A 57671-nucleotide genomic window follows, 5' to 3' on the forward strand; every position below is an offset into this window, starting at 1 on the left:
AAGGTCAGGAAGGTCAGCCGTTCGGTCTTGATACCGGAAAGCTTCGCTGCCTTCTCATTGCCGCCCATCGCGTAGATGCGCCGGCCAACCGTCATGCGCTTGGTGACGAAGACGAACAGCGCAATCAGGATCGACATGACGATCAGGACATTCGGCAGCCCTTTATAGGAGGACAGCAGATAGGTGAGGAACAGCACGATACCGGCGATGATCAGGTTCTTGGCGACAAAGAGTGCAAAGGGCTCGCCCTCATAACCATGCTTCTCCCGCTTGGCCCGGCCGCGCACACTGAAATAGATCATCAGCGCCACGAGGATGATGCCGACGAGCATCGAGGTGATATTGAAGCCGGGATAGGCGAAAAAGTCGGGAATGAAGCCGGAACTCAGCAACTGGAATTGCGGCGGGAATGGACCGACGGACTGGCCGCCCAGCAGCCACAGCGCCAGCCCGCGGAACACGAGCATGCCGGCCAGGGTGACGATGAACGAAGGTATCTTGTGATAGGCAACCCAGTAGCCTTGGGCCGCGCCAATGGCGCCGCCCATGACGAGGCAAAGAATCGTCGCCGGGATGTAGTGGATTTGCCATCGCACCATCATGACGGCGGCAAGCCCACCGATGAATCCGGACACCGAGCCAACCGAAAGGTCAATGTGCCCAGCCACAATCACCAGCAGCATGCCGAGAGCCATGATGATGATGTAGCTGTTCTGCAATACCAGATTGGTCAGGTTGACCGGCCTGAACAACACACCATTGGTGGTGAACTGGAAGAAGAGCATGATCAGAATGAGTGCCAGCACCAGACCGTATTCGCGGTAGTTGCCTTTCAGCGCGGATCCGTCCGTCTTGAAGTCTTTTTTCCCTTGGGTTGCTGCGGTTTCAATAGTCATGATGCTTTCCCTTCAGCACGGATAATGGCGCGCATGATTTTTTCCTGGCTGGCTTCGCTGGCCGGCATTTCGCCGACAAGCCTGCCCTGGTTCATCACATAGATCCGGTCGCAGACGCCGAGCAGCTCTGGCATTTCCGACGAGATCATCAGCACGCTTTTGCCTTCGCTTACCAGTTGGTTGATGATCGTATAGATTTCGTATTTTGCGCCGACGTCGATGCCGCGTGTCGGCTCGTCAAGAATCAGCAGATCCGGATTGGCAAACAGCCATTTCGACAGGACAACCTTCTGCTGGTTGCCACCGGAAAGGTTTCCGGTCTTCTGATAGATGCTCGATGAACGGATATTGGTCTTGCGGCGATATTCGTTCGCCACCCTCAGTTCCGCCATGTCATCAAGCACGCCATTGTGCGAAACGCCGCCAAGATTGACGATCGTGGCATTGTGCTTGATATGGTCGATCAGATTGAGGCCGAAGGTCTTGCGATCTTCCGTGACATAGGCGATGCCGTTGTCGATCGCCTTGCCGATGGTCGAGACGTCAGCTTTCTGACCCTTGATGAACACCTCGCCGCTGATCTTGCGTCCGTAGGCCTTGCCAAAGACGCTCATCGCAAATTCAGTACGCCCGGCGCCCATGAGCCCGGCGATGCCGACGACCTCGCCCTTGCGGACATTGAGGTTGATGCCATTGATGACGGTGCGATCGCTGTGGATATGGTGATGGACCACCCAATCCTTCACCTCGAACACGACCTCGCCAATATTGGGTTCACGCTGCGGAAAGCGGTCGGCCAGCTGACGCCCGACCATGGACGTAACAATCCTGTCTTCCGAAATCTCGCCCTTGTCGAGGGTTTCGATCGTAGCGCCATCGCGCAGCACCGTAATGCGGTCCGCAACCTTCCCGACTTCGTTCAGCTTGTGCGAAATCAGGATCGAAGAAATGCCATGGGCCTTGAACTCGAGGAGCAGGGCCAGCAATGCGCCGCTGTCCTTTTCGTTGAGGCTTGCCGTCGGCTCATCGAGGATGAGAAGCTCGACTTCCTTCGATAGCGCCTTGGCAATCTCCACCAGTTGCTGCTTGCCCACACCGAGATTGGTGATCAACGTCAGCGGATCTTCTTTCAAGCCGACTTTGGCGAGGAGTTCACGAGTGCGGTTTTCCGCAACGTGCCAGTCAATGACACCGAATTTCGCGGGTTCATTGCCGAGGAAGATATTCTCGGCAATGGACAGGAGCGGAACCAGCGCCAGCTCCTGATGGATAATGATGATGCCCTGCTTTTCACTATCGCCAATGTCGCGAAAGTGCTGCTCCTGACCGTTGTAGAAGATTTCGCCCTCATAGCTGCCATGCGGATAAACACCGCTCAGCACTTTCATCAGGGTCGACTTTCCGGCGCCGTTCTCACCCACCAGAGCGTGAATTTCGCCTTTACGCACATCGAGGTTGACATTGTTCAGCGCCTTCACACCAGGAAACGTCTTGGTGATGTTGCGCATTTCGAGGATGGTTTCCATCGAGATCCTCATCGACGCGTCTGCAGCAATATTGCCTGCTGGGGCGTCGTTTCCTTCTGCAATTTATATTTGGCTCTGCGCCCTTGCGCCACCGAAAACATTTTCCGGCAAGCCCCTATCGACATGGCAACGAACCCTGCGCGGTAAACGCAGGGTTCGGCATTGATCAAAGTCCTACTTGATCTGGTCTTCCGTATAGTAGCCGCCGCCAATCAGGATTTCTTTCCAGTTGGTCTTGTCGACTTCGACGGGCTTCAGCAGGTAGGACGGAACCACCTTGACACCATTGTTATAGGTCTTGGTGTCGTTGATCTCCGGCTCTTCACCCTTGAGAACCTTGTCGATGAGGTTGGCCGTTACCTTGGCCAGTTCACGCGTGTCCTTGTAGATCGTCGAGTACTGCTCACCGGCAATGATCGACTTGACCGAAGGCACTTCGGCATCCTGTCCGGATACGAACGGGAATGGCTGGTCGGCCGTGCCGTAGCCGACACCGCGCAGCGACGAAAGGATGCCGATCGACAGACCGTCATAGGGCGAAAGGACGGCATGGACCTTCTTGTCGGTATAATACGCCGACAGGAGGTTATCCATACGCGCCTGGGCAACAGCACCATCCCAACGCAGCGTACCGACCTTGTCCATGCCGGTCTGACCGGACTGGACAACAAGCTTGCCGCTGTCGATCAGGGGCTGCAGGACGGACATGGCGCCATCGTAGAAGAAGAAGGCGTTGTTATCGTCAGGTGAACCGCCGAACAGTTCGATGTTGAACGGGCCTTTTGCCTCCGGAAGACCAAGAGCCTTCACGAGCGAACCTGCTTGCAGGACACCCACCTGGAAGTTGTCGAAGGTGGTGTAGTAGTCGACATTGGCAGAGTCGCGGATAAGGCGATCATAGGAGATGACCTTGATGCCGGCATCGTGCGCCTGCTGCAGAACGTTCGACAGGGTCGTGCCGTCAATGGCGGCGATCACCAGAACCTTGACACCTTTGGTGACCATGTTCTCGATCTGCGCGAGCTGATTTGGAATGTCGTCTTCCGCATACTGCAGATCGGTGCTGTAGCCGCGTTCCTTCAGTGCCTTGACCATGTTATCGCCATCGGCAATCCAGCGCGCCGACGACTTGGTCGGCATGGAAATGCCGACGGAGCCCTTGTCCTGAGCGAAGGTCTGCGTACCCATCACACCAAGTGCGATCAATCCCGCGGCAAATAGTTTGAGCATTTTCACGTCTGTTCCTCCCAGTTTTCAATCATGTCCGATGCTATATCGTCGGCTGCGACCGATATTCCTGCACCGAACCAGTTCCTCCCAGAGCGGGGTCGCTTCAACGTCTATCCGAAAAGTATGACTTTTGGAATAGGGCTTTCGCTACGTTGTGGAAATCACCCACGCCCGCTGGTTCCGCCCTTGGCCACTTCCGCCAAAGACCGTTTACATCAATATAATACTATTATACTATTTTTGAAAAGAGTGGTTCTCGCGCTTGCGGGGGCGATAATTCATATACCCAAAAATCCGGGAGGAAAGCCTTGAATCTGGTTCAGTTGACGAATGCCAATGGAAAGCGGCAGGTCGCCGTACGTGTTGGTGACGAATTCCGGCAGGTGAAGCGTACACGATCCGTACTTGAGCTGGCGCACGCGGCGATCGAAGCGAAGACCGGCATCGCGAACATCGTGGAAAGCCGTGGAGTTGGCAAGAAACTGGATATCGCCACTGCCTATGCGGAAGGCCGCCTGCTTCCACCGGTCGACACGCACGACCCGGCGCACATTCATCTGACCGGTACGGGTCTGACACATCTCGGATCGGCGGCGACGCGCGATGCCATGCACCGCAAGATCGGCGACGCCCAGGAAGAAACCCTGACCGATTCGATGAAGATGTTCCGCATGGGTCTGGAGAGCGGAAAGCCGAAGAAGGGCCAGACCGGCGTCCAGCCCGAATGGTTCTACAAGGGCAATGGGTCCATGTTGACCGGCCCCGGGCAGCCGTTGCTATCGCCAGCTTTTGCCGATGATGCCGGCGAAGAACCGGAGATCGCGGGTATCTATGTGATCGGCCCGGATGGTTCGCCCTTCCGCATCGGCTTCACACTCGCCAACGAATTTTCCGACCACGTGATGGAACGTGTCAATTATCTCTACCTCGCTCATTCAAAGCTGCGGCCCTGCTCGGTTGGTCCCGAATTGATCGTCGGCGATCTTCCCGCCGATATCCGGGGGGCTTCCCGTATCGTGCGCAAGAACAAGACCATCTGGGAAAAGCCCTTCCTTTCGGGCGAAGACAACATGTCCCACACGATCGCCAATCTCGAACATCATCACTTCAAATATGCAGTGTTCCGCCAACCCGGCGATGTTCATGTCCATATGTTTGGCACCGCAACGCTCTCTTTTGCCGATGGTGTGAAAGCAGAGAATGGCGACGTGTTCGAGATTGAAGCGCCTGCCTTTGGCTTACCGCTGCGTAACCCGCTCAAGGTCGAAAAGCCGTTGAAGGTTAAAGTGACCGCCCTTTGATTTCGCGTGCCGGCCGGATCTAGGCTTCTCTGGCCTGGCCGGCCGTCAGCACCCGTTCGGCGCCCTCGCGAATAACGACACGCATGGCTTCCTTGGCCGCTTCTGCGTCGCCGGCCTTGATCGCGTCGGCGATTGCCGCGTGCCTTGCAACCGAGCGGACGTGGCTTTCGGAGTTTGGTATCGGCGAACTGATTGTGAAGGTGGTGACCAGCGCCACTTCGATCAGGGCACTGATCGAACGCATGAACGGATTCCCGGAAGCATCGGCAATTCCGATGTGGAACTGCAGATCGCTATAGACGAATTCCTGGGCGGACTCACGCGCGCTCCCCATGCGCGCAACCCAATGATACAGCTTCTCGAGTTGCGCGTCGGTTCGCCGGAGCGCCGCGAGGCCAGCTGCTTCAGGCTCCAGCGCAAGGCGCATTTCGACGATGCTGGACAAAAAATGCGCGCTTGCTCCCGCTTCGAAGTGCCAGACGAGAATATCAGGATCGAAGAGGTTCCAATGCGAGCGCTCCAGCACGCGCGTGCCGATCTTGGCCTTTGGTTGGATCAAGCCCTTGGCCGCGAGCGTCTTCAACGCCTCGCGCAGCACCGTTCTCGATACGCCGAATCGCTCGAGCAATTCCGCGTCGCCAGGCAGAATGCTGTTTTCGGGATAGGCACCACTGATGATCTTAAGCCCGAGATCGCGCATGACATGGCCATGGTGTGTCCGCGATTGGCCCGCCGTGCGAAAATCGTAATGGGTGAGCTCGTTGCCTGCCAACTCTTTGCCTGCTATCTGCTTGTATGTCTGGGGAGCCCGGCCAACAATCGCCGTCGCTTGAAGCGATACGGCTCTGCCTCCCTGCCTGCCTCCCAACCTCTGCACACTATTTATAATATAATAATATCAATAACAATGTGCAAAGCTCGATTGCCTGCATGAATAACCCGCCCGCTTGCCAATTTAGCCCGACGCAGTGTTAAGTCAGGCATGGCATTCACACTCCGGCAGTTGCAATATTTCGTCGCCGTCGCAGAGCAAGGCTCGATTACGCGTGCCGCGCAAAACCTGTCGATTTCACAGTCGTCGATCACCGAGGCAGTGAAGGAACTTGAAAGCGATCTCGGGGTTGAACTCTTCGAGCGTCATCCGCGCGGGCTTGACATCACCTATAACGGCCATCAGTTCCTGCGGCATGCCACGAAGATCCTGGCTGGTGTTTCAGATGCCCGCCGGTCTTTTTCCGCAGAAACGCCCAAACCGGCGGGCAAGCTCAACCTGGGTGTCACTTCGCTGGTGGCCGGTTACGTATTGTCCGACCTTCTGGCCCGATTTCGCCGTGCCAGCCCGGGCGTCGAGGTAAGCGCTATTGAGGACAACGGCTCTTACCTCGAGCACCTTTTGGTTGGCGGTGAGCTGGATGTGGCGGTGATGGTGATCTCGAACTTGCGTGACCGCATGGCGCTGCAGGCGGAAATCATCGAGACATCACCATACAGACTCTGGCTGCCGCTTGGTCATCCGCTGGTCAGCGCTGACATTATCTCTGTCAACGATATCGCAAGTGAACCCTTGATCATGCTGACGGTCGATGAAATCGAGGAAGATACCGGCAAGCTACTGACCGCGCTTGGTGCGCGTCCGCATGTTGCCTTCCGCACGCGCTCGGTCGAAGCCGTGCGCAGCCTGGTCGCCACGGGTGCTGGCATCGCGCTCCTGCCGGATCTTGTTTATCGCCCTTGGTCGCTTGAAGGTGACCGCATCGAGAGCCGCGATGTTTCCGGTGCTCTGCCTGTCGTGCAAGTCGGCATGGTCTGGCGGAAAGGTTCCAGTCTTCCACAGTCGGCACGTGATTTTGTTGGTATCGCCGAAGCTCTCCGCAGCGGCCGCGGCCGTTAGAATAATGCGATATCGGAAATTCCGATATCAGCCTTCTCATAAATGAATTTGCGAATGCGGAGAAATAAAGGCACTCTGACCTCCGGGAACACAGGCCGCAAAATGCGACCAAAACGGGAGAATTGAGATGAAGCAGATTCTGAAATCCTGCACGGCACTGACGCTGTCCCTCGCCTTCACGACACAAGTCCTCGCTCAGGAAGCTTTGAAGGAACTCGGCAAAGGCGAAGGCGAACTCTCCATTGTCGCGTGGCCCGGCTACATCGAACGCGGCGACACCGACAAGGCTTACGACTGGGTTACGGGTTTCGAGAAAGAGACGGGCTGCAAGATCAGCGTCAAGACTGCTGCCACATCGGATGAGATGGTGGCGCTGATGAATGAAGGCGACTTCGATCTTGTCACCGCATCCGGCGATGCTTCGCTCCGTCTCGTCGCCGGCAAACGCGTGCAACCGATCAACACCGATCTCATACCAAGCTGGAAGACTCTCGACGAACGCATGCAGAAAGCGCCTTGGCATACGGTCAAGGATGTGCACTACGGCGTGCCCTATGTCTGGGGTCCGAACGTGCTGATGTACAATACGGATGCCTTCAAGGATAAGGCGCCAACCAGCTGGAACGTCGTGTTCGAGGAGATGACCCTGCCGGACGGCAAGTCGAACAAGGGGCGAATACAGGCTTACGACGGCCCGATTCACATTGCCGACGCCGCCAACTACCTGATGTTCCACAAGCCGGAGCTTGGCATCAAGAACCCATACGAGCTCAACGAAGACCAATACAAGGCGGCGCTTGATCTCCTGCGTGTGCAGCGGACCCTCGCCGGACGCTACTGGCACGATGCGATGATCCAGATCGACGATTTCAAGAATGAAGGTGTGGTGGCTTCCGGTTCCTGGCCGTTCCAGGTCAATTTGCTGAAAGCGGAGAAGAAGCCCATCGCATCGGTTGTCCCCGAGGAAGGCGCCACGGGATGGGCTGATACGACCATGCTGCATGCCGACAGCCCGCATCCGAACTGCGCCTATATGTGGATGGAGCATTCCCTTTCGACGAAGGTCCAGGGCGATGTTTCTGCCTGGTTCGGCGCTAATCCTTCGGTCGGAGCAGCCTGCAAGGGCAATGAACTCCTGACCGATGAAGGCTGCGCAACCAATGGCTACAATGATTTCGACAAGATCAAGTTCTGGAGAACCCCAGTGTCGAAGTGCGAAAGTCAAAGCGAGTGTGTTCCCTATCACCGCTGGGTCTCGGACTATATCGGTGTGATCGGCGGACGGTGAGTTTTCGCGGGTACTCTCCATGCCCTCCCCCTTGTGGGGTGGGGGCTGCGAAGCAGCAGGGAGGGACAATTTGAAAATACGCTCGGCTTTGCAACATTAGTATACTTTTAACAACCCCCTCCCCGGACCTGCGGTCCGTCCCTCCCCCTCAGAGGGAGGGTTGGAGGCGGATCACCCTGGAGCAAACCATGACCGCCGTCCTCTTCGAGAATGTATCGCGCCACTTCGGTGCCGTGCGTGCCGTGGATGCAGTCGACCTTGCCATAGCCGAGGGCGAATTCTTCGCCATGCTCGGTCCATCGGGTTCTGGCAAGACTACTTGCCTTCGATTGATGGCAGGGTTCGAACAGCCAACCGGCGGGCACATCGAGATATTCGGTGAAACAGCGGAAGGCGTGCCGCCTTACCGCCGTAGCGTCAACACGGTATTTCAGGATTATGCGCTGTTCCCGCACTTGAATATCCTCGACAATGTCGCCTATGGCCTGATGGTCAAGGGCGTCGGGAGGGGAAGAACGGCGCAAGGCAGCGGAAGACGCTCTCGCCATGGTGAAGCTGCCCGGCTACGGAACCCGCCGCCCGGGCCAGCTTTCGGGTGGCCAGCGCCAGCGTGTTGCGCTCGCCCGCGCATTGGTCAACAAACCGAAAGTTCTGCTTCTGGACGAGCCGCTCGGCGCCCTCGATCTGAAACTGCGCGAGCAGATGCAGGAAGAGCTCAAATCCCTGCAGAAAACCCTCGGCATTACGTTTGTCTTCGTCACACATGATCAAGGTGAAGCACTGTCGATGGCCGACCGCATAGCCGTGTTCAACGACGGCAAGATTCAACAGCTGGGTACACCGGAAGAGGTCTACAAGCAGCCGCGAACCCGTTTTGTCGCCGATTTCGTCGGCTCCTCCAATGTCCTGCCACCAGAATTTGTCAAACAACTGGGCGCTGCAAACCAATATGCCAGCCTTCGGCCCGAGGCGATTACGCTGGGTCGTGGCGGCGATGGCAAGCTGGCCCTCGATGGAACGGTGCTGTCGCGCAGTTTCCTCGGTGCCGCCAATCGCGTGCTTGTCAGTGTCAACGGCACGAAGATTAACGTCATGAGTCCGGCAACGGCCTCGATCCCCGCTGAAGGCAATCCAGTCACATTGAGCTTCGATCGTGCCGACTTGCATTTGATGGATCAGGCGTCATGAGCGCGATCGTCGAACAACGATCGATTCTCCCGGATCGCGGCAGCCTAACCAGCCGCGTCTCGGATTTCCTCTGGAAGCACCCCCATGTGCTTCTTACTATTTTACTTGCGCCGCCGCTTCTCTGGCTGGGTGTCATCTATCTCGGTTCGTTGTTCGCGCTGCTGCTGCAGAGCTTTTTCTCAATCGACGACTATTCCGGGCTGATCAACTATGAATTCACGCTCGCGACGTACAGACAGCTTCTGAACGAAGCCAATTTCGACATCATCGTGCGGACAGTGTCGATGGCTGCTATCGTGACGCTGGTCTCGGCTGTCATTGCCTTTCCGATCGCCTATTATGCCGCCCGCTACGCCCGGGGAAAATGGAAGGTGTTCTTCTATCTCGGTGTCATGCTGCCGCTCTGGTCGAGCTACCTCGTCAAGATCTACGCCTGGAAGCTCATCCTTGCCAAGGAAGGTATCCTGACCTGGCTCTTAACCAAGCTCAATCTGCTCTGGCTGCTCGACGCCTGGCTATCGCTCCCCGTCATCGGCGGCAATTCCCTTTCGGTGAGCTACACCGGCACGTTCATCGTCTTCGTCTATGTGTGGATGCCGTTCATGATCCTGCCGATCCAGGCAGCGCTTGAGCGCGTCCCGACCAACCTCATCGAAGCGTCCTCCGATCTTGGCGCCACCCCGCAACAGACCTTCCGGCACGTGCTGTTTCCGCTGGCCCTGCCTGGCATTGTGGCCGGATCCATCTTCACTTTCTCGCTGACCCTCGGCGACTATATCATCCCGCAGATCATCGGTTCCTCACGGCTGTTCATCGGCCAGGCGGTCTATGCCCAGCAAGGGACGGCCGGGAACATCCCGCTGGCTGCGGCCTTCACGGTCGTACCCATCGTGATCATGGGCCTCTATCTGTGGGGGGCAAGACGAATGGGGGCTTTCGATGCGCTCTGATCGCTCCAACACTGCACCCCTGGGTCTGAAGATGGCTGCGGCTGGCGGGCTGCTCTTCCTCCACCTGCCACTGCTGCTTATCTTCCTCTATGCCTTCACCACCGAGGAAAAGAGCTATCAGTTTCCGCCGCCCGGACTGACGTTGAAATGGTTTGCGGTGACATGGGACAGACCCGATGTGTGGCAAGCCCTGTCATTATCGGTGCGCGTGGCTTCGATTTCGACAGTCATCGCGCTTGCCCTTGGAACACTCTGCGCTGCAGCCGTCAGCCAGACCCGCTTCTTTGGCCGCGAGACCATTTCGCTGCTGGTCATCCTGCCCATCGCCCTCCCCGGCATTATCACCGGCATTGCCCTGCGTTCGGCGTTCAGCCTGGCGGATATTCCCTTCTCGTTCTGGACCATCGTTCTTGGCCACGCGACCTTCTGCATTGTCGTTGTCTACAACAATGCCGTGGCGCGCTTCCGCCGCGTCTCCGGTTCGCTGATGGAAGCGTCGATGGATCTTGGCGCGAACGGATTCCAGACCTTCCGTTATATCATTCTGCCGAATATCGGCACCGCACTGCTGGCTGGCGGCATGCTGGCCTTCGCGCTGTCGTTCGATGAGGTCATCGTGACCACTTTCACCGGCGGGCAACAGTCGACTCTGCCCATCTGGATGCTGCAGGAGCTTATCCGCCCGCGCCAGAGACCCGTAACCAATGTGGTGGCGATGGTCGTGGTAATCGTGACCTTCCTGCCCATTCTCGCAGCCTACTACCTTACTCGCGACGGCGACCAGATTGCCGGCTCGGGCAAATAATCAATCTTGGGAGAACATGCCATGGATACGAAATTGCTGATTGGTTCAAAGTTCGAAGCCGGAACGGAAGCCGAGGAACATGTCCTCAATCCGAAGACCGGTGCCAGGATCATTGACCTTGCCGAGGCCTCCCACAGCCAGATCGATGCAGCCGTCGACGCGGCGGAAGCAGCATTTGCCAGCTGGTCGCGCACGACCCCTGCCGAGCGATCCGGATATCTTCTGAAGATCGCCGACGCCATCGAGAAGCATGCGGACGATTTCGCTGCGCTCGAAGCGCTGAATTGCGGCAAGCCGATCAATGCGGTGCGCAATGACGAACTGCCTGCGATCATCGATTGCTGGCGCTTTTTCGCCGGAGCCGTCCGCACGCTCACATCTCCGGTTGCCGGCGAGTATCTGCCCGGCCATACATCGATGATCCGCCGCGATGCCATTGGCATTGTCGGCTCGATCGCGCCCTGGAACTACCCGCTGATGATGATGGCATGGAAACTGGCGCCTGCCATCGCCGGGGGGAACACCGTCGTGTTCAAACCTTCGGAACAAACACCGCTCACTGCGTTGAAAATGGCGCGGCTGCTGGCGCACATTCTGCCGGAGGGCGTGGTCAATGTCATTCTCGGGCGCGGCGAGACGGTTGGCAATACGCTGATCAACCATCCGAAGATCGGCATGGTGTCGATCACCGGCGATATTGCCACCGGCAAGAAGGTGCTGCAGGCGGCGGCAAAGACGGTGAAACGCACGCATCTGGAACTGGGCGGCAAGGCGCCTGTCATCGTCTATAACGATGCGGACCTTGAAGCAGTCGTGAATGGTATCCGCACCTTCGGCTATTACAATGCCGGACAGGACTGTACCGCAGCATGCCGCATCTATGCGCAGGATGGCATCTACGAAAAGCTGGTTGCCGACCTGACCTCTGCCGTCTCGACCATCCGCTATAATGAGGAAGACGATACGATCAACGAGATCGGTCCGCTGATCTCGGGGCGTCAGCGTGACCGCGTGGCAAGCTTCGTCGAACGAGCGACCGAGCAGAAGCATATCGAGATAACGACCGGTGGCGGCGCAGGCAGCAAGAACGGCTTCTTCTTTCAGCCGACTGTGGTTGCGGGCGCGACCCAGGAGGATGAGATCGTCCGACGCGAAGTGTTTGGTCCCGTGGTTTCCGTAACGCGGTTCAAAGACGACGATCAGGCAGTTACCTGGGCCAATGACAGTGATTATGGCCTCGCCTCGTCTGTCTGGACGCGGGATATTTCCAAGGCGATGAAAGCTGCATCCAGCCTGCAATATGGCTGCACCTGGATCAACACCCACTTCATGTTGACCAATGAAATGCCGCATGGCGGTGTCAAGCAATCGGGCTACGGCAAGGACATGTCGGTCTATGCGCTGGAGGATTACACGGCCGTGCGTCACATCATGATCAACCACGGATAGCCAGGTTCCGGGCTTGGCGGAGACTGCCAACTGTGGTTGTATCGCATCAGGAGTGACACCTGATGACGACACGCGGCTTTACCGGCCGGCGGCAACCGCCGGAAATCACAGATCGCATCCCGCCCGGCCAGTCCCTGACCGACGATTTTCCGGTCCTGTCTGCCGGACCTACACCGCGTATCCGTACGGAAGACTGGTCCTTCACGCTCAAGGCCGGTCCCAAGCCAATCATCAAATGGGATTGGGCCGAATTCAACACTCTGGCGCAAACGAAATTTACCCGCGATATTCATTGCGTTACTGCCTGGTCGAAACTCGATACGCGCTGGCAGGGCGTATTGATTGACGATGTCCTGGCGGAAGCCGGCATAGAGCCGCCAACGGAATTCACGCTGGCGCATTCCTATGACGGCTATTCGACGAATGTGCCTGCGAAAGATCTTCTCGGGGGCAAGGCGATGATCGCCACTTATTATGATGGCAAGCCATTGACGCCGGACCATGGCGGTCCCGCGCGTCTGCTGGTCCCGCATCTCTACTTCTGGAAATCTGCAAAGTGGATCAATGGCCTGCAATTCACCACACGCGACGAACCCGGTTTCTGGGAACTGCGCGGCTACCACACCTATGGCGATCCGTGGCGCGAGCAGCGCTACACCGGCGATTGAGAATGCAGGAGCAGGCAGTCTCCGCACAGGCGAAATGGCAGAAGGCGACCATCACTGGCCTCGTCAGGCAGACACCGCGCGTTATCAGTTTCTTCTTCAGGCCGTCCCTGATCTTCCCTTACAAGCCGGGTCAGCATGTCGATGTACGCCTGAGTGCCCCCGATGGCTATCAGGCGCAGCGCAGCTATTCGATCGCGTCAGCCCCAGAAAGTGGCGGCGTGATTGAGCTTGCCATCGAGCGCCTCGATGACGGCGAAGTTTCCACTTTTTTCCATGATGTTGCGACCATCGGCGATGAGATCGAGCTGCGGGGTCCAATCGGCGGACATTTCATCTGGACCGTCGAGGATGGCGGGCCGATCCTGCTGATCGGCGGCGGCTCCGGCGTGGTGCCGCTCGTTTCAATGTTGCGCCACCGCGCCGCACAAAACGCTTCGGCGCCAGTCCTGCTGCTCTACTCGGCTCGAACATGGGACGAGCTGATCTTCCGCGAGGAGCTGCTGGCCCTCAAGCAGGAAGGCAATCGTTTCGATCTCGTGCTGACCCTGACGCGCGAACATGCGGCACATATTGCCGATTACGACCGGCGTATCGATCCGGCGATGGTCGCGGAATTGCTGCATCGCATGCCATCGCCCCCAAATCAGGTTTTTGTCTGCGGATCGAATGCCTTTGTCATCGCAGCCTCCGACGCGCTGATTGCGGCGGATGTTCCGGCCGCAATCATCCGCACCGAGCGCTACGGCGTCTAGTTTGCCCTAATTCGGCAGCGCCTTGCTGCCGATCCGTGCACCGCTCGCCGTGTCGAACAGGTGGCTGGTCGCCGGGTCAATTGCCACGTGGAGCGTGTCATTCGGCTTGATCGAAAGGCGATCGCGGAACAGGCAGGAAATCTCCTGATTGCCGATCTTGCCGACCACCATGATCTCGGAGCCCGTCGGCTCGACCACATCGACCTTCACGGGGATGCCGCTATCAGCGATCCTGATGTGTTCCGGGCGGATGCCATAGGTTGCCTCAGCAGCCGTAGGTGAGCCCGTGCCGGCTGGCAATGGCAATTTGATGCCGTCCGGCGTAACAAACGCACCACCTTCGACCTTACCCTTTATAAAATTCATTGCGGGCGAGCCGATAAACCCGGCAACGAACAAGTTGGCCGGATAATCGTAAAGGTCGAGCGGAGTGCCGATCTGTTCTACAAGACCATCCTTCATCACCACGATCTTGTCGGCCATTGTCATGGCTTCGATCTGGTCATGCGTCACATAGACGATCGTCGTGCCAAGGCGCTGATGCAAACCTTTGATCTCGCTGCGCATTTGAACGCGAAGCTTGGCGTCGAGATTGGACAGCGGTTCGTCGAACAGGAACACCTGCGGGTCACGAACGATTGCACGCCCCATGGCCACACGTTGGCGCTGACCGCCGGAAAGCTGTCGCGGAAACCGGTCCAGCAGCTTTTCCAGACCAAGGATTTCGGCCGCACGCCCAACGCGGCTCTCCTTCTCCTGCTTAGGTGCATTCTTCAGCATGAGCGCAAAGCCCATATTGTCCGCAACCGTCATGTGCGGATAGAGCGCGTAGTTCTGGAACACCATGGCGATATCGCGCTCTTTCGCCGGCAGATCGTTGACCACGCGGCTGCCGATGGCAATCTCACCGCCGGTGATTTCCTCAAGCCCGGCGATCATGCGCAGCAGTGTCGATTTCCCGCAGCCGGAAGGCCCGACGAGGATGACGAACTCACCGTCTTCGATGTCGACCGAAACGCCATGCATGACGTTGACATTGCCGTAAGTCTTGGTGACGTCCCTGATGGAGACCGAGGCCATGCGACCCTCCCTGTTCTATACCTGAATTAACCGCCCTTGACGGCACCGGCAGTAAGGCCGGCAATGATCTGGCGTTGTGCAAAGACGGTGAGCAGCAGCACCGGCAACGTCACGACGAACGCAGCAGCGGCAAGCGGCCCCCAACTGACCTGTTCGAACGACAGCATGTTATAGACGGCGACCGGCAGCGTTCGCGTTTCGCGGCTCGCGAGTACGATGCCGAAGACGAAATTGTTCCACGAGAAGATAACCGCAAGGATCAACGACACGACGATGCCGGGTTTCGCGATCGGCAGTGCGACCATACGGAATACCTGCCATGAGGTTGCGCCGTCGATCATCGCGGCTTCCTCGAGTTCCATGGGGGTGGTTTCGAAATAGCCGATCATGATCCAGATGACGATCGGGACCGTTACGACGAGATGGATGATGATCTGCGGCCAGAGCGTCCCGAGGAGGCCCAATGTCTGGAACAGCAGGAAGAGCGGGATCAGATAGGACAGACCCGGCGTCATACGCGCGATCATGACGACGATCGCCGCCTTGTCGGCACGAAGACGGGCTATACCATAGCCGGCCGGGACACCAACCAGAAGCGCCAGCAGCGTCGCGGTACCTGTCACCAGAAGGCTGTTCCAGAAATAGTGGAGGAAATCGTTGGTGGCGAAGATGTCCGTATAATTCGACCAGGCGAAATTCTCCGGAATAAAGATCGGCGGATAGGCGCCGTTGTCGATTTCGTATTTCAGCGACAGCGACAGCATCCACAAAAAGAAGAAGATTGCCGGTGAAACGATCACGAAGACGACGAAGGCTGTCCCTACGGATTTAAGCAAATTGCGGCGCGCCATGATGTGTCTCCTCAACTATTCCACTTTGTCCGCTGGCGCAGATAGAGCAGCGCGAGCGACATGGTGATGATGACGATAAAGAAGACGACGGCCAGCGCCGAGCCGTAGCCAATATCGTAATAGGCGAAGGCAACATTATAGAGATAGATGTTGATTGTCTCCGATGCCGTGCCCGGCCCTCCCTGGGTCATGGCGAAGATGATGTCGAAGCTTTTCAGCGCATCGATGGAGCGAATGATCACGGCAACCATCATGAAAGGCAGGATCATTGGCAGCGTTATATAGCGGAACTTCTGCCAGCCATTGGCGCCATCGATCTCGGCACTCTCGAAGGGATCGCGCGGCATTGCCGCCAGCCCGCCCAACACAATCAGCATCACGAGTGGCGTCCACTGCCATGTCTCGACCAGCACGAGCGACGGGATCACGGTATTCTGGTTGAATATCCATTCCTGCGGACCAATTCCGATGAACGACAGCAGATAGTTGAGCACCCCGAGCTGCGGATGGAACATCATTGTCCAGACAAGCGCAATGGCCACGGGCGTTGCCATCATCGGCATGACGAAGATCCCTCGCAGCAACCCGCGCATCGGCAGTTTGCTGTCAAAGACAAGGGCCGCAATCGTGCCGAAAAACAGGGGAGCTACAACGGAAAGGACCGTATAGAGGATCGTGTGGCTCATCGATTCCCAGAACCGCTGGTCGCCGGCCAGCCTGGCGAAATTGGCGAGGCCAACGAAGCTCTTCTCACCGCCGAGATGCCATTCATTTACGCTCATCCACAGCGTGAACACCCACGGGAAAATGATCACCGCCCCAACGATGACCAGAGCCGGAATGACGAATGGCCAATAGCTTGGCTTCAAGCGGCTCTTGCCCACTTTCATTCCGGCTTTCCGTTGTTCACTGGTCAGGGTGGTCGGGGCGGTGATTGTCATCGGATTACTCGATCCTCAGCTTTCGCTTTTTGCCAGGACGGGACGGAATTCTTCCGTCGCACGTTTCATTTCCGTTGCGGGATCGGCGCCGCCAAGGAGGTTGGTCAATCCAACACCCATCACATCGCGGAACTCGGTGACTGGAACGATGACCGGCAAGCAAAGCTGGCTGATCGGCGCCGATTCCGACAGAACCTTCGCCCACTCGGCCGGCATGGTCACGCCCTTCAGCACTTCCGGATCGTTGAGGACCGAGTTGCGGAACGGAACGCCGGAGCCCGACTGCAACAGACGTGCTCCCATCTCTTTCGAAATTGCCCACTGGCAGTAGAGATAGGCAGCTTCCTTCTTCGACGAGCCTTCTGTTACGCCGATGCCGTCACCAAACGTCGGCGCCGCCTGTGCGGCCGGGCCCTTTGGCATGACGCCGTAGCCGACTTTGCCGACGACGCGGGACTTCTGCGGGTTTTCGAGCGGCGGTGCGAAGCCGATACCATCGAGCCACATGGCAACCTTGCCCTGCAGGAAGCTCGACTGGCATTCGGCCCAGTTGAAGCCGGTGACACCGGGAGGCGCGGATTTGGTCATGAGACGCTGGTAAAGCGTGGCTGCCTCGATCGCTTCAGGCGTATCGGTCTGCAGCTTGCCGTCCTCGACTGTGCTCTTGCCATAGCCGAGCATCAGGCTGGCCCAGACCGGCGTATTGGCGTTTTTCATGCCGCGGGCGACAAAACCATAAACGCCATTGTCCTTGTCGGTCAGCTTTTCGGCGGCAGCGACAAGTTCATCGAACGTCTTCGGATATTCGACCCCCTTGGCGGCAAAGAGCTCCTTGTTCCAGTAGACGATCCAGTAGTCCACCGAGAATGGCAGGCCCCCGAAGCGCCCGTTTTTGTCCTTGGCAAAGGCGAGACCAGCCTCGGCGAAATCGCTCTCGACCAGCGAGGGATCAGTCAGGCTCGGATCCTTGAGGAATGGCGTCAGATCCGCGAGCCAGCCGCCTTTTTCGAACTGCCGTTTCTGCACATGGTAGCTGATGTGGATGACATCAAAGCTTGGCTGGCCAGATGTGAGTTCGATGACTGCCTTCTGCCGCTGCTGCTGCTCGGGCGTCTGTTCGGAATTGACCTTGATGCCGGTCAGTTCTTCGAATTCCTTCTGATACTTCTGAAGAATATCGCCGCGCGGGCTCTTGATGAGATTGACCTCGAGGGTCGTGCCCGCATATTTCTTCCAGTCCACATTCGCGAATGCCGGCTTCAACCCGGTAATGCTTGCGGCACCCAGTGCCGCCGACCCGGCCAGGAACTGGCGGCGTGTCGGTTTAACGAAGTTCATGCTCATTGTATCCTCCTCGTGTGACTCATTCGAGTGGCAACTCCCATTACCAGCTTCGATGATTTAAAGTTTCAGCGCCAAATTTCTCGCATTGTTGATATGCACCGCAATTGCATCCATTGCCGCTTGCGGGTCGCGGGTTTCAATGGCCGTCAGCACCGCAAGATGCTCACGCATGACGGGGACAACGCGGCCGGTAATGCGGAACCTTTCCTGATTGATCAGCCGCATTTTGATCGCGTTGATGCGGTATGCCCTCGCAATGATCCCGTTCCCGAGGGAATCGATGATCGTTTCATGCAGGTTCCAGTCGATTGTCTGTGCACGCAGCTCGAGCTCGGGCGTCTCCCTGCCTTGCAACGCCTCCTCCAGCGTATCCTCATGCTCCTTCCGTAGCGTGGCCAGCAATTCGTCGGATGCGGAGGTGCAGAACAATGCAATCGCCTCCTTCTCCATGAACAGACGAAACTGAAAGGCTTCGCGGATCAGATTCAGGTCGATATGCGCAATCTGAATGCCACGCTGCGGGATAGTCTTGACCAGCCCCTCTGCCTCCAGACGCGGCACCAGTTCGCGAATGGCCCCAAGCGGCATTCCGGTCATCGCGACAAGCTGCCGCTGTGATACGAACTGTCCCGGATTGATATCACGGGCAAGAAGATGCTCCGTGAAGCTCGCATAGGCCTTCTCTCGCAGTCTTACGGGCTCGTTACCATCATCCATGCCGCTCTCCCGACGGATCCTGAGAATACTCCCTTTATTACGCTGCGGCCGCTACAAACAAGCGGTCGAAGATACCGGTCAGACGCTTGAAATCGGAATCCGGCAAGGCCTGCAGCGGTGCTCGCGCCCGGCGCCAGCCCGCATCGCCCGAATGATGTGCAACCAGCGCTTTGACCGCTGGTGTAACCGGAAACTTCAGAAGTTCATTGACCGCTTCGATCATCGCCGGATCTTCGCGTCCCTCATTGATCATGGGCAGCAGCCGGTCAGCGTAGAGATTCGCCATGCCCGAGATCGCACCCTGTCCGCCGAGGCGTACGCCCGCAGCCAGATCGCGCTCATCACCGATGAGGATGGCGAGGTCTTTGTGTTTCTCCAGCAGCTTCTCCGTATAGCTCCAGTTGCCCGACGAATCCTTCACACCCGCAACGATTTTCGGAAAGGCCTCCCGCAGGCGAGTGACCAGATCGACCGAAAGTTCGACGGCGGTCACCGAAGGGATGTTGTATAGAATGACATCCCTTGCCGATGCGCCGGTTTCCTGGAAGACCGACGAGAACCAGACGAACAGCCCGTCATCACTGACGTTCTTGAAATAGGACGGCGGCGCGAGCAGGACGCCACGGCAGCCGGCATCAAATGCGGCGCGGGACTGCACGGCGGCGTCCACATAGGAATTCGCCATCACACCGACGACGATCTGCGCAGGTTGAATGCCCGCATCGAGAAATTCTTTGAGAACGACCTCGCGCTCCTCATTGCTGATGGAAGAGCCCTCACCCGTCGTGCCGAACAGGGTCACGCTGCTGCAGCCACTGTTCAGGCAATGCCGTGCATGCTTGACCGCCTTTGACACATCGACGCGCATATCCGTATCGAAGGGCGTGGTAAGCGCGGCGGAAAGTCCAAATCGATCAACCCGAGACAATTGCTTCTCCCATCTCATTTATCACTAAAGACATACTAACATGTTAGTCGAATGTCAACGGGTTTGCAGTGACCTTTCACATTCAAATGCGGGGCGTCCTATCGGGTCAGGAAAGCTTCAAGCTCGGATTTCGTCGGGGCGCCGCGTCTGCCGCCGAAGCGGGAGCATTTGATCGCAGCCGCAGCACTGGCGAAACGCATGATCTGGTATGTGGGATAGCCTCGCGAGAGCGCCCAGACGAAAACACCGTGAAAGACGTCACCGGCCGCCAGCGTATCAACCACGTCGACAGCGAAGGCTGGCATGTTGCGGACCTCGCCTTCAAGCGCATCGTACCAGAAACATCCCTTGTCACCGCCGGTGACGGCAATGAATGCGCCATCACGTCCATAGAGTGCAGCAAGGGCGACGGTCGCCCGTTCCGGATCGCTCTCGCCGGTCACCTGTTCCGCCGCCGGCTCGGAGGCAACGATATGCGAGGCAAGCGGCAGGAGCATTTCCAGCGTCTCGAGCGGGGCCGTATCGGCATCGAGGACGCCGTGAACACCGGCTCCGCGCGCGGCTTTCAGCGCTTGCGCCGCAGCGAGCGGCCAGCGCACATCGGTCATCACCACGTCGTATGCGCCCTCGGCGATGGGCGGCATGATCTGAGGGGCCGTCAATAATGCCGCGTCATAGAACGGTACGATCATCCGCTCGCCCGCTGCATCGACGAAAATTGAGGAAAAGGCCGAGCGGGCAGCATCGATTCGGCGGACAGAAGAGCAATCCACACCTTCGGCTGTCAGATCTTCAACGACCCGCCGCCCGATATCGTCGTCCCCGATCGAGGCCCAAAGGGAGACACCACCGCCGAGCCGCGCGATGCTTGCCGCGGCACTCGACGCCATGCCGGCCGCGATTTGGAGGGCCTCGACGGGACTAAATTTCCCCGGTCCGGGCGGCAGCCTGTCCAAACGAAAAATCGTGTCCATGGTCAGCGCACCGACACAGAGAATTCGTGGCTTTGTCGGATTGGGCATGATGGAAGCTTTCTTTCGCAGCGCGGGCAGGAATAAAAAGGAGCGTCCCAGTTAGCGTCTTGAGCTGTTCTTTGGCAATGAGTGCCCGGTGAGATTTCGGCCGCACCGATTGACATTGAGAACCAAAACCGGAGAAAGTTGCAAAGACTTTCAAGTCGGGGGACGTGCAAGTGATAGAAGCCGCCATAAAGCCGGACGTTCATGCATTTTTCGACAAGCGGACCAGTTCCGTGCAATATGTCGTTACTGATCCAGAAACCAGACATTGCGCCATAATTGACGCCGTTCTCGACTTCGACGAAAAGTCGGGAGCGACTGCAACTGTCAACGCAGATCATATCCTGCATCATGTGGACGCGAACGGATTGACGGTCGAATGGATTCTGGAAACGCATCCGCATGCGGACCACTTTTCCGCGGCTCAATATCTGCGATCAAAAACGGGAGCGGCGACAGCGATCGGAAGCCACATCGTTGAGGTACAGGCCCTGTGGAAAAAGCTCTACAACTGGCCGGATTTTGACGCCGACGGCTCTCAGTGGGACAGGCTTTTCATGGCCGGCGACCGATTCAACATCGGTGAGCTTGATGCGACGGTAATGTTCTCCCCGGGTCACACTCTTGCGTCGATCACATATGTGATTGGCGATGCCGCTTTCGTTCACGACACCATGTTCATGCCTGACGGCGGGACCGCACGCACCGATTTTCCGGGTGGCAGCGCAGAGCAGCTGTGGCGATCGATCGAAGCCATCCTCGCCTTACCGGACGGGACCAGAGTGTTCGTCGGTCATGACTATCAGCCCGGTGGCCGGGACCCCCAGTGGGAAAGCACCGTCGCCGAACAGAAATCAAGCAACATCCATATCTCGCGCTGCAAATCTGCGACGGAATTTGTAGCCATGAGGCAAGCGCGGGATAAGACCCTGCCGATGCCCAAGCTCATTCTGGCCGCTCTCCAGATCAACATGAATGGGGGACGGTTGCCCGAAGCCGAAGCCAACGGCCAGCGTTATCTCAAAATACCGTTGAATGCCTTGGGCAATCCCAAATGGGACTGAGGTCTCCAACGGATATACGTACGCGTCCAAACTGACATCAAGAACAGTCGCGGCATCGACGAAGCCTGCACGTTTTCGTGAACGAAAACGTCAAGGCCTGATCGTGATTGGACTTAACGACCCTCTGGAGTCAGGCTTAAGTCGGGTATAACCGGAAATGGGCGGACCAACTTTCGTTAGAGTAGGAGGCCAATATGAAGCACCATGCACTCTCGCAACTGCAGAGCGCCGCCGAGGTCGATCAGGAATACCCGCGCCCGGCAATGACGCGCAATGAACGCCTTGAACGCTGGGTGGAGCTCCTCGAACAGAATCCTGATCGCCGCCTCTCGACACTCAACCAGACCGAGTATCAGCCGGCCAGGGATCGCGCAGCCATGCGCAGCGATGACTCGCCGATCACTGTAGCATTCCAGGATCCAGTCCTTCGGGCAGCCGGGTTGGAAAACGACAGTTATGGCGAAGCGAAGCAGTTTTTCGAACTCACCGATCATCAACTGCACAGGGTCATCTGCTATTGCCATTTCGGCGCGACGGTTAGCGCTGGTACGGCCGCCTACCACATCCGCAAAGCGCTTGCCGGCCGACCGCGCGGCATCTTTGCCCGGTTGCGTGACATATTGGACAGATAGCGCCAGCGACAGATCGCTGGCTTACTGCTGAAGCGGCGTGCTTCGCTCGCCGAAGGGCGGAGGAATGCGCTGACTAAAGCGTTTGTGCAGGCGCGCGTTCGCCAACTGGCGCTCGCGTCGGCCGGTGAAGTATGTTGAGCGCGTCTTTCAAGCCTTTCTGCAAGAATTCGATGTTGCCGTTCTCGCCGCTCATGGGGCGCAGAAACCTGCCTGCCATACATCTTCCGCCGCCCGCAAGCTGGCCATCCTCCTTGCGGCGCGTTCCCGCGGAAGCCGGCAGTGTCACTAACGTGCATGGACAAATCCGCAGTAAAGGAGTTCTATGGGAACGCTTTGGAGAAGTCAGATGGAAGCCAGGACCGCCACTCCCCAAGATCTCAGCCACGTCTTCGACCACCTTGCCGAGAGAATAAGCCAGGAGCACGCAAAGGCCGGCGAGACCGGCAGCAAAGCCCATGAGAAGCTCCTGATGGATCTTCGAGAGGGACGTGGACATGCATTGCTGGATGGAAACAAGACCTTGGCCGTCATAACCTGGCACGAAGAAGACGGTATTGCTTACACATCATTTGCGGCCGATGAAGAATTCTTCAGTGCCAAGTCCGTCCGATTCTGCAAACGGCACATTCAGAAAATTCAGCAGCTGTGCGGCAACATCCCAATCCGCTCGATAAGCTGGAGCAAACATCCGGACGTTGATCGATGGTTCGCTGTGATTGGATTTCAAAAGGTCGAACAGGACGAAAAAAGTTCTACGTTCGAGCTGCCTGCCAATCGCGTCTAAACATCTACCTCCAACCGGCGCGAACGTTATCGTGACAGTCGGCATTGCCGCCCCCTCATCCCTGCCCGTTTCCCGCAGAACCAGGCGAGCCAGTGACGCGAAACCGCGTCACTGCCGGTTGGGAGAAGGCGATCATGCAACCTGATGATTGGCTATGCGCTCGAGCGCCTTCACCAGGCTGGAATGATCGAGTCCGCTGTCGCCATTGGCAGCGCAGCTGTTGAAAAGCTCCTGCGTCGATGCCGTATTGGGCAACGATACGCCAAGTGTCTTTGCACTTTGCAAAGCAAGGTTAAGGTCCTTCTGATGCAGCGAAATCCGGAAGCCGGGCTCGAATGTGCGCTTGATCATGCGCTCGCCATGCAATTCAAGAATGCGCGAGGAGGCAAATCCGCCCATCAATGCCTCGCGTACCCGGGCAGGATCGGCACCCGCTTTCGACGCAAGAACGAGGGCCTCCGAGATGGCCTCGATCGTCAGCGCCACGATGATCTGGTTGGCAACCTTCGTGACCTGACCATCGCCGCAATCGCCAACCAGCGTGATATTCTTTCCCATCAGCTTGAGCAGAGGCAAGGCACGGTCGAAGGCGCTTTGCGCACCGCCAGCCATAATGCTTAGTGTGGCGTTCTTGGCACCGACTTCGCCGCCAGAAACCGGTGCATCGATATATTCGCTGCCGGTGTCACGAACCCTCTTGGCGAATTCCTTGGTTTCGATCGGCGATATCGAGCTCATGTCGATGACCAGCTTACCCGGCGCCAGTCCGAACAATACGCCGTTTTCGCCAAAGAGAACGTCCTTCACCTCTGGTGTATCTGGCAGCATCAGGATGATGATGTCGGTCTTCTCGGCCAGGGCCTTCGGGCTTTCAACAATCTTCAGACCGTTATCCAGCAGCTCCTGCTTTGGCTCGATAAAGAATTTCGATGTATAAAGGTCGTGTCCGGCGTCCTGTAAATGACGCGCCATAGGCGTGCCCATGATCCCCAACCCAATAAATCCTATATCCGCCATGCTCAGCTCCTCATCCTGATTATCTCTGCCGGCTTTTGTGCCGCTGACAATTCGTTCAGCCAGCCAAGCCCGCGTTGCGTTTCTGTTTTTGGTTTGTATTCGCAGCCGATCCAGCCGTCGTAACCGGCGTGATCCAACGCCGCGAACACGAATGGATAATTGATCTCCCCCGTACCAGGCTCATTTCGTCCCGGATTATCCGCAAGCTGGATGTGCGCAATGAGCTGTTTATGCCGCTCATACGTGGCCACAAGTTCACCGCGGGTTCGCTGCTGGTGGTAAAGGTCATACTGAATGAAGAGGTTTTTGCTGCCGACCTCTTCGATGATCGAAGCCGCCTGCTCGACCGTATTCAGATAAAATCCGGGAATATCGTAATTGTTGATAGGTTCAATGAGCAGCCGGATGTCATATTTGGCAAGCTCCTGTGCAGCGAGCCTCAAATTGTGAACCAGGGTCGTGCGCAGGATATCGTCCGCCAATCCATTGGGGGCGATGCCTGAGAGACAGTTGATCTGTTTGCAGCCCAGTGCGGTTGCATAGTCAATCGCTGTGGCGACACCACGCCGGAATTCATCAATGCGGTCCGGCAACACGGCGATACCGCGTTCGCCTGCTCCCCAATTGCCGGCGGGGAGGTTGTGAAGGACCTGGTCCAGCTGGTTTTCGGCCAGCTCATGCCTCAGTTCCTCGACTTTATAGTCATATGGAAAGAGGTACTCGACAGCTTCAAATCCTGCCTCGCTGGCAAGCGCAAAGCGCTCCATGAATGGGACCTCATTGAAGAGCATCGTCAAATTTGCGGCGAACTTGGGCATGCATGCCTCCCGGTTGAATTGCGTTGTCAGTCGAGATATGCGCAGACCGCAGTCGGCACATCCTCGTTGTGCTCGGCAAGGTCCTCGAACTCGACGACCGCGTTGATATCCGCCCCCATGGAGACGTTGGTAACACGCTCCAGGATGAACTCGATCACAACCGGTACCTGATGCTCGTCCATCAGAGCCTGCGCCTCGGCAAATGCGCCGGCGAACTGGTTGGGACTGCGGACACGGATGGCCTTGCATCCAAGTCCCTCCGCGACGGCCACATGATCAACCCCGTAGCCCTTCTCTGCATCGCCCGACGCGTTGATATTGTCGAAGGCGAGACTCACCTCGAAATCCATGTCAAAACCGCGCTGTGCCTGTCGGATCAGGCCCAGGTAGGAGTTGTTCACGACAACATGCAGGTAGGGCAGCTTATGCTGCGCGCCGACTGCCAGCTCCTCGATCATGAACTGGAAATCATAGTCACCCGAAAGCGCTACGATCGGCCGGTTCGGATCGGCAGCACGAACACCAAGCGCAGCGGGCAGGGTCCAGCCGAGGGGTCCGGCCTGACCGCAATTGATCCAGTTGCGCGGCTTGTAGACGTGCAGGAACTGCGCTCCGGCGATCTGGCTCAGACCGATGGTCGTGACGTAGCAGGTTTCACGGCCGAAGACCTTGTTCATCTCCTCATAGACGCGTTGAGGCTTCAGCGGGGTCTGATCGAAATGGGTCTTGCGCAACATCGTCCGCTTGCGGTCCCGGCATTCCCCTGCCCATTTGGACCAGTCACGCAATTTGCCCGCAGTCTTCCACTCGGTCGCAACGTCGAGGAAAAGCTTCAAAGCCTTGCCTGCATCGGACACGATACCGAAATCCGGCGAAAACACCCGTCCGATCTGTGTCGGCTCGATGTCCACGTGAATGAATTTTCTTCCCTCTGTATAGGTCGCAACATTGCCGGTGTGGCGATTGGCCCAGCGATTGCCTATTCCAAGAACGAAGTCAGACGCAAGCATGGTCGCATTGCCGTAGCGATGCGATGTCTGCAGGCCGCACATCCCCGCCATCAGACGATGATCGTCGGGAATTGTACCCCAACCCATGAGAGTCGGGATAACAGGGACGCCAGTAATTTCAGCAAATTCAACCAGCAAGTCAGAAGCATCGGCATTGATGATGCCGCCGCCGGCAACGATCAATGGCCGCTCTGCCTCATTGAGCATCGTGAGCGCCTTCTCGACCTGCGCCCTCGTCGCTGCGGGCTTGTAAGGTTCCAGTGGCTCATAAGTATCGGGATCGAATTCGATTTCCGCCAGTTGAACATCGAGTGGCAGATCGATCAGCACGGGACCCGGACGCCCGGAGCGCATGATGTGAAAGGCCTTCTGGAATACATAGGGAACGAGTCCAGGCTCCATGACCGTCACCGCCCATTTGGTCACGGGCTTGGCAATCGACGCGATATCGACGGCTTGAAAATCTTCCTTATCGAGGCGCGCACGTGGCGCTTGCCCTGTGATGCAGAGGATCGGAATTGAATCTGCTGATGCAGAATAAAGGCCAGTGATCATATCGGTTCCTGCCGGTCCAGAGGTGCCAATGCAAACACCGATATTCCCAGGCTCAGCGCGGGTATAACCCTCCGCCATATGGGAAGCACCTTCAACATGACGCGCGAGAATATGCCGAACTGACCCGCGTGCCTTAAGCGCCGAATAGAATGGGTTGATGGCGGCACCCGGTACGCCAAAGGCACAATCAATTCCCCTCCTTCTCCAGGATACGAACTGCAGCATCGACGGCACGCATTTTGGTCATGGTCATTCCTCCAGATTTCATGAGAGCATACCCCATTTTCAGTGCTGCTCAACAAGTATATGGAAATCATTCCCACCATATGGAAATAAACATTTTCAACAAAACTGGTAAAATGAAACGATGGCGGCTATGCCAAGGGGAGCTGAATGAAACGGGACACCGGGGAATCCATGGCTTCGCAATCGACATCATTGAAAGGAAAACGAGGCCGGAAGGCTGGAGAAAACTCGGCACCCTCCTCCGTCCAGGTCTTGGATCGCAGCCTCAATCTGCTGGGTATCATTGCCGACAATGATGGTTCGACGCTGACCGATCTCGCTGACCATAGCGGCATGGCGCCCTCCACAGTCCACCGGCTGCTGACGTCGCTCGCCAATCACGGGATGCTGACGCACGATCCGGAATCAGGCGACTGGACGATCGGTGTTCGCGCTTTCGAGATTGGCAACGCCTTCCTGCGCTACCGCAAGCTTGGACCGATCAGCCGTCCGTTCTTGAAGCGACTGATGGATGAGTGCGGGGAAACAGCGAATATCGCCATTGAAGATGAAGGTGACGTTGTCTTCATTTCCCAGATCGAGAGCCACGCGCCGATGCGCGCGTTTTTTCGTCCCGGACGGCGCGGGCCAATTCATGCATCAGGCATCGGCAAGGCTATTCTTTCGACCTGGTCTGACACTGATATAGGTCAGATGCTCAGCGGCAAGTCGCTGACGCATTTCACCGACCACACTCTGGATACACTTCCTGCTTTGTTGAAGGATATTCAACAGATCCGCACGCGCGGCTGGTCGATCGATGATGAGGAACACACGCTCGGCATGCGGTGTATCGCGGCGCCGCTCTTCAACGAGCACGGCGAAGCGATTGCCGGTATTTCGATCTCCGGTCCGGCAGTTCGGCTGCCCAGGGACAAATTGGGCGTGCTCGGGCCGGTCATCCGCCAAACCGCCGATGAACTGACGATGGCGATGGGGGGTCGAAGACCCGACGAACTATAGGTAAACATAAGGAGGGAGCATTTCGCTCCCACCTTATCGTCAGGCTGTCTGCAATTCGGCTACCTGCCGTGTGCGGGCATGTGTAGAGGCCGGCTTGTCCAGTCCACTCTTCATTGGCTTGCCAGCAACGTAAACTTCAGCGACCGACCGGTCGTCGCCCATGGTCTGGAGGATGAACAGTTCTTCGGCCAGCGTCGTTGCAGTGCGCATGCGCAATTCCATTGCCGGCTTGGCCCGGCTGTCAAGAATGGTGATGTCGGCATCCGCACCGGCATGCAGCGAACCGATGCGGTCTTCGAGGCCAAGGGCACGCGCATTGCCAAGCGTCATCATGTAGTAGGAGGCAAATGGCGACAGATGCTGTCCCTGCACATGCAGGACCTTATAGGCCTCGCTCATTGTTTCCAGCATGGAGAAACTGGTCCCGCCACCAACATCGGTCGCAACTGAAATGCGGGCACCGCAGTTGCGGAAGCGATCGCGATCAAATAGCCCGCTGCCGAGGAACAGGTTGGAGGTCGGGCAAAAGACAGCGACCGATCTCGTCTCCGCCAGCGCCGAGATCTCCCGGTCTGAAAGGAAGATGCAGTGACCGAGCAGCGTGTTTGACCCGAGGAGGTCATAATTGGCATAAATGTCGGTGTAATCCTTCGCTGAAGGATAGAGCGATGTAGCAAAGGCAATCTCGTCCTTGTTTTCGGAGAGATGCGTCTGCACATAGCAATCCGGATGTTCGCGCACCAACGCGCGGCTCATGTCCATCTGTTCCGGTGTAGATGTAATGGCGAAGCGCGGGCTGATGGCATAGTGCGCACGGCCACGGGCGTGCCATTTGGCGATCAGCGCCTTGGTGTCGTCATAGCCGGACTGCGGGGTATCGCGCAGCGCATCGGGTGCATTGCGATCCATCATCACCTTACCTGCAATCATGAGCATGTTGCGCTTTTCGGCGGCGGTGAAATAGGCGTCGACACTTTCCGGGTGAACCGAGCAGTAGGCAACCGCCGACGTCGTACCATTACGAAGCAGTTCGTCCATGAACCGTCCGGCAATGAAATCCGCATGGGCGGTGGACGAGAATTTCTGCTCTTCGACAAAAATGTAGGTGTTGAGCCATTCGAGCAGCTGGGCACCATAGGAGGCGATCGCCTGAGTCTGCGGGAAATGCAGGTGGGTGTCGATGAAGCCCGGCAGGATCAGGTGCGGGCGGTGATCGACTATCTCGACGTGCGAGCCGGCAATCGAAGCAATCGCTGCATATTCGCCGGCTTCAACGATTTTGCCGTTGTCGATCAGGACTGCCCCATCCTCGAAATAGCTGTAGGCGGACTGATCGTCGATGCTCTTTGGCTCATCGACGAAAGTCAGCACCCGGCCGCGTAAAAGTCGTTTGCTCATTGGATTGTTCCTCCCTGAACGGTGGTCTCGTACCAGCTGGCGAGCAGCCGCCGCTCCTCCTCGGTAATGCCGCTGACATTGGCGGGCGGCATCGCATGCGAACGCCCCGCCTGCAGATAAATCTCACGTGCGTGCGCCGCAATCTGGCCATCGGTTTCGAGCACCACGCCCTTCGGGGGCGCAATGATGCCTTCCCAGCCCGGCTCCTTTGCGTGGCACATCGAACAGCGGCCAAGAATGGTGTCCTTCACCTTGGGAAAGGCTTCAGTCGCGATGAACGGCTGTTGGGTCGCGGAGACCTTCTCCTCACTCCCCTCACCCGAAAGGATTTTCGGGACTGTGGACAGCCACATGATGACGATGAACAGGATGGCGGTCACCAGCCAGGTCCAGGTAGGCTCGCCCTTGCGGGCATGGCGGGTATTGAACCAATGACGGATCGTGACCCCCATCAGGAACACAAGCGATGCAATGATCCAGTTATACTGCGTCCCGAACGCCAGAGGGTAATGGTTCGACAGCATCAGGAACAGCACAGGCAAGGTCAGATAGTTGTTGTGCGTGGAGCGCTGCTTGGCCTGCTTGCCAAGCATTGGATCAGGAACCTTTCCTGCAATGAGGTCCGCAACAACTTTCTTCTGGTTGGGAATGATGATCATGAACACGTTGGCGGACATGATGGTCGCCGTGAAAGCTCCCAGATGCAGGAATGCGGCGCGCCCGGTAAAGAGCTGGGTATAACCCCACGCCATGCCGACCAGCACAAAGTAAAGCAGAACCATCAAACGTGTATCGTTCTTCCCGAGCGGCGACTTGCAGATCGTGTCGTAGACGACCCAGCCGCCGAAGATCGAGGCGAGTGAAATCGCGATGGCAACAGGACGGGACACATCCAGAACATGCGGATCGATCAGATAGAGATCGGCGCCGGCATAGTAGACGATGCAAAGCATGGCAAAGCCCGATAACCACGTCGCATAGGACTCCCACTTGAACCATGTCAGGTGCTCCGGCATCTGCTCCGGCGCCACCAGATATTTCTGGATGTGATAAAAGCCACCGCCATGCACCTGCCACTCCTCGCCATGGGCTCCGGCAGGCAGGCCCGGGCGTTGACGAAGACCGAGATCGAGCGCGACGAAATAGAAGGATGAACCGATCCAGGCGATACCGGTGATGACATGCAACCAGCGCACCGCAAAGTTCATCCAGTCCCAGGCAATAGCGAATTCGTACATGCGGCGCTCCCTTTTAACGCAGGGAGTATGTGCCAAAGCCTATGCTCATGTGAAACACCCTAATGTACCCATCTCTTTCAAAAAAATCTTTAAAATGTTAGATCATCAGACAGTGTATGCGGGTAAGCGAAAACCATGTCCTACCTTGATAATCTTCGTGTTTTCGTTCGCGTCGTCGAACTTGGAAACCTCTCTGCTGCCGGGCGCGATCAGCGCGCTTCTCCGGCCGTCGCAAGCAATCGCATCAAGGAACTCGAGCGTCATCTTGGCGTGCGCCTTTTCAATCGCACGACACGCAAGCTGACGCCGACCGAACACGGCCGGGTATTCTACGAGGGCGCGGTGAAGATCATCGAGGCTATCAACGAGGCCGAGGCCGCAATTGCCGACCTGTCGAAAAAGCCCAAGGGTGCGATCCGCATCACCGCTCCGCTCGGCATTGGCCGCCGCTTGATTGCATCCGGTATTCCTGAATTCCACGACAAATACCCTGACATTGAAGTGCGGCTGAGGCTGTCGGACCACAATATCGACATCATGAGCGAAGGCGTCGATGTCGCTTTCAAGCTCGGCATTCTTGAAGATTCCAATCTGCGCATGCGCGGCATCATGAATTGCGAGCGGGTCATCTGTGCGTCCCCGAATTACCTCGAGCGGCGGGGTACACCTGCCACACCTGACGAACTGATCTCCGCCCACCATGATTGCCTGCTTTTGCGCTATCCGGGTTCCAAGGAATATTTCTGGACGCTGCAGATGCCGGAAGGCACGCGCAAGCTTGAAGTCAGCGGACCTTACGATTCCGATGATGGCGATGTGCTGACACAATGGGCGCTCGAGGGTCGCGGCATCATCAACAAGCCGCTCTTCGAGGTTAAGAGCTATCTGAATGAAGGAACATTGCGGGCAATCCTCACGGATACGCCACCGGCCAGCATTCAACTTGCCGCGATCTACCCGCACAAGCGATTTCAGGATCCGAAGGTGCGGCTGATGATCGATTTCATGACGGAACGCTGCCAGCGCCTGGTCAGCGCGATGCTTGAATAGCTCATGCCGGAACGCGTTTGCGTTCCTTGACGGCGGCCGCCGGCTTGCGGCGATAATTCAGCGCTGATGTCATGATTTCAGCGGCCGCCAGTGCCGCTATGACATTTGGGCGTTTGTCCTTGACAGCGGCTCCCCCACGGGACAGACAAGCCTGTCAAAAATCTCGGGACGGCCAACCTCGCGCGTCAGCCAGCTGCGGAACGTTGCGCGTTTCGTCTTCGATCCGATCATGCCGACATAAGACGCATCGTCCCTGGCCAGAGCTTCGGCTGTGATCAGAAAGTCGAGTGCGTGGTCGTATGTGAGGACCACGAAGGCACTTCCCTGCGGAGCATCGCGGACAACCGCTTCTGGCATGGCGGTAAGGCAGGTCTCTATACCAGGAACCTGGGTGGCGGAAAGTTCGTCTTCGCGCGTATCAACCAATATGACGCGCAGCGGTACCAGTGACAGTGCCATGGCCAGCGCGTCGCCGACATGGCCTGCTCCAAAGACATAGACATGCGGACGCTGCGCAATCTCAAGGTCGACCTTCTCGATCAATGTCATCGCTACACCCTGATCAACGCACATGAAACCAAGCGCAACGCGGCCACCACAGCACTGGCCGATTTCCGGACCGAGCGGGATGGTTATCGCCTGCGCATCCGCTCCATTGTTCAATGCCCTGCGCGCATGGTCGATCGCCATGTACTCGAGCTGCCCGCCGCCGATCGTGCCGAAAATGCGATCCGCCGCCACCAGCATCCAGGCTCCAGCTTCGCGCGGCGTCGAACCGTCGGCGGCTTTCACCTCAACGAGAACCACATCCTTCCGCCGGTTGAGAAAATCTCTGATGTCTTCGCGGTTGGTTGGCATGGAACGTCACTTTCCGGATGGCGCTGTCGCAATTCCGGACGGAAAACCGGTTGAACCTTTTCCTGGAATTGCTCCAGCGGATCTCAACCGCTCGATCGCCATCAGCACACGTTCGGGTGTCGCAGGCGCATCAAGACGCGGGGAAATGCGATAATCGGCAACACTGGCAACAGCCATGGAAATCGCTTCCAACACCGAAATCGCCAGCATGAAGGGCGGCTCGCCGACAGCCTTGGAGCGACGGATGGTTTCCTCACGGTTGACCGACCAGTTAGCAAGGTTGACGTTGAACTGGCGCGGCCGGTCCGATGCGAGCGGGATCTTGTAGGTGGACGGCGCATGCGTGCGCAGCCGGCCCTTTGCATCCCACCATAGTTCTTCCGTTGTCAACCAGCCCATGCCCTGGACGAAGGCGCCTTCGACCTGACCAAGATCAAGTGCAGGGTTCAATGACTTGCCGACATCGTGCAGGACGTCGGAGCGATCGACCTGATACTCGCCGGTCAGCGTATCGATACTCACTTCCGACACCGAAGCGCCGTAGGCGAAATAATAGAATGGACGGCCCCTGCCCTCTGCCCTGCTCCAATGGATTTTTGGCGTCTTGTAGAAGCCCGCTGCCGAGAGCTGCACACGGGCGCCATAGGCCGATTTGATGAATTCCGGGAATGGAATGAACCTCTCGCCGACACGAACCATGTTCGGCTCGAAGGAAACCTGTTCTCGCGTGACGCCATATTGCTCGATGGCAAACTGGACCAGGCGATCCTTGATCTGCTGAGCCGCATTGGCTGCGGCCATGCCGTTGAGATCGGAGCCGGAAGACGCAGCGGTAGCAGAAGTATTGGGTACCTTCGCGGTTGTCGTTGCGGTCACCTTTATGCGGTCGAGGTCGACCTGGAATTCATCGGCAACCACCTGCGCCACTTTGGTGTAGAGCCCCTGGCCCATTTCGGTTCCACCGTGATTGAGATGAACCGAGCCGTCGGTATAGACATGGACCAGCGCACCGGCCTGGTTATACTCGGTTTTGGTGAAGGAAATTCCGAACTTCACCGGCGTCAATGCTATACCTCGCTTGATAATCCGGCTGTGACGATTGAAGTTGAGGATCGCCTCGCGCCGCGCGGCATATTCAGATGATTCTTCAAGCTCCGTGATGATCTGCGGAATGATATTGTCTTCGACAGTCTGATGATACGGCGTAAGGTTACGCTCCTCGCCACCGTAGAAATTGGCCTTGCGGATCTCCAGCGGATCCTTGCCAAGCGCATAGGCGATCTCCTCTATCATGCGCTCGCCGCCCACCATGCCCTGAGGACCGCCGAAACCGCGAAACGCGGTATTGGAAACGGTATTGGTCTTCAGAGGCCGCGAACGCAGCCGTACATTCGGATAGAAATAGCAATTGTCGGCGTGGAAAAGGGCCCGGTCGGTCACCGGACCCGACAGGTCTGCAGAAAAAGCCGCAGCGCGCCGAGAATGTGGCATCAACCGCCTCAATGCGGCCGGCATCATCAAAGCCGAGTTCATAGGCCACATGGAAGTCGTGGCGCTTGCCCGTCGCAACCATGTCGTCGTCCCGATCTGGCCTGATTTTCACAGCCCGGCCGTATTTCTTGGCCGCGATTGCCGCGACAGCCGCAAAGAGATTGGCTTGAGTTTCCTTACCGCCGAAACCACCACCCATGCGCCGCACGTTAACAGTCACAGCGTTGGATGGAACGCCGAGGACGTGGCCGACCATATGCTGCGTCTCACTTGGATGCTGGGTGGAGGAGAACACCGTGACCTCATCGTCCTCGCCGGGTATGGCAAAGGCAATGTGACCTTCCAGGTAGAAGTGGTCTTGCCCCCCGATGCGCATCTCGCCGCTCAGACGGTTCTTGGCGCTCGCAAGTCCGGAAGCAATGTCGCCGCGCTCTAGCTTTAACGGATCGATCACCAGCGGATAATTGGCCTTTTCCGCTTCCAGCACGTCAATGACATGGTCAAGTTCGCGATACTCGATTTTGACTTTAGTGGCTGCCTGCCGCGCAATCTGCCGTGTTTCAGCGATCACGGCAAAGATGGGCTGACCGTGGAATTCGACCTTGCCGATGGCAAAGACCGGATCATCATGCTTGCCCGCGGGGCTCACGTCGTTGTGGCCAGGAATATCGTCGACGGTGAGAACTCCGATGACACCGGCACAGGCCCTGACCTCTTCAAGGTTGATAGACCGGATTTCGGCGTGTGCGCGTTGCGACAGCCCGAGATAGGCGTGCAACGTATCGGACGGCTCCGGTATGTCATCGATGTACTCGGCCGAGCCGGAGACATGTTTGTGACCCGATTCATGCGGCTGCTTTTCATGAACGCCACCGCGAATACGGCTGATCGGCTGAATTGAATTCATTGCGCGCTCCTCACCCGAACGCCGCTTCATAGCGGTTCAAACGCACGTTCTTCTCTCCGCCTGTCTCAAGGTAGAAACGGCGCAGGAGGTTCTTCGCCACCAGCAGACGATACTCTGCGGAGGCTCGCCAATCTGTCAGCGGCACGAAATCGTCGGAAAAAGCAGCGGTTGCCATTTCGATTGTCCCTTCGTCCCAGACGGCGCCGGTCAATGCTCGTTCGACGGCTTTGGCGCGCTTGGGCGTCCCGGCCATGCCGCCGAACGCAATAACGGCACTGTTTACGCGGCCGCGTTCATCCAGACCTACCCGGAATGCCCCGCAGACCGACGAAATATCTTCATCCAGGCGCTTGGAAATCTTGTAGACGCCGTAAAGATCATCGGCGCCGAGGTACGGGATCTGGATCGCTTCGACGAATTCGCCGGCTGAACGGTCCTGTTTGCCGTATTCAATAAAGTAATCCTCGATCGCAACCGAGCGGCGGATTTTGCCCTTGCGCAAGAGAACCTTCGCACCCAGGCCGATCAGGGCTGGGGGCGTATCACCGATTGGCGAACCATTGGCCACGTTCCCGCCGATCGTTCCCATGTTGCGAACCTGCTCTCCGCCGATACGATTCCACAATTCCGTCAATTGCGGGAAATGGCGAATAATGGAGGGATAGGCGTCCGTGTAACTGACACCTGCCCCGAGTGTTAACCCATCCACGCCTTCGCTGATCTGGCGCAACTCATCCAGACGCGACACGAAGATGAGCGGCCCGATCTCGCGCATGAACTTTGTCACCCAGAGGCCGACATCGGTTGAGCCTGCGACAATGGTCGCGCCTGTATTGTTCTCGAGCACATCGGCAAAATCATCGACGTTCGCAGGCAGAACAAGCTGTTGCTTGCCCTCGCCAATTGCAACGCGCTTGCTGTCTTTCAACGCCAGCAGCTGTCCGGTCACGCGTGCGCGTTCAGCAACCAGGGGATCTTTCTTCAAATCCCCGACCGCCGAGACACTCTCGGCGGCACGAATGATCGCTGCATAACCAGTGCAGCGGCAAAGATTACCCTGCAGCGATTTTTCGATCTCCTGCGTATTTGGTTTTGGATTCTGCATCCACAAACCGTACAGCGACATGACGAACCCGGGCGTACAGAAGCCGCATTGGGAAGCGTGGGTATCGACCATGGCCTGCTGGACCGGATGCAGCGATCCGTCTGCTCCGGCAAGCGCCTCGACTGTGACGACGTGACAGCCATCGAGCGAACCGACAAAACGGATGCAGGCATTCACCGATTCATATTTGAGCTGGCCGTTGAACAGTCGGCCGACGAGCACAGTGCACGCGCCACAATCGCCTTCCGCGCACCCTTCCTTGGTTCCGCGCAACTTTCGGTCAAGCCGGAGAAAGTCGAGCAGTGTTTCCGTGGCGGAGACGTCCGTCCGCTCGATCATTTTGTCGTTCAGCAAAAACCGGACGCGGTTGCGGATCTGGATTTCCATGTGCCATCAGCTCCCGCGATAGGTTGAGTAGCCGAATGGCGCGACGAGAAGCGGCACGTGGTAGTGCACCGTTTCGTCGTCGATCCCGAAGCGGATCGGCACCACGTCGAGAAACGGGGTTTGGCCAGTCACCGGTTCTCTGGCGAAATACTCTCCGACGTGAAAGCGAAGTTCGTAGGCGCCCGAACGTATATCCGCGCCGGTGAGCAGCGGCTTGTTGCAGCGTCCGTCCTCATTGGTGCGTGTGCTGTGCAAAGGCATCAGGCGATCGCCGTCGATACGGAAGAGGTCGATCCGGAGTTTGGCAGCAGGCTTGCCGCTAGCCGTATCGAGCACATGAGTTGTCAGGCGTCCGGCTGCTTCGTTCTGTAGGCTCATAAGCGTTCGTCCCTCCCAAGGAGAACTTTCAATTTTTCCATCGCCAGTTTGCCTTTCGATCCGGCCCCGGGATAGGCGGCGCTTGATTGCAGGACTTTCAAAATTTTCTGGGGGAATGCTCCGTATATTATTTGAGTATTCAAGGGATGGGCTGAGCGCATCCGAGGAGGGACGGCACCATGAGATATCCCCGTAACCTGCATGGCTATGGAGCTACGGCACCACAAGCGAATTGGCCAGACGATGCGCGCATTGCCGTTCAGTTCGTCGTCAACTACGAGGAAGGCGGCGAGAACTGTGTCTTGCATGGCGATGCAGCTTCCGAGGCGTTCCTGTCAGAGATTGTCGGTGCGCAGGCCTGGCCTGGCCAGCGGCACTGGAACATGGAGTCGATCTACGAATATGGCGCCCGCGCCGGGTTCTGGCGGCTGCACCGTCTGCTCACGACGAAAAACGTGCCTGTCACGGTTTACGGTGTCGCGACGGCCCTCCAGCGCTCCCCGGCGCAAGTTCGCGCCATGCTGGATGCACAATGGGAAATTGCATCCCATGGTTTGAAGTGGATCGACTACAAGGATTGCACCCCGGATGCCGAGCGTGAGGAAATGCTGGAGGCGATCCGCATTCACACGGCAGTGACCGGAACGCGCCCGCGTGGCTGGTACACGGGACGTTGTTCCGTGAATACTGTCGACCTTGTGACCGCCGAAGGTGGCTTTGACTACGTGTCCGATTCCTATGCGGATGACCTCCCCTACTGGCACGAATCCGGCGGTCGGCATCAGCTCGTCATCCCTTATACGCTGGACGCCAACGACATGCGTTTTGCCACCCCACAGGGCTTCAACTCGGGTGACCAGTTCTTCGCCTATCTGAAGGACAGCTTCGATACGCTCTACGCCGAAGGCGAAGCCGGCTCACCCAAGATGATGAGCATCGGCCTGCATTGCCGTCTCGTTGGCCGCCCCGGCCGCGTCGCCGCCCTCGCCCGTTTCATCGATTACGTGCAAGGCCACCAGAAAGTGTGGCTAGCCCGTCGCATCGACATTGCGCGGCACTGGGCGGCAAATCACCCCTACGTGCCGCAAGCCGTCCGCCCGTCAGAGCTTGATGAAGCAGCGTTCGTCGAGCGCTTCGGCGGTATCTTCGAACATTCCGACTGGGTTGCCAGGCGCACCTTTGCCGCTGAACTTTCGCCAGCGCAGGATACCGCCATTGGCCTTCATTCAGCACTCGCGACCGCTTTCCGATTTGCCTCCGAAGAGGAGCGCCTCGGCGTTCTGGTTGCGCACCCCGATCTTGCCGGCAAGTTGGCGCAGGCGAAACGGCTAACGGACAGCTCGGCCTTGGAACAGGCGTCCGCCGGGCTCGATGCACTGAGCGATAGCGAGCGCGAACAGTTCACCACGCTCAACACCCGCTACGTCGAGACATTTGGCTTCCCATTCATCATCGCCGTAAAGGGTCGCAGCAAGGACGAAATCCTTGCCGCCTTCCAGAACCGGATTGGCAATGATCGCCAGACCGAGTTCGAAACCGCATGCCGTCAGGTGGAGAGGATAGCGCTTCTGCGGCTCCAGGACATGCTCCCCGGCTGAAGATCGCAACACGGAACCAATCAAGGATAGCAGATGCGCGAGATATTCGTTCAGCCGTTGACTCGGGAGGCCTTTGCGCCTTTCGGCGATGTCATTGAGACTGAAGGAGCACACAGTTTCCCGATCAACCACGGCATGTGTATGCGTTACCACGACTTGGCCAAGGTCGAGACAACGGGCGAGAATGCGAAAACGCTTATCAGCCTGCTACGCGGCAAGCCCTATGAACTGCCGCTGAAACTTGAAATGGTAGAGCGGCATCCGTTCGGCAGCCAGGCATTCGTACCGCTGTCACAAAAGCCATTCCTCGTCGTGGCGGCCCATGAGCAGCCTGACGGCCCAAGCGAACCGGTAGCCTTCATGACAAAGCCGGGCCAGGGCGTGAACATTCATCGCAATGTCTGGCACGGAATTTTGACGCCGCTTCGAGGGCGTTTCGGATTTCGTTGTCATCGACCGCGGAGGCGATGGTGTCAATCTGCAGGAGCACTTTTACCCCGAGCCATTTCTCATCCGCTAACCCGAAGGAAAATGGCCGCTTTAATGCGGCCATTTTCTGTTTTCACACAGTTCAGATCCTACTTTAACCAGCTGAACGATCAATTGAGCCTGGTCAATTAAGCGGAATGGTGTTCTTGTCTTTGCCGGCCTGGTACCGCGCCGATAATTTGGAATATTTGTCGCTGATCGCTGTGGCGCGCCTTTGCAGCCTGTCCCGTTCCGATGCTGGAAGCTCTGCAATCATCTGGTGGATAGAGTAGCTCTTCCAGAACGCATTCTCCCGATTGTAACCACCGGGCTCCAGCGTGAAAACTTCCTTGAGTATCCTGAGGTCATGCGGGATGGCAAAGGCATCGCGCGAGTCCTCGTGGCTGAAAAAAATAGTAGAAATTGTCAAAGCCGGCCCAGGTGATCGCCGAAAGACACATCGAACAGGGTTCATGGGTCGAGAGAAAGATCAATTCGCGCGGATCAGGGCGTTCGTTTCCCTGGACTTCATAAAACCGCTTCAACGTATGGACTTCGCCGTGCCAGAGCGGGTTTTCGGTTTCATTATTGGTTTCAGCCAGCACGACCGAAAAGTCTGATTTGCGCAGCAAGGCTGCACCGAAAATCTTGTTGCCAGCAGCAACGCCCTTTTCAGTCATTGGAATGATTTGGTGTTCCATCGCGTCAAGCAGCGCGTCAAGAACATTCGCAGTTGAGGGGTGCTGTGTCATGGGTGTCTTTCTCAATGCATATTGGTTCAGGCTTTGGAATAAATCCGGTGCGGATGCGGCGCAACCGTCGCATCCGCACCGTCGCAAGATTTTACGCGGGGAACAGTGCAAACCTTATGATAAACAGGATTGCAACGAGCCACGTTGCCGGATGAATGACGCTTATTTTACCCGTAAACGTCTTCAGCACGACATAGCTGATGAACCCAAAGGCCAGTCCATTGGCGATCGAATAGGTGAACGGGATCATCAGTGCCGTGAGTGCGCCAGGCGTCGATTCAGTAACGTCGCTCCATTCGATATCCACAAGCTCGTGCATCATGAGACCTGCCACATAGAGCAATGCCGGGGCAGTCGCATAGCCGGGGACCGACGCTGCCAGTGGTGCAATGAACAGCGCGGCCAGGAACAGGACGGCAATGGTCAAGGCCGTCAATCCCGTGCGTCCACCCGCCTGCACGCCGGATGCACTTTCAACGTAGGCAGTGGTGCTGCTGGTGCCCAGCAATGAGCCCGCCACGATCGCCGTGCTATCGGCAAACAGCGCGCGACCAAGATTGTTCGGCTTGCCTTCCTGAATGAGTCCAGCGCGCTTGCTGACGCCGATCAGGGTTCCCGTTGCATCAAAGACTTCGACCAGCACAAAAACCAGGATGACTTGCAAGAGTCCTGTATGCAAGGCGCCCATGATATCCAGCTGCAGGAAGGTTGGCGCCAGGCTCGGCGGGGCCGAGAACACGCCCTTGAACTCGCTGACACCAAGGATCATCGACAACACGGTCACGACGAGGATGCCGATCAGGATCGATCCGCGTACCTTGAGCGCATCAAGTGCAGCGATAACAAAGAAGCCGAGGACAGCAAGCAAGGTACCAGTGCCGCCAAGATGGCCAAGGCCAACAAATGTTGCAGGATTGGCCACGATGATGCCGGAGTTTTTCAAGGCAATGAATGCCAGGAATAGCCCGATACCGGCCGCTATTGCGCTGCGCAGCGATTTGGGAATTCCTGCGACGAGCCAGCTGCGTACTCCCGTTACCGTCAGTAGCAGGAAGATACAGCCGGAAATGAAGACGGCGCCAAGTGCTTGCTGCCAGGTGAAGCCCATCGCTGCCACAACAGTGAAGGCAAAGAAGGCATTGAGACCCATCCCGGGAGCCATGCCGATGGGCCAATTGGCCACCATCGCCATCACCGCCGAACCAAGTGCGGCGGCAATACATGTCGCAACAAATATGGCATTGCGATCCATGCCCGTGGAGGACAATATCTCTGGATTGACAAAAATGATGTACGACATTGTCAGGAATGTCGTCAGTCCGGCCAATACTTCCGTACGCACTGTTGTATTGTGGTCGCTAAGCTTGAAAAGCCTTTCGAGCATAATTCCTCCCTTGGCAAACGCCTAAGTCTGCAGTTGCCGCGCGAGCGCTCAGCGCTATGGTGCAGGCATCCGATATTGAATTTTCAATAATTTCCAATCAAGAGATGACGACACACACTCCTCCGCATGCCGGTCCGCTCTCCAGTGTCGCCACCGCGGATATGATTGTGCTTCTTTCGTGACGCCGATGCTAGGCACCCATTCCGCATTCATTTGCGAAACACCTTCAATATTTTATTGATTTCCGGAGACGGCAAATAACCCGGAAGGAGCTGAAGGACCTGGCAAGATTAACGCGTGGCTACAATGAAAATACGCGGGAATGGCAGGAGGACGATACCATCCTTCATTGGCCGGTAGGACTGAGAAAGGCACTCTTTATACTTTTCAAGAAATAGCAACCGCTCTTGCTCGTCAAGCAACGAAAGATACGGTCGCAGCGCGGAGCCCTTGAACCATTCGACGATGCCGTCCAATCCCTGGAGGGGATGATGGTAGGTCGTGCGCCAAACCTCAACACGCTGGCTGAGGGGCCGTAACAACTGATAATAAAATGAAGCATTTCCCACCTTCGTCCGAGAGGAATCCGCTCTCCCCAATTTGGAGGCCCAGTTTTCATCCGCGGCGACCTTCCGCATCGCTACATGGGTAGGCTCTTCCAAATTGTCGGGCATCTGGATCGCCAGGGAACCGCCAGCATTGAGGAAACCCATCAATCTCGGAAAGAGCCGGTCGTGGTCCGGCAGCCACTGCATCACAGCGTTGGCGTACAGCAGGTCAGCATTCCCTTGCGGCCGCCATGTATCGAGATCGGCTGTGTGAAAGTCGTAGCCAGGCAATCGATTTTTCGCCTTCTCTATCATCTCCGCGGAGGAATCAACGCCCTGAACAATTGCCCGTGGGTACCGCCTTATGAGCAATTCGGTTGAGTTTCCCGGACCGCATCCGAGATCGACACTAAATTTGACATCATGATTGGGAACCGCCGAAAGAAGATCAATCGCCGGCCGGGTGCGTTCATCTTTGAATTTCAGATATTGTTCCGGTACCCATTCTGGTTTCGTCATGTCGTTCGATCGCTCCACCCGAACCGCCAGCGCGGCTCCAGGACCACGTCATTGAATCCGTCTTAGAATATCTGATGTGATCGTTCTGACAATGTTTCCCGGGTGAGAATGCCAGCGCGGCCTTCCTCGACCTTCTTCTCAGTTGCGGACGACCTGAAATCGATAGCTCCGGTCTCAACCGGGAAAAACGCGGTCCCAACCATTCTGACATTCCGCTGGGTTGCGTCCGATTCGTCAACATCCCCCTGGGCAGGCTCTTCAATTTCAACGGCAACGTTCAACGGTCCGACGCCGTTCGATTCTGCCGCCACAACGGTGGTATCAACTTCCAGGCTGGGTATTGATTGCACCGATACGACATTCATCTGATTGTTTTGTGCAGCATGACACGCGCAACCGGGAACTGCTTTGACGCCCGCAGTGCGATAGTTGAATGCGTTTGGCAGCTCGCTATAGGGCTTTTTGTCGGCGACAGCGATCATCGCGTCCGATTCGAGTCAACGTTCTGACATGTCAGGCAAACTGGTGCCGAGTTGGATTCCAAAGCATGCGAGGCTGGCTTTCGGCCAATTATCTCGAGCGGTCAGGCGCAGTAGGTCCGACCATCATCGTTCGACCGATCGTTGTTGTCCGCCCGCCATATTACGGGCACAGCCCTCGCCCGCCGAAGCCGCCCTATCGCCCGCGACCGACGTGCAGGATCGCACCAGGTTTCCCTTGCAGGTAAAACTTGACGTTGGCAACGAAGGGCAACGGGGGATTGCGCTGACGATCGCCGCCAGTTCTCTGACCGCGTAGACCCCGCCAGAACTTCATAATTCTTCTCGACCTGATGTCGGGATTGGCCATACTGGATCGTCTTCATAGGAGGAGGAACGATCCGAATGCTTTACGCCATATTGTGCTACAACCCCGAAGATGTCGTCGGTTCCTGGAGCAAGGAAGAGGATGACGCAGTCATGGAACGACTGGCGGTTGTTCAGGATAAACTCAGGGAGCAGGGTCGACTTGGCCCTGTTGCGCGGTTGCTTCCGACCACGGCGGCAACAACGCTCAGAAAGGGCCGTGAAGATCCCATCATTATTGACGGACCGTTTGCTGAAACCAAGGAACAACTCCTCGGATTCTATGTGATCGATTGCGCTTCGCTGGACGAAGCCATCGACACCGCGCGGGATCTCGCACGGGCAGATCCCGGCACCGGTTCATACGAAATCCGGCCAGTTGCAATCTTCCGGCCAGGGTCGAATTTCTCATGAGCGACACCGCCTGGATCGATGCCGCCCTCACCGCCGCCCGTCCGCAAGCGGTCGGCGCGCTGCTGCGGTATTTCCGCAATCTCGACACGGCGGAAGAGGCTTTTCAGGAGGCCTGCCTTCGCGCCCTGAAAAACTGGCCAAAAAATGGGCCGCCCCGGGATCCAACTGCCTGGCTCATATTCGTCGCCCGCAACAGCGCTATCGACGGAGTGCGGCGTCAAGCAAAGCAGCAGCCGCTGCCTCCAGAAGAACATTTGTCCGACCTCGAGGACGCCGAAACCGCAATCGCCGAAAAGATCGACGGCTCGGACTACCGCGACGACATACTGCGCCTGCTGTTCATTTGCTGTCATCCCGATCTTCCGGCCACGCAGCAAATCCCATTGGCACTCAGAATTGTATCAGGCCTCTCGGTGCGGCAGATCGCCCGCGCCTTCCTCATCAGCGAAAGCGCCATGGAGCAGCGCATCACGCGCGCGAAGAGCCGTATCGGTGCTGGCGAGGTGCCGTTTGAGGCACCGGATGCCATCGAACGAGCGGAACGGCTCGCCGCGGTAGCGGCGATGGTCTACCTGATCTTCAACGAAGGATATTCGGCTGGCAGCGGTGAGAGCCAAGCACGCCTCCCCTTGTGCGAGGAGGCTATCCGGCTCGCCAGGCTGCTGTTGCGGATTTTCCCAACGGAACCGGAGATCATGGGATTGACCGCCCTGCTGCTCCTGCAGAATGCCCGGGCCGGAGCTCGCTTTGATGCCGGCGGATCAGTGATACTGCTGGAAAACCAGGACAGAGGTCTGTGGAACCGCAAGATGATCAATGAGGGTCTTGCCCTGCTTGACAAGGCCATGCGGCACAGGCGCCCCGGCCCGTATCAGATCCAGGCCGCCATTGCCGCGCTCCACGCGCGAGCCGTGCACGCCGCCGACACCGATTGGGCCGAAATCGATCTGCTATACACAGCGCTCGAACGATTGACACCCTCGCCGGTAATCACTCTCAATCGCGCTGTCGCCGTGGAAAAGGTGCGCGGGCCAGCTGAAGCGTTGGCCCTGATAGAACCCCTTGAGGATAGGCTCTCCGGCTATTTTCACTTCTTTGGTGTCAAGGGCGGCTTGCTGATGAAAATCGGTCGCACCCGTGAAGCCCGCGAGGCCTTCAATCGCGCCATTGCCCTGGCCAATACTGCTGCAGAGGCGGCACACATCCGCATGCACCTCGACGGTCTGGCTCGAGACTGATTGCCGGCCTGACGTCATTTCCATACAAGAATTTTGCCGGCCGTGTCGGGATGCCCGCGGCTCGTTCGTCCTTGGATCAGAACTGATCAAACAAGGAGAACATCAATGAGCTATGACGCCACCCCGAATCCCGATCGCGATCTCGTCCTGACCCGCATCATCGATGCGCCGCGCGAAAAAAGGTGTTCAAGGCATGGACCGATGCCGACCTTTTGAAACAGTGGTTTGCACCGTTGCCCTATACGACCCCGCATGCGGAACTTGATGTTCGCGTAGGCGGCTCCAATCTCATCGTCATGCGTGGGCCCGATGGCAATGAGTTCCCCAATCGCGGCGTCTATCTGGAAATAGTCGAAAACGAACGGATCGTCGTCACCGACGCTTATACAAAAGCTTGGGTGCTCTCCGAAAAACCGTTCATGACATTGATCCTTACCTTCGAGGATCACGGCGGCAGAACCAGGTACACGGCGCTCGCCCCCCATTGGACGGTTGCGGATCGCGAAGCCCACGAGAAGATGGGTTTTCACGAGGGCTGGGGCATCTGCGCCGATCAGCTTGAAGCGCTTGTCTCGAAACTTTGAAAGAAGGAGAACGAGATGACGAACACCAGCGAAAAGGCCGCCGTTGCAGCCGTGATCGATGACTGGTCCAAAGCAATCGGCGACAAGGATGCGGCGCGGGTCCTGTCCCACCTGAGCGGCGACGTGGTCCAGTACACGCTGGCGCCGCCCCTGCAATACAAGGGTAAGGATGCCGAAGATTTGCAAGGATGGTTTGCGACCTGGAAAGGGCCGATTGGAGGTGAAGCACGCGATGTCGAGATCAATGCCGGAAGCGACGTCGCTTTCGCCAGAAGCCTCGTGCATATGACCGGCACCAAGACCGACGGGGAGCAAGTCGATCTCTGGTTTCGCCAGACGCTCGGTTTGATCAAGCAAGGCGGCACATGGCGTATCGCCCATGTCCACACTTCCGTCCCTTTCTATATGGATGGTAGCTTCAAGGGCGCGTTCGATCTGAAACCTTAAGCGCACCACCGCGGCCTACGACATATCGATCGGTGTTTTGTGAGCGGCTATGTCGTGCGGCAGGATCGTCTGCCGTTCGATCATGCGATGCACACGCGGGTCGGTGACACCGCGATGAAGCGCCCGTATCCGGTCGCCGATTGCCGCGTCAGCCTGAGTTCTGCGCTGATTGTGACGGACATATTCGACCCAGGTCGGCGTGTGATAGCTCTCGGTCCAGATCTCGGGATTCTCCAGATCGCGCATCAACGCCCAGTGCCCTGCCCCGTCGCGAATCCGCACGCGCCGCCGGTCAGCCATAACCGCGAGAAACTCCGGAACGTCTTCTTCGGCAATGACATAGTCGATCATGATCACGATCGGCCCGCTGCGCGGTTTGAGATCCAACGCCAGCAGCGGCTCGCTGAAGCGATTGAGTGGATCGAGGTTCAACGTCTTGAATTCCGGCAATGCATAACGAAGGCCTATAACGGCACCAAGAAGCATGACCACGCTTGAGGCAAGCAGTGCCTTGTCGGCCCCGTATTCCGCTGCCGCGACACCCCATAACCAGCTGCCGCCCGCAATGCCCCCGAATGTCGTTGTCTGGTATAGTGACAAGGCACGGCCAACCACCCAACGCGGCGTCGACAGCTGTACCGTTACATTGAATAATGACAAAGCCAGCACCCAGCAGGCACCGGCCGACAGGAGCCCGGCATTGGTTGTCCAGGCGCTTGGGCTCAGTGCCGCAATCGTGGCGCTGACAGCAGAATCCGGCAAAGGCAATGCGCACGATGGCTTCGCTCGTCAGGAATTCGCGCAGCCGCGCGCTAAGGAGCGCGCCACCAATGGCACCGATCCCGAATGAACCGAGCATGGTGCCATAGACCAGCGGTCCGCCACCGACAAGATCACGCGCAACCAGCGGCAGGAGCGCGAGCACGGCACTGGCCGAGAAACCGAACACAAAGCCGCGAAAAACGACTTTGCCGATGTTTGGCGACATTGCCACATACCGCAAACCTGCAGAGACCGCACGTCCGAGCGCTTCGCGTGGCAACGGGTTCGGTGGGTACTGGGGCTGCCAGCGGAGCAGCGCGAAGATAAGAGGCAGGTAACTGACCGCGTTGACTGCGAAAGCGGCGGCGGCACCCGCCACGGCGACAATCAAACCGCCGATCGCCGGACCAACGCTGCGGGTGAGGTTGAAACCCATGCTGTTGAGTGCAACGGCTTCCGGCAGATTTTCGCGCGGGACCATATCCCCGACCGAGGCCTGCCATGACGGGTTGTTGAGTGCCGTTCCGCAACCGAGGAGGAAGGTGAAGGTGAGAAGAAGCCACGGCGTGATGAGGCTGAAATAGGCAAAGATCGTCAGCAGTACCGAGACGCCCAGCATGAAGGACTGTGCCACAAGCATCACCCTGCGCCGGTTGAAATTGTCCGCCAATGCGCCGGAGATCAGGGAAAAAAGCATGATCGGCAAAGCGGTCGAAGCCTGCACCAGGGCAACCATATCAACGGAATTCGAGATGGTCGTCATCATCCACGCCGCGCCGACCGCCTGGATCAGAGAACCGAAATTGGAGGAAAGGCTGGCGATCCAGATGGTCCGGAAGGTCTCGTGCTTGAACGGAGCGAGTGGTGATTTTCGGTCTGTCACCTCATCAACTTTCCTGTTTTGGCAAGGTTGGGGTTGGTAGAACCCCGTTATAGTCGAGCCGGTCCCGAATGCCAGTCACTATAGCGAACCTCTTAGTTCAGCTTACGTTTTCAATCTTAAGGAAGTGTGGGATATCGGATGGGCGCGGTTCCATGATGACGTTCATTTCCTGCATATCTCCTCCCTTGCCACGCCCTCATTCTCTGAGTCTGGCCATTGAGTGGTTGGGGGAAGACGGGCGGTCGCCGAAGCGCGTCTTGGTAGAAGGTAATGCGATCCGAAGACCGCCCGTCCGGCGACTTTTCATCCCGTCCGTTCCGCTTGGGAGGCTTCGGCACCGGGGAAGGCCATTTGCGGCATTCATGCGTCACCTACGTGCCCCTTAGAGTGCTCGTCCAGCACGCGCCGGTCCTAGTACCGGCGGGGAACCCTTGGACAGAACTTCCCCGGACAGCGGGTCCGTTCCCCGCTTCGAACGGCTCCGGAAGCAGTTCCCCGTGGAAAGGACCGGGTTAGAATAAACCAGGTTTGAAGCGCGTGGATAAGTTGGCGGCATTATTTTTTTGCACGGAAGGACAACGGTTCCACGCCACCCCGGACCTGCGGTCCGGCTTATCGGGGGTCGCCCGTCCTGCGGTGATACGTGCAGTCATTTCCGATTGTCGAAGCGCAGGGTGAGATTCACTGTGGTGTGCAAGATCAAAAAAATCCCTCCCGCAAGGGGAGGGGAAAGAAGGAGCGGCCCCCGTCGCCCCCAAACCTGCATCCTTTGGGAATGACGCTCTAACCCATTTCGTCAAACATGGCGTTGATCTTGTAAATTGCCTCCGCCCGGTTTGTCGCCCGAAGCTTCTTGAGGATATTCCGGACATGGACCTTCACTGTATTCGGAGCAAGTTTAAGAGCGTAGGCAATTGTCTTGTTCGCCTTTCCCAGCCGCAGAACTCTGATGACATCCTCCTCGCGGGGCGTGAACATCCCCCCGCGCTTGGATTGATACCGCCGGGTTCCGAGGATACGCTGAATATCGTTCAGACTTTCCGCCGCAACGAAAACGCCTCCCGCCAACGCCATGGAGATCGCTTCCATGCAAACCGATATTCCGGCATTGCCCGGGAGGTACCCGCGCGCGCCCTGTTCGAGAACACTTAATATCTGCTGAAATCCGCATAGTTCCGCCTGAACGATGACGGGGATATTCGGATATCTCCGCACAAGCCCCTCGATCTCAAGCACAATTGAGTCATCCATGAACCTGGAATTGTCGATGCAGACGAGAATGACTGAAAACTCCGCTGCCTCGAATTCCTCGATATCTTCAACGGAGCCATATGTGACCATACGCAAGCCAAGTCCATTCGCCAGAAGCCCCCACGAAAGGTGCTGCCGCGCAAGGGCACGTCCGTCAATAATGGCAAGGGTTCGTTGTGGTCTGAGTTCGGTCGATGCAATGTGGAACTCGGCACGACGGGCAGCCGCATGTCGGTTGTAAACGGCATGATCGGCGTCCGGTATTCTTTCATACATGATTCCTGACATTTTTTACCCCCAAATCATACTCACTGACACAAATGTCAGTACTGGTAACTTCGAGTTGTATGACATTACTGGCCGTGGCAACTGGATCACTTTCAGTGCGGAAGTTATCCGGCCGCCTGCAAGCTTCGTTTATTATTCGTTGGTTACCTGCCTGCCACAATCAGGAAAGAATTACTCAACGCACCGCCATAGTTGACGATTTTCCCGCAAAGCGCTTCACCCTGCAGGGTGAAGCCGAAAAAACGTTCATTTCGGTTGAAACGGTTGATCAAGGCGACTCAAACCCCGCGATCATACGAATTAGTTCGATCTGGCTGCCTGCGTTCGTCTTGGCGTAGAGACTCTTGATTTGTGAACGGATGGTTTCGCGGGACAGACCCGCCTCCGCCGCGATTTCATCGGCGGATCTTCCGCCAATAAGTCCGTTCAGCGCCCTCGCTTCAGCGGCGGTGAGCGAATGCATACTGACGAATTCTTCGATGTCAAAAATGCGCTGCTGTGCGCGATGCGGCTCCAGGATCACAACAACCGTTGGCCCCTCAAAGAAAAAAGAAAACCGGTCCTTCTGGACATGGATCAGCGTCACCTTCGCGTCGCCGACAATGTAGGACGCGAATTTTGGCTCAACCGATGTCCGATCCAACATTCGCTGCAGCATCGTGTCGGCTTCATGGGATGCTATATGCAGTTTGCCTGACGCAGAGGTTCTGACACAGGTCCCATGCTCAATGATTTTTTGCGCCGTCTCCGACACCGACTTGATCCGCGAATTGTCGCCCACAATGATGAGCCCAACATCTATTGCATCGAAGGCCAAGCCACGCGCTTCCTTGCTGAACCTGTTGAAGGAGCGATTTTGGTAGTATTTGAAAACCCGGTGAAGGTGGGGCGCAAGACGCGTGAGCAGCTCAGCCGCGCTATGGGTTCTCTCGCTCTCCCGGTCGCTCGTGAGGATGCTGAGCAGGAAAGAACGGCCTTCATTGCGAACGATTGTCACACCGACTGCCGAACTCAGTCCCGCCGGTACGAGAAAGTCGGTATAAAATTCCGTCTTTACGAGCTGGTCGTACGGCAACATTTGCTCGGCTGTAACACCAAGGCCAATCGTCCGCACCGAGGCCTTGGGCATCCACGGATTGATGCGGCAGAAGTAAGTATCGTATTGATTGATCTGCTTTTCGGTCAGGCCGGATGTCAGCGACAGGGCCCCGCTGGCTTTGTATTGATCGTGATAGAACAGGGTCGATTTCCCATCGGGGAGCGTCTCAGCCAGCCGGTCAAGGAAATGCTGCCAGCTGGTCTCACCCAGCAGGGAAGCATAAACCAGATCGATAAATTCATCGTCGATAAGCTTCAAGTCGTGCTTCATCCCGCGCCGCCGCTGAATTACCTTATCAGCGCGCAAGTATAGCGCCGCAAAAGAATTTTACCACAGCAAGTCTAAACAATAGGAACGAACATCCACCTGTGTAGGGCCTTTTCGCAGGTTTGCCCTGTTTAGACCCGGTTCTGGCACACCCAGGTGGGCAGGCGGGGAGGAGTGTGCAGGTTAGTTAAATATATAGCCCTAACTGATTATCGGATAATCCATAATACGGTTCGACTCTCAGTATATGCTACCTTATTATCCAATAGTTACAAAGACCTACCCTTTATTTTATGCAGCGTAGTAATATTAAATTCTTTTATATTATTGCGCTGCATTCATTTCAAACCGATACTCCTTAACTTTAGATGAATTTACCGGCGCGATGCGGATTTCCGCTCCACGGCGCAGCGAGATCTGCATCCGGATGCGGGATGAGACGATGGCAGCAGCACTCAATCGGCAATTGTACGAGGCAACCGTCTTTGACAGCGGCGCACTCGGGCTCAGCACAAGTGTTGTCCATCACTTCACCGCCGCCGCAATCTATTGGGCGTCTGTCAGCAGGGATGGAAAGCATACGGGGGATGTGACGATCGTTGTAAGCGATGACGCGGCCGCGGTGCAACTCGCCGTCGATCTTGCCGAAGTCCAGGCCAATCCCGGCGACCCGCATGGCGCCGGCCGGCAAACGGTCTCGACCAAAGGCTACGTGGTCTTCCATGCAACGTCCGGGACCGGATGGTCTGTGCAGCTGAGGCAAGGCAGGCGGGTGATATTTGACAGCACGCACCTGAAAAAGGGCGACATCTTCGCTCTAACACTGATCGAGCCAGCTCACTACAAGATCGATAACATGCTGGGTAGTGCCAAGGGATCCGCCGAGGTTCGGTTTACGCGGGCCGACGTCAAGCGGCTAAGCGAATTGAAGCCCGTCACGGTGGAAGTGAGCAAGTCGTTCGATCCGCAGCACTTCAAACTGATCTCGACCCAAGGCCTGATCTACCGAATCGAGACAGATGCCCGGATCGTCATTACGCGGCAGGAAAAGCGGGTAGCGAAATCGCACCTGCCAGAGGCCGATCCTGAAATGGCGCTGGCGGCGATCTCGACGCTTCCGGTAGTTGAATCAACTCATTTGGCTACCGCGCCGGAACAGGATCTCGCCCTTACCCGATACGGCATTGTCGCCGCCATATCTGCCCGGTTTCTGGCCGAGCAGTGGCTTGTCCAGAATCTTCTCGTTGATGAGAAACCGGTCGAAAAGACCAGAAAAAGCGATGTCCGGTTCACCGCAAGCAACGAAAGTCCGCGAGAGCTGTTCGGGGGGGCGATCAAACAAAAGGGATCCCCGTTTCATCAGATAGCCGGGCATTGCACCGACCCGTCCCGTAACCACGATCGTCCCGGCGATCATACGGTAGCCGGCATAGTCGCCGCACCCTTTAAGGATGACGACCGTGCCCCGCCGCAGCCTGTCTCCGGCATAGTCTCCGGCCTTGCCGCGAACGATCAGGATTCCGCCTTCCATACCGGTGATTTCGCCCGAGAGTGGCCCGGCCAGATTGTCGCCGGAGTTACCTTTGATCTCCAGACGGCCGCCAGCCATGCCCGACCCGGCATGGTGACCAACATTGCCTTCGACGAGCAATGATCCGCCGGACATTTTCCTGCCCGCCTGGCTGCCAACATGGCCGGTGACGCGTATTGCGCCGCCATTCAGTCCCGCGCCGACCCTGTCCAGGCGCGAACTGCTTCCATCGAACACGAGGCTTTCCGTATCCTTGCCGGTGAGCTTGAAGATATCACCGACCAACGCAGGGTTGCGGCTTGTGCCCACGCGCAGCCTGGCGATCTGAGCTTCGGTCAGCCTGGCCAGCAACGCCGGCGTCAGGCCGGAAAGGTCCAGACGCTCTTCCGGTTCTGCGAGGAGCGAGAAGGTCAGCGCTTTCATGGCAGCAAGTCCTTCAGATGATAGTGAAACTTGCCAAGCTTGCCGCCGTAATTGCCGGCGCTGACGCGAGATCGCCCCCTTCTTGGGGCCAAGATCAATGACGGCCCTCAACCCTGCCCGCATCGCTGCCGCAACGGCGTCACTGGTCTCGCCATCGATGACGATTTCCAGAACCGCATTGACATCAGGCGTCAAGGCACTGTTGACGACACCCCGCAGCGTCGGCGCGAAGGCATCATTGGTGGATGCCATCATGCCCTTGTATTTACCGCCGACTTTCGAACCGGAGCGGACGATGCCACCCGGAAACGGCATGATCGCCCCCGGCACTTTCTCGATAGCCGCCACTGCACGCTCTGCGGCGTGCAGTGCTTTGGTATTGTCGGCCGCGAGAAACAGCAGATTGCCGCCCCCCACGGCATTCTTGGTCAGCCCCGTCGTCGCTTCGCACAGGAACTCCCCGTCCATGACCGGTACGCGCCAGTAATGCCTGCCGCCAAACTTCTTCGATATCTGCCAGCCATCGCCGAAATAACGCAGCGAATTGCCGAGATCGAGCGGCGCCGAACCTTCCAGCCCCGCAAAGCAGGCGCTGCCGGGCGACGTCAGAACGCATTGTCCGAGCCGGCTTTTCAACTGCTTCTGCAACTCGTCGGTGCCCATCGCAAAAATCATGACACGACAGCCCGGGCGGCCATCCGGCGTCTTCGTTTCCGGCACGTCCATATCGATCGCCGCCTCGCAGCCGCAGCCGATGACCGAGGTTGCATAACCGGTCATTGTGGTGGCTGCCTGCCGAGCCCATTTCAGCGTCGGCGCAGTGATGATAATCGCCGTCGCCCGCATGCCGAAAGCCTCGGCAAAAGTGTCGTCGATCAATACGCCGTTGCGGGTCAGTTGTTGCATGAGACCTCCGCAAATGGCGCATCTCTTTGGATAGCGGAATCAGGGAAGGTGAACCAATCGAGCGACAGGCCATAGCGCTCTTCGTGATAATCCCTCATGCGCTTGATCATCGCCTTGTCCGGCGGCGGATTGAGCCGCAACGTCTTGCCCCAACGGTAGTGCGTAACCTTGCCATTCTTGACCACGAGGTCGCCATTCTTGAAAACCAGCGCCGCCTCCCGGAACATCTTGGCAAAGTCCTTGCCCTTGCGATAGACCGCGACATCGGCAATGGCTCCCGGCCCCAAATGACCGCGATCCCCGAGGCCGAGCAATCTGGCCGGCGCTGCGCGCGTCATGATCGCTATCTCTTCAAGCGTATATTCGCGGCGCACCGAGGCGAGCGTCGTCAATTCCAGTGCTGTCGCGTTCAATTCGTTGGATTTCGCGTCACGGGCACCGCTGCTCATCAGCAGTTCGAACAATTCCGGATAGGCAGTAAATGGTGCACCGTTCGGATGATCGGTCGTGAAGAACACCCGCCACGGATCGGTGACGAGCAGGAAAAGCTCAAGCCCCACCGCCCATTGCAGCGAGCCGTAATAATCCTGCTTGTAGCGATAGGGGACGATGCCACCGCCGCCATTGCCATCGCCGTCCACGATAACGGTCTTCTTCGGGCTGGCATTGCCGATGGCTGTGAACTGCCGCATCACGTCCGAAGAGATCGTCACGGTCTGGCCGAACATCACCTGGCCGATATCGATAGTCACATCGGGGTTAGCGTTGACAAGCTCCGCCAGCCGCGCCGCCTCGGATGAGAACTTGCGTTTGCCTTCGGTGCCATAGCCATAGAACTGCAGATGGGCGAGATGCAGCGGCACCCCCTCGGTGGCCGCAATGGTGTCGGCGGCCGTATCGGCGCTGCCGGCGATGCCGAGATTGTTGGCATGTACATGGAGCGGGTGCGGTATTCCGAGCCGGGTCACCGAAGCCTGCAGCGACTTGACGATCTTGCGCGAACTGACGCCATATTCGGGCACGACGTCGTCGAACGAGAAGGAGCGGACATTCTCCTTGAAAGCCGCGGCCGCACCGGCATTGATGACCTTGACGCCAAGAGCGCGGGTCGAACCGACGACCCAGGCGATGTAGTCATCAAGCATGGCTGAGGACTTACCGTTGCGAAGCAGCGACAGGGTGAAATCGTCATTGCCAAGAATGGCCAGCGTCGCCTTGTCGATGATCGGAATATCGGCGAGTTCAAGGTGCGTATGCAGTGCCGTGTACGGTGCCATGGCGGGTTCGACCACCGTGGTGAAGCCCATTTGCGCGTAGAGAGTGCCGGTCTGGAAGGTAGACCAGCCGGCATTGGAAAGCGGAGTATTGGCTGGTCGCGGCTGGTGAGCCGCATGGTGTTCTGGCAGCAGCAGCCGGGCCGTATTCACATTGCCGCCGCCGATATGCGAATGGATATCGATGGCGCCGGCCATGACGATACAACCAGAAACGTCATGAGTCTGATCGGCAGTCTCACCCATGGGCGGATCGATCAGCACGTCATCCTTGATCCAGACATCGCGCTGGCGGGCTCCATTATTGACCGGGTCGATAACCTCGCCGCCGACGAGCCTGATCAGCATGGCAAAGCCCTCCTGCCGGGCAAGGCTTCCGCCAATTGCTGCACGATGCTCGAGATGCTTGGCAATTGCGACGGTGCAGACGCGGCGACGGCCCTGAATGTGCCTACCCGGCTGGAATAGGTGACGCCGTCATGATCAACCCCGGCTGTCCCGACAGAAATCGTGACCGCCGCTCCAGCGGTCGGCGCTTCATTTTTGCTCAGCGAAATCAATGCGATCCTTCCCCGCGCGGGGGAGTTTCACCGCCCCTCGTCGACATCCAGACATGAAGATCCGCTTCCTTTTCACGGATCATGCGCTGGACGTCCCACCGCACGGGATCATAGCTTGGGAGGCTATTGGAGAAACCTGTCCGGGGTGGAAACCCGGTCATCCACAGGGACGTGAGCGCGGTACCCCAGGCATCATCGTCGGCAGGCAGAAACACGCTGCTGGCCCGACCATTTTTATTGAGATCCGCAATCAGCCCCTGCAGCATCACAAGGCCTGCCGCTTGGCCGGAGGCGCCGGAAAAGACGAAGACGGGGAACTGGCTTTTGTTCAGGGCCTGTCTGAACTGCGCAACATTGCCCAGTGGCGATGCTACGTGGCGCCCGTGCAGTTCAGCGCGAAGCACGGCCAGGGCGCCTTCAAGCGAAAGGCCATCGCCGCCGAGCGAAACAGCCTTCAATTTCCTGGTATCAGCCGAAACTGTCCCGGAGCCGCTGGCGTGGAACCACAAGCGTTTGTTACGATCGCCGAGATCAGGCCGCGAGGCCGCCCATGATTCCAACATTTCATGATGCGGCGCGGGAATTTCGCCGACGAGGACGATCAGGCTGGAGCGCCGGCGCGCTTCGCCCGGCGTTGTGAACATGCCGCCATGGTTGGTAAACAGGGAAACCTCATTGGCAAGAGTCTCGCCCAGCGCATGATCATAAGCACCGCCTAACCTCTCAGCCAGCGCAATGGCACTGCGTGTGCCATGCACATCCGTATCGAGGGTAAAAACTGGACAGCGGCTTGATGCCAGAAGCTTCGCAGCATTCTGAATTGCATCCATCAAAGAGACCGGCTGGCTGCCAACCCATGCAACCGACATATTCCGCAACTTTCTGGTGCCAACCTGAGCTTAACCAAATTTTTTCGAATGTGAACCCTGCGGCCCAGCAAAAAAGCATGCGATCAATCGTCGTACTTAACGTAGGCGAAGCGCTGGTCGGTTTGCGGCGTTCCTTCCAGTGATCCCGACTCCTTGCCCGGCTGCCACTGGACGATGCTCTCGATCTTCCTGGCGAGTTCGAAATCCTTGTCGGTGATGCCCTTCGCGGCATGATTCTGCAACAGGACCTCCACCCAGGCGTAAGACGCCTTGAGATCTGGATGGTGCCAGGCAGCTTCTGCCAGATGCCCGATCGTATTGATGACCATCAAGGTCGATTTCCACCCATGCGTCTTGTATTTGCGACAGAATCCAGCCGTTCTCATAGCGCCAATGCGGTAAATCGCTCTGCAGTTTTGCGACAATTTCGCTTTCCGAATAGACTTTTTCCTTGGGTTCGGCCTTCTTTGTTTCATCCGACATTCGCATTACTCCCTATTCTTTGCGCATCACGCTTGCACCTCGTTTGAAAGACGATATCATAGTGCAGGGCCCGATTTTTGAGATTGTGTAAAGATTAAACAAATGTCGGAATCCGTCACGATCAAAGTGCCCGCTCGCCTGCATCTCGGCTTTCTCGATATACCGCGCTCAGGTCAGGACCGGTTTGGAAGCGTCGGCTTGCCCATTCAGGATATTGAGACAGTCCTGACGATTTCCCGTGCAACAGACATACACATTCATGGTGAGGAACAGGCCCGCATCGCACAGCATATCGCTACGCTTTGCGCTCATCTTGGCATCAAGACACAGCACCGGGTCAGCGTGCAACGGGCCATCCCGCGCCATATTGGCCTCGGTTCCGGAACGCAGATCGCCATAGCCGTGGCGGCTGGGCTGCGCACACTGCATGCGCTGCCGCTTGATACTGCCCAAGATGCCGTACTGCTCGGACGCGGCTCGCGATCGGGGATCGGCATTGCCGCATTCGAAGAAGGCGGCGTGATCGTCGACGCTGGCAAAGGTTTCGGGCAACAGGCGCCGACTGTCATTTCGCGCATTCCGTTTCCGGAAGCCTGGCGCATCATCCTTGTCCTCGACACCGCGGCGCAGGGCATGCATGGCGAAGCCGAGATCGAAGCCTTCCGCACTTTGCCGCTGTTCCCGGCAGCAACTTCGGCTCTGATCTGCCGCCATGTGCTGATGAGCGTCATGCCCGCTCTCGTCGAGCAGGACCTAGCCTCGTTCGGCAGGGCGGTGGAGGCCATTCAGACCGAAATCGGCACTTATTTTTCACCGGCACAGGGCGGCGTTTTCACCAGCAGGCTGGTCGAGGCCACATTGCACCGCCTCGTGAAGGCTGGTGCTGTCGGGATCGGCCAGAGTTCATGGGGGCCGACGGGCTTTGCTTTTGCCGCCTCACAGGCCGATGCGGAACGCATTGTGGGCGAGATCGGTGGACGTTCTCCCGGTACCGCCATCCAGATTGTCGCGGGCAGAAACGCGGGCGCGGAGATCACGCATACCGCATTGAACCTCGCCAGGGCTTGAACCATGGGCACTATGGTCAAAGAGGAGCGGAAAACATGAGCCGCAAAATGATCCTTCATATGCTGACACCCCTCCGGCACATGAGTCCGTTCGACGTCAACATGGCGCTCGATGCGGGCTATGATGCGGTTATTCCCTATACGGATGTCGAGCTTTCCGATGTCAGCAACCTTGTTCAGGATGCCATCTTTTTCGCGCCCGCCGGAGGCAGGCGTCGCGACCGGCATTTTCCTTGCCGGCAAAGACGCGCCGCTGGCGCTCGACATGCTCGACGCGGCAAAGAAATCCATGGTACCGCCCTTCGAAATCTCGGTATTTGCCGATCCGGCGGGATCGTTCACGACCGCGGCGGCGATGGTCGCCAAGGTCGAGAAAGCACTGGTCAAGCACCACGACCGCGAATTGAACGGGACCTCGGTGGCGGTCTTTGGTGCGACGGGCGTGGT

General features: G+C 57.5%; 45 protein-coding genes and 11 pseudogenes (2 of these 56 only partly in view). 22 read left to right on the plus strand and 34 right to left on the minus strand.

Going from position 1 to position 57671, the window contains the following annotated elements; all coding sequences use genetic code 11:
* The 3 genes from mmsB to chvE form a co-directional block, all read right to left on the minus strand.
* Positions 1–896, minus strand: the 5' portion of a protein-coding gene (gene mmsB, locus N8E89_RS26815) for a multiple monosaccharide ABC transporter permease (RefSeq protein ID WP_106665703.1). Its footprint begins 304 nt before the window's first position; 896 of the gene's 1200 nt are visible here — the first part of the coding sequence; the start codon lies at positions 894–896; its stop codon lies beyond the left edge, outside the window.
* Positions 893–2422 carry a multiple monosaccharide ABC transporter ATP-binding protein gene (gene mmsA / locus N8E89_RS26820; RefSeq protein WP_262263585.1) on the minus strand — a complete coding sequence of 510 codons (1530 nt, stop codon included), beginning with the start codon at positions 2420–2422 and terminating at the stop codon, positions 893–895. The genes mmsB and mmsA overlap by 4 nt, the downstream gene beginning before the upstream one ends.
* Before the next feature lie 174 nt (positions 2423–2596).
* A complete protein-coding gene (gene chvE / locus N8E89_RS26825; RefSeq protein ID WP_106665701.1) occupies positions 2597–3652 on the minus strand; it encodes a multiple monosaccharide ABC transporter substrate-binding protein in 1056 nt (351 codons plus the stop codon).
* Positions 3653–3960: 308 nt separating this feature from the next.
* On the opposite strand from chvE, the gene araD1 reads away from it, so the two are divergent.
* On the plus strand, positions 3961–4953 hold the full coding sequence (gene araD1 / locus N8E89_RS26830) for an AraD1 family protein (RefSeq protein WP_106665700.1): 993 nt from the start codon (positions 3961–3963) through the stop codon (positions 4951–4953).
* Between the two features lie 19 nt (positions 4954–4972).
* Here araD1 and N8E89_RS26835 read toward each other — a convergent pair whose 3' ends face one another.
* Positions 4973–5725: a FadR/GntR family transcriptional regulator gene (locus N8E89_RS26835; protein ID WP_245448885.1), complete on the minus strand. Its 753-nt coding sequence runs from the start codon at positions 5723–5725 to the stop codon at positions 4973–4975.
* 210 nt (positions 5726–5935) lie between these two features.
* Between N8E89_RS26835 and N8E89_RS26840 the strand changes: the two genes are divergently transcribed.
* The 8 genes and pseudogenes from N8E89_RS26840 (at position 5936) to N8E89_RS26875 (ending at position 13944) form a co-directional block, all read left to right on the plus strand.
* A complete protein-coding gene (locus N8E89_RS26840) occupies positions 5936–6844 on the plus strand; it encodes a LysR family transcriptional regulator (protein WP_106665699.1) in 909 nt (302 codons plus the stop codon).
* 127 nt (positions 6845–6971) lie between these two features.
* Positions 6972–8132: an ABC transporter substrate-binding protein gene (locus N8E89_RS26845; protein ID WP_106665698.1), complete on the plus strand. Its 1161-nt coding sequence runs from the start codon at positions 6972–6974 to the stop codon at positions 8130–8132.
* Positions 8133–8320: 188 nt separating this feature from the next.
* Positions 8321–9320: pseudogene (locus N8E89_RS26850) on the plus strand (ABC transporter ATP-binding protein).
* On the plus strand, positions 9317–10270 hold the full coding sequence (locus N8E89_RS26855; protein ID WP_262263586.1) for an ABC transporter permease: 954 nt from the start codon (positions 9317–9319) through the stop codon (positions 10268–10270). Before N8E89_RS26850 ends, N8E89_RS26855 begins: the two are co-directional and overlap by 4 nt.
* Positions 10260–11075: an ABC transporter permease gene (locus N8E89_RS26860; RefSeq protein WP_262263587.1), complete on the plus strand. Its 816-nt coding sequence runs from the start codon at positions 10260–10262 to the stop codon at positions 11073–11075. Before N8E89_RS26855 ends, N8E89_RS26860 begins: the two co-directional genes overlap by 11 nt.
* A gap of 21 nt (positions 11076–11096) precedes the next feature.
* Positions 11097–12524, plus strand: a complete 1428-nt coding sequence (locus tag N8E89_RS26865; protein ID WP_262263588.1) for a gamma-aminobutyraldehyde dehydrogenase — start codon at positions 11097–11099, stop codon at positions 12522–12524.
* A 62-nt stretch (positions 12525–12586) separates the two neighbouring features.
* A complete protein-coding gene (locus N8E89_RS26870; protein WP_262263589.1) occupies positions 12587–13192 on the plus strand; it encodes a sulfite oxidase-like oxidoreductase in 606 nt (201 codons plus the stop codon).
* Positions 13193–13194: 2 nt separating this feature from the next.
* Positions 13195–13944, plus strand: coding sequence for a ferredoxin reductase (locus N8E89_RS26875; protein WP_262263590.1), 750 nt, complete (start codon positions 13195–13197; stop codon positions 13942–13944).
* A gap of 6 nt (positions 13945–13950) precedes the next feature.
* On the opposite strand, the gene N8E89_RS26880 is transcribed toward N8E89_RS26875, so the two are convergent.
* From N8E89_RS26880 to N8E89_RS26910, 7 genes are all read right to left on the minus strand, one after another.
* Entirely contained in the window at positions 13951–15024 is a 1074-nt protein-coding gene (locus tag N8E89_RS26880; protein ID WP_262263591.1) for an ABC transporter ATP-binding protein, read from the minus strand.
* A 26-nt stretch (positions 15025–15050) separates the two neighbouring features.
* Positions 15051–15875, minus strand: a complete 825-nt coding sequence (locus N8E89_RS26885; RefSeq protein ID WP_106665690.1) for a carbohydrate ABC transporter permease — start codon at positions 15873–15875, stop codon at positions 15051–15053.
* Between the two features lie 11 nt (positions 15876–15886).
* Positions 15887–16765: a carbohydrate ABC transporter permease gene (locus N8E89_RS26890; RefSeq protein WP_245448890.1), complete on the minus strand. Its 879-nt coding sequence runs from the start codon at positions 16763–16765 to the stop codon at positions 15887–15889.
* 66 nt (positions 16766–16831) lie between these two features.
* Positions 16832–18160 carry an ABC transporter substrate-binding protein gene (locus tag N8E89_RS26895; protein WP_162707160.1) on the minus strand — a complete coding sequence of 443 codons (1329 nt, stop codon included), beginning with the start codon at positions 18158–18160 and terminating at the stop codon, positions 16832–16834.
* A 57-nt stretch (positions 18161–18217) separates the two neighbouring features.
* Positions 18218–18877, minus strand: coding sequence for a GntR family transcriptional regulator (locus N8E89_RS26900; protein ID WP_106665688.1), 660 nt, complete (start codon positions 18875–18877; stop codon positions 18218–18220).
* A 37-nt stretch (positions 18878–18914) separates the two neighbouring features.
* On the minus strand, positions 18915–19823 hold the full coding sequence (locus N8E89_RS26905; protein ID WP_410010480.1) for a dihydrodipicolinate synthase family protein: 909 nt from the start codon (positions 19821–19823) through the stop codon (positions 18915–18917).
* Positions 19824–19903: 80 nt separating this feature from the next.
* Entirely contained in the window at positions 19904–20827 is a 924-nt protein-coding gene (locus tag N8E89_RS26910; RefSeq protein ID WP_262263592.1) for a PfkB family carbohydrate kinase, read from the minus strand.
* Between the two features lie 170 nt (positions 20828–20997).
* On the opposite strand from N8E89_RS26910, the gene N8E89_RS26915 reads away from it, so the two are divergent.
* The 3 genes from N8E89_RS26915 to N8E89_RS26925 all read left to right on the plus strand — a co-directional run bounded on the left by N8E89_RS26915 (position 20998) and on the right by N8E89_RS26925 (position 23304).
* Positions 20998–21888, plus strand: coding sequence for an MBL fold metallo-hydrolase (locus N8E89_RS26915; RefSeq protein ID WP_262263593.1), 891 nt, complete (start codon positions 20998–21000; stop codon positions 21886–21888).
* 194 nt (positions 21889–22082) lie between these two features.
* Entirely contained in the window at positions 22083–22520 is a 438-nt protein-coding gene (locus N8E89_RS26920) for a hypothetical protein (protein WP_262263594.1), read from the plus strand.
* A 346-nt stretch (positions 22521–22866) separates the two neighbouring features.
* Complete coding sequence (locus tag N8E89_RS26925) at positions 22867–23304, plus strand: hypothetical protein (protein ID WP_112760363.1); 438 nt, start codon at positions 22867–22869, stop codon at positions 23302–23304.
* A 132-nt stretch (positions 23305–23436) separates the two neighbouring features.
* On the opposite strand, the gene N8E89_RS26930 is transcribed toward N8E89_RS26925, so the two are convergent.
* The 3 genes and pseudogenes from N8E89_RS26930 to gcl all read right to left on the minus strand — a co-directional run bounded on the left by N8E89_RS26930 (position 23437) and on the right by gcl (position 26951).
* Positions 23437–24321: a 2-hydroxy-3-oxopropionate reductase gene (locus tag N8E89_RS26930; protein ID WP_262263595.1), complete on the minus strand. Its 885-nt coding sequence runs from the start codon at positions 24319–24321 to the stop codon at positions 23437–23439.
* Between the two features lie 2 nt (positions 24322–24323).
* Entirely contained in the window at positions 24324–25139 is an 816-nt protein-coding gene (hyi, locus tag N8E89_RS26935) for a hydroxypyruvate isomerase (protein ID WP_262263596.1), read from the minus strand.
* Positions 25140–25165: 26 nt separating this feature from the next.
* Positions 25166–26951 (minus strand): annotated as a pseudogene (gcl, locus tag N8E89_RS26940) (glyoxylate carboligase).
* Between the two features lie 146 nt (positions 26952–27097).
* Between gcl and N8E89_RS26945 the strand changes: the two are divergent.
* Positions 27098–27952 carry an IclR family transcriptional regulator gene (locus N8E89_RS26945; protein WP_262263597.1) on the plus strand — a complete coding sequence of 285 codons (855 nt, stop codon included), beginning with the start codon at positions 27098–27100 and terminating at the stop codon, positions 27950–27952.
* A gap of 39 nt (positions 27953–27991) precedes the next feature.
* On the opposite strand, the gene guaD is transcribed toward N8E89_RS26945, so the two are convergent.
* Together guaD and N8E89_RS26955 are read right to left on the minus strand one after the other, a co-directional pair.
* Positions 27992–29350 carry a guanine deaminase gene (guaD, locus tag N8E89_RS26950; RefSeq protein WP_262263598.1) on the minus strand — a complete coding sequence of 453 codons (1359 nt, stop codon included), beginning with the start codon at positions 29348–29350 and terminating at the stop codon, positions 27992–27994.
* Entirely contained in the window at positions 29347–30588 is a 1242-nt protein-coding gene (locus N8E89_RS26955) for a urate hydroxylase PuuD (protein WP_262263599.1), read from the minus strand. Before N8E89_RS26955 ends, guaD begins: the two co-directional genes overlap by 4 nt.
* 135 nt (positions 30589–30723) lie before the next feature.
* Here N8E89_RS26955 and N8E89_RS26960 point away from each other — a divergent pair, with 135 nt between their 5' ends.
* Complete coding sequence (locus tag N8E89_RS26960; RefSeq protein WP_106665676.1) at positions 30724–31638, plus strand: LysR family transcriptional regulator; 915 nt, start codon at positions 30724–30726, stop codon at positions 31636–31638.
* Between the two features lies 1 nt (position 31639).
* Here N8E89_RS26960 and xdhC read toward each other — a convergent pair.
* The 4 genes and pseudogenes from xdhC to uraH all read right to left on the minus strand — a co-directional run bounded on the left by xdhC (position 31640) and on the right by uraH (position 36764).
* Positions 31640–32496: pseudogene (gene xdhC, locus N8E89_RS26965) on the minus strand (xanthine dehydrogenase accessory protein XdhC).
* Positions 32497–32502: 6 nt separating this feature from the next.
* Positions 32503–34894 (minus strand): annotated as a pseudogene (gene xdhB / locus N8E89_RS26970) (xanthine dehydrogenase molybdopterin binding subunit).
* A gap of 10 nt (positions 34895–34904) precedes the next feature.
* Entirely contained in the window at positions 34905–36386 is a 1482-nt protein-coding gene (xdhA, locus tag N8E89_RS26975; protein ID WP_262263600.1) for a xanthine dehydrogenase small subunit, read from the minus strand.
* A 6-nt stretch (positions 36387–36392) separates the two neighbouring features.
* The gene (gene uraH, locus N8E89_RS26980) at positions 36393–36764 is read right to left on the minus strand and encodes a hydroxyisourate hydrolase (RefSeq protein ID WP_262263601.1); all 372 of its coding nucleotides are present in this window, start codon (positions 36762–36764) and stop codon (positions 36393–36395) included.
* A 179-nt stretch (positions 36765–36943) separates the two neighbouring features.
* On the opposite strand from uraH, the gene puuE reads away from it, so the two are divergent.
* Complete coding sequence (puuE, locus tag N8E89_RS26985) at positions 36944–38362, plus strand: allantoinase PuuE (protein ID WP_262263602.1); 1419 nt, start codon at positions 36944–36946, stop codon at positions 38360–38362.
* Positions 38363–38395: 33 nt separating this feature from the next.
* Positions 38396–38882: pseudogene (locus tag N8E89_RS26990) on the plus strand (ureidoglycolate lyase).
* 93 nt (positions 38883–38975) lie between these two features.
* Here N8E89_RS26990 and N8E89_RS26995 read toward each other — a convergent pair.
* The 4 genes and pseudogenes from N8E89_RS26995 to N8E89_RS27010 all read right to left on the minus strand — a co-directional run bounded on the left by N8E89_RS26995 (position 38976) and on the right by N8E89_RS27010 (position 42515).
* Positions 38976–39582, minus strand: a pseudogene (locus tag N8E89_RS26995) (deaminase).
* Positions 39583–39673: 91 nt separating this feature from the next.
* Positions 39674–40966 (minus strand): NCS2 family permease, encoded by a 1293-nt coding sequence (locus tag N8E89_RS27000; RefSeq protein WP_262263603.1) that lies wholly within the window; start codon positions 40964–40966, stop codon positions 39674–39676.
* Between the two features lie 290 nt (positions 40967–41256).
* Positions 41257–42033, minus strand: coding sequence for a trans-aconitate 2-methyltransferase (tam, locus tag N8E89_RS27005; RefSeq protein WP_262263604.1), 777 nt, complete (start codon positions 42031–42033; stop codon positions 41257–41259).
* Positions 42034–42095: 62 nt separating this feature from the next.
* Entirely contained in the window at positions 42096–42515 is a 420-nt protein-coding gene (locus N8E89_RS27010) for a DUF2865 domain-containing protein (RefSeq protein WP_262263605.1), read from the minus strand.
* Between the two features lie 402 nt (positions 42516–42917).
* On the opposite strand from N8E89_RS27010, the gene N8E89_RS27015 reads away from it, so the two are divergent.
* The 4 genes and pseudogenes from N8E89_RS27015 to N8E89_RS27030 all read left to right on the plus strand — a co-directional run bounded on the left by N8E89_RS27015 (position 42918) and on the right by N8E89_RS27030 (position 45561).
* Positions 42918–43292 (plus strand): YciI family protein, encoded by a 375-nt coding sequence (locus N8E89_RS27015; protein WP_262263606.1) that lies wholly within the window; start codon positions 42918–42920, stop codon positions 43290–43292.
* Positions 43289–44530: an RNA polymerase sigma factor gene (locus tag N8E89_RS27020; protein ID WP_262263607.1), complete on the plus strand. Its 1242-nt coding sequence runs from the start codon at positions 43289–43291 to the stop codon at positions 44528–44530. The genes N8E89_RS27015 and N8E89_RS27020 overlap by 4 nt, the downstream gene beginning before the upstream one ends.
* Positions 44531–44635: 105 nt before the next feature.
* Positions 44636–45114 (plus strand): annotated as a pseudogene (locus N8E89_RS27025) (SRPBCC family protein).
* 15 nt (positions 45115–45129) lie between these two features.
* Positions 45130–45561: a YybH family protein gene (locus tag N8E89_RS27030; protein ID WP_106665664.1), complete on the plus strand. Its 432-nt coding sequence runs from the start codon at positions 45130–45132 to the stop codon at positions 45559–45561.
* A gap of 15 nt (positions 45562–45576) precedes the next feature.
* Here N8E89_RS27030 and N8E89_RS27035 read toward each other — a convergent pair.
* From N8E89_RS27035 to N8E89_RS27080, 10 genes and pseudogenes are all read right to left on the minus strand, one after another.
* Positions 45577–47206: pseudogene (locus N8E89_RS27035) on the minus strand (MFS transporter).
* A 783-nt stretch (positions 47207–47989) separates the two neighbouring features.
* Entirely contained in the window at positions 47990–48745 is a 756-nt protein-coding gene (locus tag N8E89_RS27040; RefSeq protein WP_262263608.1) for a response regulator transcription factor, read from the minus strand.
* Positions 48746–49013: 268 nt separating this feature from the next.
* Entirely contained in the window at positions 49014–50114 is a 1101-nt protein-coding gene (locus N8E89_RS27045; protein WP_106665661.1) for a helix-turn-helix transcriptional regulator, read from the minus strand.
* 361 nt (positions 50115–50475) lie between these two features.
* Entirely contained in the window at positions 50476–50835 is a 360-nt protein-coding gene (locus tag N8E89_RS27050; RefSeq protein ID WP_262263609.1) for a hypothetical protein, read from the minus strand.
* A 405-nt stretch (positions 50836–51240) separates the two neighbouring features.
* Complete coding sequence (locus tag N8E89_RS27055; protein WP_410010481.1) at positions 51241–52065, minus strand: formylmethanofuran dehydrogenase subunit C; 825 nt, start codon at positions 52063–52065, stop codon at positions 51241–51243.
* A pseudogene (gene fhcD / locus N8E89_RS27060) lies at positions 52062–52971 on the minus strand (formylmethanofuran--tetrahydromethanopterin N-formyltransferase). Before fhcD ends, N8E89_RS27055 begins: the two are co-directional and overlap by 4 nt.
* Positions 52959–54593 (minus strand): formylmethanofuran dehydrogenase subunit A, encoded by a 1635-nt coding sequence (locus N8E89_RS27065; RefSeq protein ID WP_262263610.1) that lies wholly within the window; start codon positions 54591–54593, stop codon positions 52959–52961. Before N8E89_RS27065 ends, fhcD begins: the two are co-directional and overlap by 13 nt.
* Positions 54587–54805, minus strand: coding sequence for a hypothetical protein (locus tag N8E89_RS27070; RefSeq protein WP_262263611.1), 219 nt, complete (start codon positions 54803–54805; stop codon positions 54587–54589). The genes N8E89_RS27065 and N8E89_RS27070 overlap by 7 nt, the downstream gene beginning before the upstream one ends.
* Positions 54802–55674: a molybdopterin-binding domain-containing protein gene (locus N8E89_RS27075; protein WP_262263612.1), complete on the minus strand. Its 873-nt coding sequence runs from the start codon at positions 55672–55674 to the stop codon at positions 54802–54804. The genes N8E89_RS27070 and N8E89_RS27075 overlap by 4 nt, the downstream gene beginning before the upstream one ends.
* 83 nt (positions 55675–55757) lie before the next feature.
* A pseudogene (locus tag N8E89_RS27080) lies at positions 55758–56157 on the minus strand (4a-hydroxytetrahydrobiopterin dehydratase).
* A gap of 102 nt (positions 56158–56259) precedes the next feature.
* Here N8E89_RS27080 and N8E89_RS27085 point away from each other — a divergent pair.
* Both N8E89_RS27085 and N8E89_RS27090 read left to right on the plus strand, forming a co-directional pair.
* Positions 56260–57225, plus strand: coding sequence for a beta-ribofuranosylaminobenzene 5'-phosphate synthase family protein (locus N8E89_RS27085; RefSeq protein ID WP_262263613.1), 966 nt, complete (start codon positions 56260–56262; stop codon positions 57223–57225).
* A gap of 35 nt (positions 57226–57260) precedes the next feature.
* Positions 57261–57671: pseudogene (locus N8E89_RS27090) on the plus strand (NAD(P)-dependent methylenetetrahydromethanopterin dehydrogenase); it runs 487 nt beyond the window's last position.

It is taken from the genome of Phyllobacterium sp. A18/5-2, assembly GCF_025452215.1.
Taxonomy (GTDB): Bacteria; Pseudomonadota; Alphaproteobacteria; order Rhizobiales; family Rhizobiaceae; genus Phyllobacterium; species Phyllobacterium sophorae.

Coding starts and splice junctions, on each gene's coding strand:
- N8E89_RS27010 (WP_262263605.1), bottom strand. CDS start 42,515: ATGATCGCTGTCGCCGACAAAAAGCCCTATAGCGAGCTGCCAAACGCA.
- N8E89_RS27040 (WP_262263608.1), bottom strand. CDS start 48,745: ATGTCAGGAATCATGTATGAAAGAATACCGGACGCCGATCATGCCGTT.
- tam (WP_262263604.1), bottom strand. CDS start 42,033: ATGACGAAACCAGAATGGGTACCGGAACAATATCTGAAATTCAAAGAT.
- hyi (WP_262263596.1), bottom strand. CDS start 25,139: ATGCCCAAGTTCGCCGCAAATTTGACGATGCTCTTCAATGAGGTCCCA.
- N8E89_RS26925 (WP_112760363.1), top strand. CDS start 22,867: ATGGAAGCCAGGACCGCCACTCCCCAAGATCTCAGCCACGTCTTCGAC.
- N8E89_RS26895 (WP_162707160.1), bottom strand. CDS start 18,160: ATGAGCATGAACTTCGTTAAACCGACACGCCGCCAGTTCCTGGCCGGG.
- guaD (WP_262263598.1), bottom strand. CDS start 29,350: ATGAGCAAACGACTTTTACGCGGCCGGGTGCTGACTTTCGTCGATGAG.
- N8E89_RS27075 (WP_262263612.1), bottom strand. CDS start 55,674: ATGTCGGTTGCATGGGTTGGCAGCCAGCCGGTCTCTTTGATGGATGCA.
- N8E89_RS26860 (WP_262263587.1), top strand. CDS start 10,260: ATGCGCTCTGATCGCTCCAACACTGCACCCCTGGGTCTGAAGATGGCT.
- N8E89_RS26945 (WP_262263597.1), top strand. CDS start 27,098: ATGAAACGGGACACCGGGGAATCCATGGCTTCGCAATCGACATCATTG.
- puuE (WP_262263602.1), top strand. CDS start 36,944: ATGAGATATCCCCGTAACCTGCATGGCTATGGAGCTACGGCACCACAA.
- chvE (WP_106665701.1), bottom strand. CDS start 3,652: ATGCTCAAACTATTTGCCGCGGGATTGATCGCACTTGGTGTGATGGGT.
- uraH (WP_262263601.1), bottom strand. CDS start 36,764: ATGAGCCTACAGAACGAAGCAGCCGGACGCCTGACAACTCATGTGCTC.
- N8E89_RS26875 (WP_262263590.1), top strand. CDS start 13,195: ATGCAGGAGCAGGCAGTCTCCGCACAGGCGAAATGGCAGAAGGCGACC.
- N8E89_RS27085 (WP_262263613.1), top strand. CDS start 56,260: ATGTCGGAATCCGTCACGATCAAAGTGCCCGCTCGCCTGCATCTCGGC.
- N8E89_RS26840 (WP_106665699.1), top strand. CDS start 5,936: ATGGCATTCACACTCCGGCAGTTGCAATATTTCGTCGCCGTCGCAGAG.
- N8E89_RS26960 (WP_106665676.1), top strand. CDS start 30,724: ATGTCCTACCTTGATAATCTTCGTGTTTTCGTTCGCGTCGTCGAACTT.
- N8E89_RS27050 (WP_262263609.1), bottom strand. CDS start 50,835: ATGGAAGACCACGTAGCCTTTGGTCGAGACCGTTTGCCGGCCGGCGCC.
- N8E89_RS26955 (WP_262263599.1), bottom strand. CDS start 30,588: ATGTACGAATTCGCTATTGCCTGGGACTGGATGAACTTTGCGGTGCGC.
- mmsA (WP_262263585.1), bottom strand. CDS start 2,422: ATGGAAACCATCCTCGAAATGCGCAACATCACCAAGACGTTTCCTGGT.
- N8E89_RS26880 (WP_262263591.1), bottom strand. CDS start 15,024: ATGGCCTCGGTCTCCATCAGGGACGTCACCAAGACTTACGGCAATGTC.
- N8E89_RS27000 (WP_262263603.1), bottom strand. CDS start 40,966: ATGCTCGAAAGGCTTTTCAAGCTTAGCGACCACAATACAACAGTGCGT.
- N8E89_RS26900 (WP_106665688.1), bottom strand. CDS start 18,877: ATGGATGATGGTAACGAGCCCGTAAGACTGCGAGAGAAGGCCTATGCG.
- N8E89_RS27055 (WP_410010481.1), bottom strand. CDS start 52,065: ATGAAAGCGCTGACCTTCTCGCTCCTCGCAGAACCGGAAGAGCGTCTG.
- xdhA (WP_262263600.1), bottom strand. CDS start 36,386: ATGGAAATCCAGATCCGCAACCGCGTCCGGTTTTTGCTGAACGACAAA.
- N8E89_RS26845 (WP_106665698.1), top strand. CDS start 6,972: ATGAAGCAGATTCTGAAATCCTGCACGGCACTGACGCTGTCCCTCGCC.
- N8E89_RS26865 (WP_262263588.1), top strand. CDS start 11,097: ATGGATACGAAATTGCTGATTGGTTCAAAGTTCGAAGCCGGAACGGAA.
- N8E89_RS26905 (WP_410010480.1), bottom strand. CDS start 19,823: ATGAGATGGGAGAAGCAATTGTCTCGGGTTGATCGATTTGGACTTTCC.
- N8E89_RS26890 (WP_245448890.1), bottom strand. CDS start 16,765: ATGAAAGTGGGCAAGAGCCGCTTGAAGCCAAGCTATTGGCCATTCGTC.
- N8E89_RS26855 (WP_262263586.1), top strand. CDS start 9,317: ATGAGCGCGATCGTCGAACAACGATCGATTCTCCCGGATCGCGGCAGC.
- N8E89_RS27015 (WP_262263606.1), top strand. CDS start 42,918: ATGCTTTACGCCATATTGTGCTACAACCCCGAAGATGTCGTCGGTTCC.
- N8E89_RS27065 (WP_262263610.1), bottom strand. CDS start 54,593: ATGCTGATCAGGCTCGTCGGCGGCGAGGTTATCGACCCGGTCAATAAT.
- N8E89_RS26910 (WP_262263592.1), bottom strand. CDS start 20,827: ATGCCCAATCCGACAAAGCCACGAATTCTCTGTGTCGGTGCGCTGACC.
- N8E89_RS26920 (WP_262263594.1), top strand. CDS start 22,083: ATGAAGCACCATGCACTCTCGCAACTGCAGAGCGCCGCCGAGGTCGAT.
- N8E89_RS27045 (WP_106665661.1), bottom strand. CDS start 50,114: ATGAAGCACGACTTGAAGCTTATCGACGATGAATTTATCGATCTGGTT.
- N8E89_RS26885 (WP_106665690.1), bottom strand. CDS start 15,875: ATGGCGCGCCGCAATTTGCTTAAATCCGTAGGGACAGCCTTCGTCGTC.
- N8E89_RS26870 (WP_262263589.1), top strand. CDS start 12,587: ATGACGACACGCGGCTTTACCGGCCGGCGGCAACCGCCGGAAATCACA.
- N8E89_RS27020 (WP_262263607.1), top strand. CDS start 43,289: ATGAGCGACACCGCCTGGATCGATGCCGCCCTCACCGCCGCCCGTCCG.
- N8E89_RS26930 (WP_262263595.1), bottom strand. CDS start 24,321: ATGGCGGATATAGGATTTATTGGGTTGGGGATCATGGGCACGCCTATG.
- N8E89_RS27030 (WP_106665664.1), top strand. CDS start 45,130: ATGACGAACACCAGCGAAAAGGCCGCCGTTGCAGCCGTGATCGATGAC.